The sequence below is a fragment of the Streptomyces sp. NPDC059166 genome (assembly GCF_042755185.1).
Lineage (GTDB): Bacteria > Actinomycetota > Actinomycetes > Streptomycetales > Streptomycetaceae > Streptomyces.
The window spans coordinates 1-55,074 of sequence record NZ_JBHZCI010000031.1 but is presented as its reverse complement, the minus strand read 5'-3'; the positions used below and the strand labels follow the sequence as shown (position 1 = coordinate 55,074).

Genomic DNA, 55,074 nt, shown 5'->3' with positions numbered 1-55,074 from the left:
GATCAGGCCGATGGCGAGACCGATGGCGACGGCGATCAGCGAGGTGATCATGAACCACAGCAGGGTGCGGGTCGCCAGCCTGGCGGCGTTGTTCACCTTGCGCAGGTTGGTGATCGACACCATGATCGCGAAGAAGACGAGGGGTGCGACGGCCAGCTTCAGCAGCTGGACGAAGATGTGGCCGACCTTGTCGAGCGTGGTGTAGAGCCACTCGACGTCGTAGCTGCGGGTGATCCACCCGAGCAGGACACCGAGGACCAGGCCGGCGGCTATCTGGGCCCAGAACGGGACGCTGGGCAGACGGAAACCGGAACCGGACGGCTTACCGCCGGTCTCGGTCTCTGCGGGGGACGCGGAATTCGCGGACACGGACACACTCCAGAGGGGACGCACCGGGACGTACGAGGACGGACGTGCGGATGCGCGGTCTGACATGGGGACGGGGGTGCGGCGCCCGCGCCGGGGGCGGCGCCGCTGCATGATGCCGGTTCAGACGTTGCGGCAACAGACCGCGGACATACAGCGGCAGAGGTCGACGTGCAGGCGCACCACGAGCGGAACGCCCGGGGCAGTGTGGGTGCGCAGAGCTGTCGTCATGACAGATACGTTAACACTGCAACTTTGAGAACCTCAAAGGTCCGCTTCTTGATCGTTTTTGACCGGGTGGCGTGTCAGCCGCCCCCGGACACGCCGAAGCCCCGGCAGGGGAGCGGCTGCTCCGGTGCCGGGGCTTCGTAAATACGGGGTGCGGGTGGTCGTCCGGTGTGAGGAACCTTACGCGGCGCCTACCGCGCGACGCTGTCCTCGCGGGCGCGGTCCGCCTCGAGCCTGGCCTTGGTGCGGTCGACCTTCGAGACGATCTGCTCGGACATCTCGTCGCGCTGCTTGCGCAGCAGGACGAAGCTGAGGGGCGCGGAGAGCACGAGGCCGAGCAGCAGGACCCAGACGAAGTTGGAGCCGCCGACGCCGGAGGGGAGTACGCCGAAGTGAACCGCCACACCGGCCACGAAGAAGCAGCCGACGAAAATCAGCACGCGCATGGCGGTGTACCGGATCGTTGCGCTCGGCTTGGCAGCGGACACGGCTTGCCTTCTCTCTACGTCCGACGTTCCCGCGTTCGGGCGGTCTGTCTCCCGCTCGACTCGGTCTGACTCTGCCCGACCAGTGAAGCATGCCCCGAATTCGATCAGTTCGCAGGGTTGCCCCGGCGCCCTCCGGGCCACCGTGCCGGGCGGGCTCCCGGAGGGCTACCGGAAGAGCGGGAGCAGCATGAGGATGTCGTCGCGGTAGTCGTCCTCCGCGACCCTGATGGCGTCCGGGATCCGGCCGACCTCCTTGTATCCGCACGAGGCGTAGAAGCGGTCGGCCCCGGTGCCTCCGCGGCAGGTGAGGCGGATGGCCTCGATCCCCTCGAGGCCCTGGGCGGCGTCGGCGGCCGCCGCCATCAGGTCGCGGCCGAAGCCCTTGCCCTGGTGGCGCGGATGGACCATCACCGTGTAGACGCCGATCCAGTGCCGCATGAGCCGGTGGGTGTTGTGGGTGAGGAAGGCGGTGGCGGCGACCGCCCCCTCCTCGTCCCGGCCGACGACGAGGTGGGTACGGCCCTCCACCATGCCCGTGAGGTGCTTGAGCAGCTCGGGCCTGACGTCGCCCCCGGTCACGGGCGGTACGAACCCGACGGCGCCGCCGGCGTTGACGACGTCCACCCAGAGGGCGGTGATGCCGTCGCGCAGCTCACGGTCGAACGCGGGATCCACCTGAAACGTAAGTGCCATATACACAGATTAGCCATTACGCGGATCCGCCCTCAACTCGCGTCCACCCCATGGGAAAGCCCCGGTCGCAGGACCGGGGCTTTCCCATGGACTCGCGGGCCGGGCGGCCGGAGCGCGCCCGTCGCGGACGTCCTCAGACGCGCATCGGCTGCGGGGTCTCGCGCCGTCCGGCGTCCGGGCCGGGGTACTCGCGCAGGATCTCGTAGCGGGTGTTGCGCTCCACGGGGCGGAAGCCGGCGTCCCGGATGAGGTCGAGCAGGTCCTCGCGGCCCAGCTTGTTCGGGGTGCCGTAGTCGTCCGCGTCATGGGTGATCTTGTACTCGACGACCGAGCCGTCCATGTCGTCCGCGCCGTGCTGGAGGGCCAGCTGGGCGGTCTGCACACCGTGCATCACCCAGAACACCTTGACGTGCGGGACGTTGTCGAAGAGCAGCCGGGACACGGCGAAGGTCTTCAGCGCCTCGGCGCCGGTCGCCATCGACGTCCGCGCCTGGAGGGTGTTGCGGACCTTGCCGTCCTTCATGTCCACGAAGTCGTGCTGGTAGCGCAGCGGGATGAAGACCTGGAAGCCGCCGGTCTCGTCCTGCATCTCGCGCAGCCGCAGCACGTGGTCGACGCGGTGACGGGGCTCCTCGATGTGCCCGTACAGCATCGTCGCCGGGGTCTTGAGACCCTTCTCGTGCGCGAGGCGGTGGATGCGCGACCAGTCCTCCCAGTGGGTGTTGTGGTCGACGATGTGCTGGCGGACCTCCCAGTCGAAGATCTCCGCGCCGCCGCCGGTCAGCGACTCCAGACCGGCCTCGATCAGCTCGTCGAGGATCTCGGAGGCCGACAGCCCGGAGATCGTCTCGAAGTGGTGGATCTCCGTCGCCGTGAACGCCTTGAGCGCCACCTCGGGCAGCGCCTCCTTGAGGGCGCTGAGGGAGCGCGGGTAGTACCGCCACGGGAGGGTGGGGTGCAGCCCGTTGACGATGTGCAGCTCGGTGAGGTTCTCGCCCTGCATCGCCTTCGCGAGGCGGACGGCCTCCTCGATGCGCATCGTGTACGCGTCCTTCTCGCCGGGCTTGCGCTGGAACGAGCAGTACGCGCAGGAGGCGGTGCACACGTTGGTCATGTTGAGGTGGCGGTTGACGTTGAAGTGGACGACGTCGCCGTTCTTCCTCGTCCGCACCTCGTGGGCCAGCCCGCCGAGCCATGCCAGGTCGTCGGACTCGTAGAGGGCGATCCCGTCCTCGCGGGTCAGCCGCTCGCCGGCCCGGACCTTCTCCTCCAGCTCGCGCTTGAGTCCCGCGTCCACTAGGGCGCCTCCCATGTCTGTACGTAATGGATCCAGGCCACGGTACTCCCCCGCCGGTCAGGCGGGGGCACCCCCACCACCGGTGCGGGTCAGTGCTCCTCGGGGAGCTCGCCGACCCGGTTCTCCCACTTGGTGGAGAGGACGACCGTCGTGCGGGTCCGCGAGACGCCCTTGGTGCCGCTGAGCCTGCGGATGGTCTTCTCCAGCCCGTCCACGTCGCCGACCCGCACCTTGAGCATGTACGAGTCGTCACCGGCGATGAACCAGCAGTCCTCGATCTCGGCGAGGTCCTTCAGCCGGTGCGCGACGTCCTGGTGGTCGGCGGCGTCGGAGAGGGAGATGCCGATCAGCGCCGTCACGCCGAGCCCCAGGGACGCGGAGTCGACGGTCGCGCGGTAGCCCGTGATGACACCGGCGGTTTCCAGCCGGTTGATGCGGTCGGTGACGCTGGGCCCGGAGAGCCCCACGAGCCGCCCCAGCTCCGCGTACGAGGCCCTGCCGTTCTCCCTGAGGGCCTGGATGAGCTGCCTGTCCACCGCGTCCATATGACTGAAACCTTCCATTGTTCAGCAGTACCGCGATCTTACGTGTAGAATTCAAGGTGCAACAGGGTCAATCCCTGCAAATCTTCTCCACTGTCCAAGAAAATCTTTCGAATCTTCAGGAGTGAACGACACCGTGTACTCGATCGAGATGGCCTACGCCCGGATGCGGGAGCTGCAGGACCTGGCCAACCGCTCGCGTGCCCACCAGCCCGCCGCCGCCCTCCGCGTCGACCGCGCCCGCGCCCCGCGCCCGGACCGCAGGAAGCGCTGACGCCACGGGTTCAGCCCCGGGAGCCGCCACCGAGCTCCCCTTCCCACCGGCGGTACAGCCCGTGCGGCACCCCCGCCGCGTCGAGCACCCGCCCCGCGACGAAGTCCACGAGATCCTGGATGTGCGTCGCGCCCGCGTAGAACGCCGGTGAGGCGGGCAGCACCACGGCTCCCGCCTCGTCCAGCGCGACCATCTGCTTCAGCGTCTGACCGCTGAGCGGCGTCTCCCGCACGGCGACGACCAGCTTCCGCCGCTCCTTCAGCGTCACGCTCGCGGCCCGCTGCAGCAGGTCCTTCGAGAGCCCGAGCGCCACCCCGGCCACACACGCCGTCGACGCCGGGACGATCAGCATCCCCTTCGCCGGGTACGACCCCGAGGACGGCCCGGCCGCGAGGTCCCCGGCCGGCCAGTGGCGCACGTCGCCGATGTCGGGACGGAAGGTGTCCGGCTTGCCGTCCGCGCCCCGGGCCAGCCAGCCGCGCAGGTCCTCCTGCCAGTGGGCGTCCCGGAAGGCGATGCCCGTCTCGTCCAGCAGGGTCAGCCGCGAGGCGCGGCTGACCACCAGGTCCACGCTCTCGCCGGCCGCCAGCAGTCCGCGCAGCACGGAGGCCGCGAAGGGGGTGCCCGAAGCGCCCGACACCCCGACGATCCAAGGCCTGCGCTGCTGCTGACTCATCGAAGTACCGGCTGTCACACCGCCGAGCCTATCCGGCACCCGCCTCCAGGAACCGAGCCAGGGGCGTCGCGCGTTACGACGGACGAGGGAACGACCACGGACAGGGGGCGGCCATGACCGGCACACGCACCGGCGCCACCGCGCGGGCCGTCACGGCCGGCGGGGTCATGCTCGCCTGGATCGCCCTGCTCTGGCTGCTCGAAGGCATCGACACGGCGACGGGCAACTCCCTCGACACCCACGGCGTCAGCCCCCGCGACCCGGCCGAGCTGGCCGACATCGTGCCCGCCGCGTTCCTGCACAGCGGCTGGGAGCACGTCGCCTCCAACACCGTCCCGCTGCTGGTCCTCGGCTTCATCGCCGCCCTGGGCGGGATACGCAGGTTCGCCGCCGTGGTGTTCGTGGTGATCGTGGCGTCGGGCCTCGGCGTCTGGCTCACCGCGCCGCCGCACACCGTGACGCTCGGCGCCTCGGGCGTGGTCTTCGGGCTCCTCGGCTATCTGCTGGTGCGCGGTTTCGTGGACCGCCGCCCCTGGGACGTCGTCATAGGCCTGGGCGTCGCCGTGGTCTACGGCTCCCTGCTCTGGGGCGTGCTGCCCACGGATTCCGGCGTCAGCTGGCAGGGGCACCTCTTCGGCCTGGTCGGCGGGGTGGCGGCGGCGTTCCTCCTCCGCCGCCCGCGCGAAAGGCCCTACGTCACGGTGTGAGGCCCCGCACCAGCAGGTCGAGCAGCGCGCACGCGAAGAGCGCGATGCCGATGAAGCCGTTGACGGAGAAGAACGCCCGGTTGAGACGGGACAGGTCGTGCGGGCGCACGACCCGGTGCTCGTACACGAAGGCGGCGGCGACGATCACCATGCCGATCCAGTAGAAGATCTCCGCGTCCGTCGCGAGCCCGAACCACACCAGCAGGCCCGTGGTGACCACGTGGCAGACCCTGGCGCCCCAGAGGGCGGCCGGGATACCGAAGCGCGCCGGGAAGGAGAGCACCCCGTGCGCCCGGTCCGCCCGCACGTCCTGGCAGGCGAAGATCAGGTCGAAGCCGCCGATCCAGATGCCGACGGCCAGCCCCAGGATCACCGCGTCCCACGACCAGCTCCCTGTCACCGCCAGCCAGGCACCGATCGGGCCGATCGCCTGCGCCAGACCGAGGATCGCGTGCGGGAAGTTCGTGAACCGCTTGCCGTACGGATAGACGACCATCGGCACGACGGCGACCGGAGCCAGCATCAGGCAGAGGGGGTTGAGCAGGGCGGCGGCGCCGAGGAAGAAGGCCAGGGCGACGAGCGCCCCGGTCCACGCGGACCGCACCGTGACCGCGCCGGTGACGAGCTCCCGGCCCTCCGTCCTCGGATTGCGGGCGTCGATCTCCCGGTCGATGATCCGGTTCGCCGCCATGGCGAACGTACGCAGCCCGACCATCGCGACGGTCACCAGCAGCAGCGTGCCCCAGTGGATGTTCCCGTCCAGCCGGTACATCGCGGTCAGCGCGGCGATGTAGGCGAAGGGCAGGGCGAACACCGAGTGCTCGATCATCACCAGCCGCAGGAACGCGCGGGGCTTGCTGCGCGGCTGCGGGACAGCCGCGGCCGAGGCCGATGCACTCACAGGCCGTACTCCTTCCACCGGCGGTCGACCTTCGCCGCCGTCTCCGGGTCGGACTCGACCATCTCCGGCCAGCCTCCGTCCCGCGTGTACCCCTCCTCGGGCAGCTTCCGCGTCGCGTCGATGCCCGCCTTCCCGCCCCAGAACTGCTGGTAGGAGGCGTGGTCGAGGTGGTCCACCGGTCCTTCCGTGACCGTGAGGTCGCGGGCGTAGTCGGTGTTGCCGAGCGCCCGCCAGGCGACCTCGTGCAGGTCGTGGACGTCGCAGTCGGAGTCCACGACGACGATCAGCTTGGTCAGCGACATCATGTGCGCTCCCCAGATGGCGCTCATGACCTTCTGGGCGTGCTTGGGGTACTTCTTGTCGATCGAGACGATCGCACAGTTGTGGAAGCCGCCGGCCTCGGGCAGGTGGTAGTCCACGATGTCCGGAACGATGATCTTGAGCAGCGGCAGGAAGAACCGCTCGGTGGCCCTGCCCAGCGGGCCGTCCTCGGTCGGCGGGCGGCCGACCACGATGGACTGCAGCAGCGGGCGCTTCCGCATCGTCACGCAGTCGATCTTCAGCGCGGGGAAGGGCTCCTGCGGGGTGTAGAACCCGGTGTGGTCGCCGAACGGGCCCTCGGGCAGCATCTCCCCGGGCTCCAGCCAGCCCTCGATGACGACCTCGGCCTGGGCGGGGACCTGGAGCGGGACCGTCTTGCAGTCGACCATCTCGATCCGCTTGCCCTGGACGAAGCCGGCGAAGAGGTACTCGTCGATGTCCCCCGGCAGCGGCGCCGTGGAGGCGTAGGTGACGGCGGGCGGAGCGCCGAAGGCAATGGCCACGGGCAGCTTCTCACCGCGCCGGGCGGCCACCTGGTAGTGGTTGCGGCTGTCCTTGTGGATCTGCCAGTGCATGCCGATGGTGCGCTTGTCGTGGCGCTGCAGGCGGTAGAGCCCCAGATTGCGGATGCCCGTCTCCGGGTCCTTGGTGTGGGTGAGGCCCAGGTTGAAGAAGGAGCCGCCGTCCTCGGGCCAGGTGAAGAGCGCGGGCAGCGCGTCCAGGTCGACGTCGTCGCCGGTGAGCACGACCTCCTGGACGGGGGCGCTGTCCGACTTGACCTTCTTCGGCGGCAGGTGCGTCACCGCGCCGAGCTTGCCGAAGGCCTCGCGGATGCCGACGAAACCCTGCGGGAGCTCCGGCTTGAGCAGCCCGCCGATCTTGTCGCTGATCTCCGCGTAGGACTTCAGCCCGAGCGCCTTCAGCAGCCGCCGGTCGGTTCCGTAGACGTTCATGGCCAGGGGCATCGACGACCCCTTGACGTTCTCGAAGAGCAGGGCGGGGCCGCCCGCCTTGTTCACCCGGTCGACGATCTCGCCGACCTCCAGGTACGGGTCGACCTCGGCCTTGATGCGCTTGAGATCGCCCTCGCGCTCCAGAGCCCGGAGCAGGGAGCGAAGATCGTCGTAAGCCATAAGCCCCAGTATCGGCCACCCGCTACCCTGGGCCCGTCACCGGGGGCGGGACCTCGCCTCCCCACATCGCCACGGGGGATCCCACACCATGCTCAGGGCCTTGATCTACCTCCTGCCTCTGGCGTTGACGATCTTCGCGTTCATCGACTGCCTGAACACCCCGGAGGACGAGGCGAGGCATCTCCCGAAGATCGCCTGGGTCTTCATCATCCTGCTCTTCTGGATCGTCGGCCCGATCGTCTGGCTGGCCGCGGGCAAGGTGCGCACTCCGCCGACGGGCGGCCGCACCCCGTCGGAGTGGCACCGGAACCACCGGACCACCTGGACGGCGCCCGACGACAACCCGGAGTTCCTCCAGTCCCTGAAGGACGGGAACAAGAGGGACGAGTCGCTCCTCAAGGACTGGGAGGCGGACCTGCGCCGCCGCGAGGAGGAGCTCAAGCGTCGGGAGAACGGCTCCGGCGCCCCCGAGGACCCGGCGCCGCCGTCCGCGTCCTGAGCCGTCGGCCCCCGGGCCGCGCGGGTCCGGAGGTCACCGGGAGAGCAGTCGCCCCAGCCGGTCGAGCAGGGGCAGCAGCGCCGTGCGCTCGTCGGGGGTGAGCGCTTCCAGCGCGCCGTGGACCACGCGCATCTCTGCGCGGATGCGGTGTGCCAGCTCGGTGCCCTCCTCCGTGCGGGAGGCCACCTTGGAGCGGCGGTCGCCGGGCGCGGGTGTGCGTGTCACGAGACCGCGCACCTCCATGCGGCCGATGAGTCCGGTGGCGTTGGACGCGTCGCACACCAGATGCGTGGCGAGCGCGCTCATGGGCATGGGTTCATTGAGGGCGATCAGCGCCCGGGCCTGAGAGGTGCTGAGGCCATGACGCCCCGCGACGGCGGTGAGGTCGTCGTGGTGGCCGCGTACGACGACGGCGAGGGGCTCCAGGAGTTCGTCCGGAGTAGGGACGGCGCGGGGTGCCGGTTCCTTCGTCATGGTCGGTCATCCTTCGATCGGTAGGCGGTCCGTCAGGCCGGAACGCTGTCCGCCACGCACCCGCAATCGTTTGACATGCTCAACTTTGACCCGTTACATGGAGGGTATTGCTTGAGCATATCAAGCTTCATGTGCCATGTGTCTCGCGTCTCGTAGGGAGCACCCCCCATGCCTTCCGTACTCTTCGTCCTCACCGGTGCCGACCACTGGACCCTCAACGACGGCACGACCCACCCCACCGGCTTCTGGGCCGAAGAACTCGCGGCCCCGCACCGCGTCTTCAGCCAGGCCGGCTTCGACATCACCGTAGCCACCCCGGGCGGGGTCGCACCCACCGTGGACGAGGCCAGCCTCGCCGCCGACGCCAACGGAGGCCAGGAGCAGGCCGACGCCGTGGCGTCCTACCTCGCCTCGATCGACGAGACGCTGAAGATCCCCTCGCGACTCGAGGACACCGTGGCCACCTCGTACGACGTCGTCTTCTACCCGGGAGGCCACGGCCCCATGGAGGACCTGGCCGTCAGCGAGGTGTCCGGCCGGCTCCTCACCTCCGCCCTGGACTCCGGCACCCACGTGGCCGTCCTGTGCCACGCCCCCGCCGCCCTGCTGCCGGCCCGCCGCGAGGACGGCAGCTGGCCCTTCGCCGGCTACCGCATGACCGGCTTCAGCAACGCCGAGGAGACCCAGGCCGGACTGGCGTCGAAGGCGCCCTGGCTGCTGGAGGACCGCCTCGTCGCGCTCGGCGCCGACTACGCGGCCGCCGACCCGTGGGCCGTCCACACCGTGCACGACCGCAACCTGCACACCGGCCAGAACCCCGCCTCGTCCGAGCAGCTGGCCCGCGAGATCGTGGCCGCGCTGTGAGCGCCCCCGGCACGGCGGTGGAGAGCGCGGCCGAGGTCGTCACCCGCCTCCGCACGGCCTTCCGCACCGGCCGCACCAGGGACCTCACCTGGCGCACCGGCCGGCTGACCCGGCTGCGGGCGCTGCTCACCGAGCGGGGCGACGAGCTCGCCGAGGCGCTCCGCGCCGACCTCGGCAAGAGCCGCAAGGAGTCGTACCGGACCGAGATCGACTTCACGGTCCGCGAGATCGACCACACCCTGGAACGCCTCGCCGGCTGGCTGGAGCCCGAACCGGCCCCCGTGCCCGCCGCCCTGGCGGGAGCCACCGCCCACACCGTGCAGGACCCGCTCGGCGTGGTCCTCGTCATCGCGCCGTGGAACTACCCGGTGCAGCTGCTCCTGGCGCCGGTGGCCGGGGCCCTCGCGGCGGGCAACACGGTGGTCGCGAAGCCCAGCGAGCTGGCGCCCGCCACCTCCGCCGCCCTGGCCCGGCTGGTGCCCGAGTACCTCGACGCCGACACCGTGACGGTGGTGGAGGGCGGCGTCCCGGAGACCACCGCGCTGCTCGCCGAGCGCTTCGACCACGTCTTCTACACGGGCAACGGCGCCGTCGGGCGGATCGTCATGGCCGCCGCGGCGAAGCACCTCACCCCGGTGACCCTCGAACTGGGCGGCAAGTCGCCCGTGTTCGTCGACCGCGGCACGGACCTGAAGACGGTGGCCGCCCGGCTCGCCGCCGGCAAGTTCCTCAACGCCGGCCAGACGTGCGTGGCCCCCGACTACGTGCTCACCGACCCGGGGACGGCACCGGCGCTGGCCGACGCGCTCGCCTCGGCGGTCGGGTCCCTCTTCGGCCCGGACCCCGCGACGCACCCCGAGTACGGGCGGATCGTGAACGGGCGTCACTTCGACCGGCTGGTGGCCCTGCTCGGCTCCGGCCGCGCGGTGACCGGCGGTGTCCACGACCGGGCCACGAAGTACATCGCCCCGACCGTGCTGGCCGAGGTGTCGCCGGACTCCCCCGTCATGGGCGAGGAGATCTTCGGCCCCGTCCTGCCGATCCTCACGGTGGACGGGCTCGACGAGGCGATCGCGTTCATCAACGACCGCGACAAGCCGCTGGCCCTGTACGCCTTCACCCAGGACCCCTCGGTACGCGCCCGGCTGCTGGCCGAGACCTCGTCGGGCGGTGTAGGCGTCGGACTGCCACTCGCCCATCTGACCGTCTCCGACCTGCCGTTCGGAGGTGTCGGCGAGAGCGGCATGGGCAACTACCACGGCCGGTACTCCCTGGAGACGTTCAGCCACCGCAAGGCGGTCCTGGACACCCCGCTGGGCTGAGAACCGGGGCACCGTACACGCCACGAGGGCGCGACCGCGCAGAAATGCGGTCGCGCCCTCGTGGCGTCGGGCGTCAGACCCCGGCGTAGGAGTGCTTGCCGGTGACGAAGATGTTGACGCCGTAGTAGTTGAAGAGCCAGCACCCGAACGCGATCAGCGCCAGGTAGGCGGCCTTGCGGCCCTTCCAGCCGGCGGTGGCCCGGGCGTGCAGGTAGCAGGCGTACGCGACCCAGGTGATGAAGGACCAGACCTCCTTGGGGTCCCAGCCCCAGTAGCGGCCCCAGGCGTCGCCCGCCCAGATGGCGCCCGCGATGATCGTGAACGTCCACAGCGGGAAGACGGCCGCGTTGATGCGGTACGAGAAGGTGTCCAGGGTCTTCGCGGCGGGCAGCCGGTCCAGCACCGAGCTCGCGAACTTCCCGGGCGTACCGCCGCCCGCCAGCTTGTTCTCGTAGCTGTCGCGGAAGAGGTAGAGCAGTGTGCCGACGGCTCCGAGGTAGAAGACCGCGCCGCAGATGATGGCGGTGGAGACGTGGATCCACAGCCAGTAGGAGTGCAGGGCCGGGACCAGCTGGTCGCTGTCGGTGTACAGCGTCGTGGTCGCGATGCCGAGGTCCAGCAGGACGGTCGTGACGAGCAGCAGCCCGATCCAGCGGACGTTCTTCCGCAGGGCCAGCAGGATCAGGTACGCGCCTACGGCCACCGTGGAGAAGGTGATCGAGAACTCGTACATGTTGCCCCAGGGGGCCCGCTGCACCGACATGGCCCGTGCGACGACCCCGCCCGCCTGGACGGCGAAGGACACGACGGTCAGGGCGACCGCGATCCGTCCCCAGAGGTCGCCCTTGAAGGTGCCGCCCGCGGCGCCGGGGCCGTCGGGGACGTCCCGCGTACCGGCGGCGGAACGGGTGACGATCGTGGGCCGCTCCAGCACGGCGGTGCTGCCGCCCTTCTGAGCGGCCTGCACCTTCACCGGGGAACCGGCGGACGCCTGACCGGTCAGCGCGGCGGCCGTACGGCCGACCTTGCTGCGGCTGCCGAAGACCCACTCCGCGATGTGCGCGAAGAAGGCCAGGGTGTAGACGGCCATCGACGAATAGATCAGCACATTGCTGGTGTGTGCCAGATTCTCGTTGGTTGCGGCGGCGAGATTCACTTCTCAGCCCCTTCGGCAGGTGCTTCGGCAGGGTGTCCGGGCTCGGTCTCGGGCGCGGGGTCGGGCGAGGGTTCGGTGGCGGTCGGCGTGACGGTGTGGAGCGCGACCGCGAGGTCGGCCAGTTCCTCGGGCAGCTTCGCGGACTCGCTGCGGCCGAGGCCCGCCATCTCCACGACGGTGACACCGTCCGCCCCGCGTACGGCCCGCACCCACATGCGGCGGCGCTGGATGAACAGCGATCCGGCGAGACCGGCGATGGCGGCGATCGCGCCGCCGAGCGCCCAGCCGGCGGCGGGCTGGCGGGAGATCTGGAAGCTCGCCCACTCCTCGACGCTGACGAAGGTGATCGAACCGGCGCCGTCGGGAAGCTTCATGGTCTCGCCCGGGCGCAGCCGCTTCTTCAGCTTGTCGCCGTTGCTGTCCTTGAATTCCTTCATCTTGGACGTGTCGAGCTGGTAGACGTTCTGCGGCAGCCCGGAGTCGACGCCGAGGCTGCCGTGGTAGCCGTTCAGCGCCAGGACCGGGTAGTCGGCCCCGGGGTACTGCGAGAACATCGTGCCCTTGCCGTCACCGGCGAACGTCGGGACGAAGAAGGCCTGGAAGCCCAGCTGCTCCTTCTTCCCGTTCGCGTCCTTGTAGCCGTCCATCACCTTTATCGCGCCGGTCGAGGTGACGTTGTTGTCGATCGGCAGCAGCGGCACCGCGGTCCGGTAGACCTCCTTGCCCCGGCCGTCCTTGACGGAGATGACCGGTGCGTAGCCGTGCGCGTTGAGGTAGACCTTCGTGCCGTCGACGACCAGCGGCTTGTTGACCTCGATGACCTTCTTCTTCGGCGCGCCGTCGGCGCCCTCGGAGTAGGTGACCCGCGCCTCGTAGGTCCTCGGGGTACCGCGCTGAGGTCCGTTGCGCTCGTAGGTGCCCACGAAGTCGTCGAGGTCGAAGCTGAAGGGGGCGAGGTCGTCGTTGTCGAAGAGCGAGCCGGACTTGAAGTCGTCGTACTGGGTGATGGTGTTGGCGAAGCCGTCGCCTTCGACGACGAGCTTGCCGCCCTCGGACTTGAAGAGCTGCCCGCCGGCGAAGGCCACCAGCATGACGATCAGCGCGATGTGGAACAGCAGGTTCCCCGTCTCGCGCAGATAGCCCTTCTCCGCCGCGACGGCGTCGCCGACCGTGTGGGAGCGGAAGCGTCGCTTGCGCAGCAGGGAGAGCGCGGCCTCGCGGACCTCCTCGGGCGCGGCGTCGGTGCGCCAGGTGGTGTAGGCCGGCAGCCGGGTCAGGGTCCTGGGGGCGCCCGGCGGGCGGCCGCGCAGCTGGCCGATGAACTGGCCGGTGCGCGGGACGATGCAGCCGATCAGCGAGACGAACAGCAGGATGTAGATCGCGGAGAACCACACCGAGCTGTAGACGTCGAAGAACTGGAGCTTGTCGTAGAGCGGGGAGACCGTGGTGTGGGCGTCCTTGAAGGTCTGCACCTTCAGTTCGTCCACGCTGTTCTGCGGGATCAGTGAGCCCGGGATGGCCCCCAGCGACAGCAGGAAGAGCAGGATCAGCGCGACCCGCATGGAGGTGAGCTGCCGCCAGAACCAGCGGGCCCAGCCGATGACGCCCATGGCGGGTACGGAGGACGCCGGCTCCTCGCGCGGGGCGGTGGAGAGCTGCTCTCCGGCCTCGCCGAGGTCGCGCTCGTCCGTGGTGTGCGTGTTGCTCATGGACTCAGATCCCTACAGTGAAGCCGTTGGACCAGACCTGCATCTCCTGGATGAGCGCGTCCCACGCACCCGTCAGCAGGAGCAGCCCGGTCACGATCATCATGCCGCCGCCGATCCGCATGACCCATGCGTAGTGGCGCTTGACCCAGCCGAACGCGCCGAGTGCCCGGCGGAAGGCGACCGCCGCCAGGACGAAGGGGACGCCGAGCCCGAGGCAGTACGCCACGGACAGGACGGCACCGCGGCCCGCGGTGGCCTGGTCGAAGGCGAGCGCGTTGACGGAGGCGAGTGTGGGGCCGAGGCACGGTGTCCAGCCGATGCCGAAGAGGGCCCCGAGCAGGGGGGCGCCCGCCAGCCCGGTCACCGGCCGCTTGTGGATACGGAATTCGCGCTGGGTCATCCAGGGCATGAGCCCCATGAAGAAGACCCCCATGAGGATCATCAGCACGCCGAGGACCTTGGAGAGCACGTCGCTGTAGCCCTGGAGCGTCTGGCCGAAGAACCCGAAGAGCGCGCCGCCGGAGACGAACACGACGGTGAAGCCGAGGACGAACAGGGAGGCGCCGGCGACCGTCCTGCTCCGCCGGGCGTCCGCGATGTCGCTGCCGCTGACCCCTGTGACGTAGCTGAGATAGCCGGGCACCAGCGGCAGGACGCACGGGGAGAAGAAGGACACGAGCCCGCCGAGCAGCGCGATCGGCAGCGCCACGAGCAGGGCGCCACTGGTCACGGTGTCGTTGTACCCGGTCGCGGCTAGCTGGAGCACGGGGTCACTTCTCCGCTACCAGCGGGTCGATCATGTCGCGCAGCCGGTCCGCGTCGAGCGCCGCGAGGGAACGCGCCGCGAGCTTGCCGTTCCGGTCTATGACCACGGTCGACGGGATGGCCTGCGGGTTCAGGGTGCCCTTCGGGAAGCGGAGGAGCAGCTTGCCGGTCGGGTCGTAGAGGCTCGGGTAGGTGACCCCGAAGTCCTCCTCGAAGTTGATGGCGAGGGTCCTCTGGGTGTCGCGGGTGTTCACCCCGACGAACTGGACCCCTTCACCCTTCGTCTCCTGCGCGACCTTCTCGAAGTGCTTGGCCTCGGCCCGGCAGGGGCCGCACCACGATCCCCAGAAGTTGAGGACGACGACCTTGCCCTTGAAGTCGGACACGTCGAGCTTCTCGCCGTGCAGGGTCGTCCCGTCCAGCTTCGGCGCGTCCGCGCGGTCGTTCTTGGCGACGGTGGAGACCCCGCCGCTGCCGGTCACGAAGTTCGTGTTGCCGCCGCCGCCCGCCTTGGGGCCCTCTCCGCTGCACGCGGACAGGGTCAGCGCGCCGGCCGCCACTGCGGCGGCCAGCAGGGCGAAGCGGCGTCGGGGTGCGCGGCCATAGCTCATGTGAAAAGTTTCGCATGGCAGTTCAGGGGATCTTGCCCACCCCCCTCGGTGCCCGTAAAGCCCCTTGTCAGGTCTGTTTAAAGAAGGCGTTCCAGCCGCCCTCGGGGGACTGGCCGACCTGGAGCGTACGCAGCTTCGCGAGCACCGCCGGATCCTGTGCGTCGAGCCAGTCGACGAACTGCCGGAATGAGACGAGGCGCACATCCGGCTTGCCCGCGATGTGTTTGATCACATCCTCCACGGCGTCCATGTAGATGCCGCCGTTCCACTCCTCGAAGTGGTTTCCGACGTAGAAGGGCGCCCGGTTCGTCTCGTAGGCGCGGTCGAATCCCGCGATGTACGCCTGGGTGGCCTGGGTGCGCCATCCCGGATAGCGCGACGGCATCCCGTTGGTCGAATTCTTCGACTGGTTGGCGAGGATGTTGTAGTCCATGGAGAGGACTTCGAAGGAGTGGCCGGGGAAGGGAATTCCCTGAAGCGGAAGATCCCATACGCCTTGGCGCTTCTCCGGCCACATCTGGCTGCCACCGGGCGAACTCGCGTCGTAGCGCCAGCCCAGCTGTTTCGCGGTCGGCAGCAGGTTGTCCTGTCCGAGAAGGCAGGGTGTACGGCCTCCGACCAGTTCCTTCCGGTAGTCGAAGGGCAGCGGCTCGACGTCCTCCCACCCGCTGTTGGTCCGCCATTCGGTGACGAACGAGACGGCCTGGTCGATCTCGCTCCGCCATTGCTCCGGCGTCCAGTTGCCCACCGATCCGGAACCGCCGCAGAAGTGCCCGTTGAAATGGGTCCCGATCTCGTGCCCGTCCAGCCACGCCTGGCGCACGTACTTCAGCGTCTGCTTGACGTGGTCGTCGTTGAGGTAGCCGATGTCCGAGGCGCCGCGCGGGTTGTTGGGCGGGCGGTAGAGCGACTTCTTCGCCTCGGGCAGCACGTAGAGCCCGGAGAGGAAGAAGGTCATCCCCGCGTCGTGCTCCTCGGCGAGTTCGAGAAAGCGCGGGAAGAGTCCGTTGCCGACCTCTCCCGCACCGTCCCAGGAAAAGATCACGAACTGCGGCGGGGTCTGGCCGGGCTCCAGCGGGACCGGCGCCGCCGGCTGGTTGGGCTGCTTTCCCGTGTCGGCCGTGGAACCGTCACCGATCAGCCTGACCTGATTCTTCGGGGTGTCCCCGCCATTCCCGTGGGGCCCTTTGGCTCCGGGAGATCCCTTCGGCGGAGCCGGCCTCCCGCTCTCCGAAGAACTGAGAGAGCCGCAGCCGGACATCGACAGTGCGGCTGCGGCTCCCAGTCCTGCCCCGAGCAGGCCCCTACGGTTGATTTCACGCATGGCGTCCCCATCTGCGGTCGTATTACCTCATTGCCATACAAACTGGTGATGGCTTAGATGAGGAATCCAACACGGGGGTTCCACCGATAATCATAAAAATGATTACGTGAACAGACCCTTACATTTGCTGCACATGGCCTACAGGGCGGCGGGGTGCGCCCGGATCACACGCGGGAGCTGCTAGGGGCGTGTCCCGCGTGTGATCCGGGCGCCGCGGGACGGCCTTTCAGGCGCCGAAGGCCTTGGACTTCCCCTTGACCGGCTTCGCCCCCGCGAGCAGGTGCGCCGGAACGAGGTCCCTGGCCGGCTCGGTGTACCCGACGGAGACGATCTCGTCCCCCTGGTACGTGAACGTCGTCAGCGAGGCCAGGGTGCACTGCCGCTTGCGCGGGTCGTGCCACAGCCGTCGCCGCTCCACGAAGCTCCGCACGATCCAGATCGGCAACTGGTGGCTGACGCACACCGCCTCGTGCCCTCGGGCGGCGTCACGCGCCGCGTCCAGGGCACCCATCATCCGTACGACCTGCTCGACGTACGGCTCCCCCCAGGACGGCTTGAAGGGGTTGGTGAGGTGCTTCCAGTTCTCCGGCTTGCGCAGCGCCCCGTCACCGACGCCGAAGGTCTTGCCCTCGAAGACGTTGGCGGCCTCGATGAGACGTCCGTCGGTCGCCAGCTCCAGGCCGTGCGACGCGGCGATGGGGGTGGCCGTCTCCTGGGCACGCTCGAGCGGGGAGGCCACGACATGCGTGATGTCGCGCTTCTCCAGGTGCTCGGCGACCCGGTCGGCCATCCGGCGGCCGAGGTCGGACAGGCTGTAGCCGGCCCGGCGCCCGTAGAGCACACCCTCCGGGTTGTGCACCTCACCGTGGCGCATCAGGTGGACGACGGTGATGTCCTTGCTGCTGGACTCGCTCATGCGGTGGCCTCCGATGCGGCGCGGGCGGCGGCGGGCAGCGCGGCGGCGACCCGCTCCAGCGCCCGCGCGTCGTGGGCGGTGGAGACGAACCAGGACTCGAAGGCGGACGGGGGCAGATACACGCCCTGCTCCAGCATCGAGTGGAAGAACGCGGTGAAGCGGAACGCCTCCTGCTTCTTCGCCCCCTCGTAGTCTCGGACGGGCTCGTCGGTGAAGAAGACGGAGAACATGTTGCTCGCCGCCGACACCGTGTGCGCGACGCCCTCCTTGGTGAAGGCCTCGCCGACCAGGGCGCGCAGCTCCGCGGAGACCGCGTCGACCTTCGCGTACGCCGCGTCGTCCAGCAGCCGCAGCTGGGCGAGGCCCGCGGCGGTGGCCACCGGGTTCCCGGACAGGGTGCCCGCCTGGTAGACGGGGCCGGCGGGTGCCAGGTGCGCCATCACGTCGGCGCGGCCGCCGAACGCCGCGGCGGGGAAACCGCCGCCCATGACCTTGCCGAAGGTCATCAGGTCGGGACGCACTCCGTCGATGCCGTACCAGCCGGCCTTCGACGTGCGGAAGCCCGTCATCACCTCGTCGGAGATGTACAGCGCGCCGTTGGCCGCGCAGATCTCCTTGAGCCCGGCGTTGAAGCCGTCGAGCGGCGGCACCACGCCCATGTTGCCCGGGGAGGCCTCCGTGATCACACAGGCGATCTCCCCCGGCTGCGCGGCGAACGCGGCGCGTACGGCGTCCAGGTCGTTGTACGGAAGCACGATCGTGTCGCCCGCCTGCGCCCCCGTCACGCCGGGCGTGTCGGGCAGACCGAAGGTGGCGACCCCGGAACCGGCCGCGGCCAGCAGGGCGTCGACGTGCCCGTGGTAGCAGCCGGCGAACTTCACGACCTTGGCGCGCCCGGTGAAACCGCGGGCGAGCCGGATCGCGGACATGGTCGCCTCGGTGCCGGACGACACCAGGCGGACCTGCTCGACGGGATCGATCCGGGCGACGATCTCCTCGGCGAGCGCCACCTCGCCCTCACCCGGCGTACCGAAGGAGGTACCGCGGGCCACGGCGTCCTGGACGGCGGCGGTGACCTCGGGGTGCGAATGGCCGAGGATCATCGGCCCCCACGAACACACGAGGTCGACGTACTCACGGCCGTCGGCGTCGGTGAGGTACGGACCCGTACCGGACACCATGAACCGGGGCGTACCGCCCACGGCACGGAACGCACGCACGGGAGAGTTCACGCCACCGGGTGTCACGAGGGACGCCCGGTCGAAAAGCGTCTGCGAAACTGGGGCTTCGTATGGATACGCCACTTTGGTCCTGATCTGCGATTCGAGGTTCGGGGGGCCTGACCGGCGATTCCGGCCACCGGTGAGCAGGGAGCGCGCTCTCCCCGTATGAGGCTCGTACAACGAAAGGGCGTCAGTCTCCTCGCGTCTGCGAAACTGGGGCGTCATAGGGAAAGCTCACCCATGCCATGGTGTCAGAGGCGTCGACGGTCTTGCGGACAGGTGTTTCACCGCGCGCCCGTGGGGGAGGTCACTGACGATGATCGGGTTGCGCGGCGGGGCTGTGTCTCCTAAGAAGTAGTCGGGTGGATGAGATATGCATCGCGGTGGCGGAGTGGGCGAAGGGACCGACGACCTGGGGCCCGAGCCTGCCCGGCGAGGGCGGCACCGGCGCGAGGCCGAGCGCGTACGGGACGCGTCGACGGCCGGCGTCGAGGATTCCGGGAGCAGGAGCAGTGGAAGGGTGGGGGTGACCTACAAGTACTTCGGTGCGCCCGACGGGGCCACCGCCGCGCGTGTGCCCATCTCCATGCGCCCCGAGGAACTGGGCGGCGACGAGCTGGGCATGGGCGGCATGTTCAGCAAGATCAAGCCGGAGACGGTGGCCGCCATGGTCCTCACCGGCATACAGGGCATACCCCTGCACAAGGTGCCCCCGCTCGAACTCGTCGTGCTCCACCCCGACTACGCGGTGGTCAAGCTGCCGATGACGGTCGTGGACCCCCTGCGCGACGTCGGCGAGGAGTCGGTCGGCGCCGCGGCCTTCATCTGGTCCACGGTTCCCGACCGGGGCGGCCCGCGCGACGCCTTCAACGTCTACCAACTGCTGCACGAGTGGCAGGACTTCTCCCACCGGCTGCACGACGCGGGCCATCAGGCGTACTGCCTGGTGTGGCCCTGAGCACCACCCGGGCTCCCGGAGGGCGCGGAATCGGGGAGCACCTGTTCGCCCCCGCGCACCGGTGTAGGAAAATACGGCCATGACGGCGGATGAACTGCGTGTGGTCGTGGAGACCGCGGACGACGGTGTCGTCCTGATCCGTGTCCGGGGCAGCCTGGACGGGTGGTCGGGCCACTCCGAACTGGTCGAGGCGCTCGACGGCGCCGCCGGGCGCGGCGGACGGCTGACCGTGGCCGACCTGTCCCGGCTGGAGTTCGCCGACTCGACCGGACTGCACGTCCTGCTGAACGCCCAGCGCCGGCACACCGCGACCGGGGTCCGGCTGGTTCTGGCCGGGCCTCTCGACACCGGGCTGCGCAGGCTCTTCGAGGTCTCGGGCACACTCGGTGCCTTCACGTTCGCCGACACGGTGGACGCGGCGCTCTCATGCTGACCTCCCGCGCCCCGCGCCGGCCGTCCATGGAGCGCCGGAGTGTGAGCGGGCGCTGTCAGGGCAGGCGCAAAAGGTAATGAACGGGGAGCGAGAAGTGCTGCGGGACGGTACGACTCCGGTCCATGGGACGGAGGAGGCCGCGGCCCCGGCTGCCCCGGCGGAGGCCGGAGGCACGGGCCACGGTTCCACCGTGCCGCTGAACGCGGCCGCCGCGCGTGACGTGGTCACCCGGCTCCTGGAGGAGGAGTTCTGCGGGCTGGGCGGAGAGGGCCCTGCCGATGTGGTGGTCGCCGACGCCCTGCTGGTCACCTCCGAGCTCGTGACCAACGCCGTCAGGCACGGCGGAGGTCTCACCGGCTTCACGGCGCGTATCACCGACGACGGCCTGCTCCTCACGGTCGCCGACGCCAGTACGGAGACTCCCGTCACGGCGGAACGCGATCCCGGAACCACCCCCATCGGCGGCTACGGATGGCTGCTGGTGCGCCGGCTCACCAAGCACGTGGCCATCAGGCATCTCCCCGGTGGCAAGCACATCGTCGCCCTGGTCGCGCTCACCTGAAGGACCTCCGGCGAGCCGTGTCCCCCGTCCTCACCCGGAGCACGGGCAGGGCGCCGGCCCGCTGAGGCGGTTGGCATAATTCCCGCATGGTCCGCGAGCCCATCGACAACTCCGTACCCGCCGGTCGGCCCGTGGTGGCGGCCGAGTGCGAGATCAACGGCCACTGGGTCGTACGCGCCCAGGGCGACATCGACTGCGACACGGTCGACCCGCTCTTCATCTCCCTGTGGCAGGCCGTGGGAGGGCACCGGGTCGTCGTGCTCGACACGTCGGCGGTGACCTTCGCGGACTCCTCGTTCCTGGGACTGCTCATCGACGTGCACCAGCGGACGGAACTGCGCGTCGTCGCGCCGGGCGCGGCGGTGACACGGCTCCTGCGCACCGCGGGCGTCGACCAGGTGCTGCACACCTTCCCCACTCTCGACGCGGCGCTCGGCGCCCCGCCGGGGGCCGCCTGACATCGGGCGCCCCGTCCGGCCCTGAGGGCGTTCCCCCCGGTCTGCGGGGGTGCCCGTCAGCCGGAGGGTGCCGACGGCGGGAAGGACCGGTACGGCTCGCCTGCCGGCCGCGGGCCCTCCTCGGCGCGGCCGGCCTGGCCGCGCGCCCCGTCGGCCGCGACACCGAAGAGGTGCCCGGTCCCGGTGACGTAGAGGATCCGGCTGAGGAAGGCCGGGGGGTTCTCCAGGCTCAGCCTGATCCCCCGGGCGGAGGTGCCGCGGTGGACCAGCAGGAGGCTGGAGACGCCCATGGAGTCGCACACCCGCAGCCCGGCGCACTCCAGGGCCAGTTCACGCAGCGTGGGATCGGCCTCCAGGCACTCCTGGAAGCGCTCCACGAACTGGTCACTGGTGTCGTAGTCCAACTCACCGGCGACACGCAGGCGTACGGCGCCGGGCGAGGCTTCGACGTCGAGGGTGAGGGATGGACGGGGGCGTTCGGTCATCCTGTGCTCCGGTGTCGCTGCCCGCCGGCCTCGAGGACGGCTCGCGCCCCGGCCAGCATTCTGGTGGTGCGGGGGAAGTCCTTGAGCTCCGTCCCCAGCACGTCGAGCACCGGCAGCAGGGAGGCGGCCGGGACCCTGCGGGCCTCGAGAATGGCAGCCGTCCAGCTCATGAAGCCGGTGAAGAGATCGTCGTCGTCGACGTAGAGGGCCGCACCCAGGTACTCGACGATGTGGGCGACGTCCTGCGCGGTGTGCTCACGTTGCTGTTCGGTGTAGGACGCCGCCGCGGGGAAGCGATCCTCCAGCTGCGCCATCACCTCGCGCACGAGTTGGGGTCTGCCACGGACGACGAGTGTGTACTCCTGGTCGCCGAGGTGGGGCAGGTCGTCGATCTGCTGCCGGCCCGCCGCCGGGACCGGCACCGGGAGGCCGTCCGCCAGCCGGACCGCCGCCGACCGTGCGTCGGGGGCCCAGGCGTCCGCCCCCAGCAGACGGGCGAACCGGCCGTCCTGGCCGAAAGCCGCCCCGCCCACCAGGACGGGCACCCCGACGGCCTGGCAGGCGGTGATCGCCGCGTGCGCGGTCGGCAGCCGGGTGGGGATCGACGAGGACAGCGCGACGGCGTCGGCACCGAAGCTGTGCAGGTGCCCGATGAGGTGCGGCGTCGGCACCTGCGCCCCGAGGAAGTCGACCCGCCATCCGCGCAGGGTGAGCACCTCGGCCAGCAGACGCGCCGGCAGGGCGTGCCACTCCTGGTCCACGCAGGCCACGGTGACCCGGCCCGCACAGGGCTCGGCACGCACCCGTGGGTGGTGGGCGAGTGCTGCGATGACCCGTTCGGCGATGGCGCTGGCCGCGTGCTCCTGAGCCACGGAGAGCCGGTTGGCCGCCCACTCGGTGCCCACGCGTGCCTGTACGGGCGCTATGACGTCGAGCAGGACCGCCTCCGGGTCGGTCCCCTCGTCCACGGCGGAGAGGACCAGCCGGGCGGCGGTGTGTTCGTCGCGACCGGTCACCGCGTCCCACAGCCGGTCCTGGAGTCCTTGCGTCCCGGGTACGGCGAGAGTGTCTGTGCTCATGCGGTGTACCTGCCCCGGGTGTGGCCGTCCACCGCACTCAGATGGGTGGTCTGCGGAGCGGTGATGGCGACGAGCGCCATGTCGTCGTGACGTCCGTCGTGGAGCCACTCGGACGCGAGCATCTGCACCCGCTCGACGACCGCGGCTCCGGGCATCCCGACGCACTCCGCCATGGCGCGCATCAGCCGCTCCTCGCCGAAGAGCTCGTCGCCGAGCGGACCTCCACGGGCCTCGGTGACCCCGTCCGTGTAGAGCAGGCACGTCTCGCCCGGCATGAGGTCCGTCTCCACCGTGTGGGCCTCGACGTGGGGCAGCGCCCCGACCAGCGTCCCGCGGGTCTCGATCTCCTCGACCCGGCCGTCGTTGCGGATCACCAGCGGGGCGGGGTGCCCGGCGGAGGTGAGGCTCAGGCGCACCCGGTGCTCCTCGCGCCGGACCGAGGCCAGCACGAGGGTCGCGAACCGCGTGTGGTGGGAGTTGAGGAGCGCCCCGTTGAGGAGCCGCAGCATGCGGGCGTGGTCGTCGGCCATCGGGGTCAGCGCCTGGAGGGTGTTGCGGATCTTCCCGGTGAGGACCGCGGCGTCCAGGCCCTTCCCGCACACGTCCCCGAGGACCGCCAGGGACACGTCGTCGGGCGCGCTGCCCGGGTGCACGTCGTAGAAGTCACCGCCGACGCGCTCCCGTGCGGCGGCGGGCTGGTAGCCACCGGCGAACTCGACCCCGTTGACACGCTCCAGCCGGGGCGGCAGCAGATCCCGCATCAGGGTCCGGGTTATGTCGCTCTGCTCGGCGTAGAGGCGCGCGGCGGACAGGGCCGCGCCGGCCCGGGCGGCGAAGAGCCGGGCGAAGACCTCCTCGCTCTCGTTGAACCCGGCGGAACCGGTGCCGCGCAGCAGGACGAGGACGCCTGCCGGGACCCCGTGCCCCGGCAGGGGGGTGATGGCGGCCGACCCGACCGGGCCGGCGAAGTCGTCGGGCAGCAGCCAGCCCGGCAGCGCGGCGGGGTCGATCCACCGCGACGGTACGGGCGGGAAACCCTGCAGTGCCTCGCTGAGACCGGGTACGAGCGCGGGGTCCTCCGTCACCGTGCGCCGGAACGCGGCCCCGCCGTCGACGGCGTACGCCAGGGGCAGCTTCCGTCCCGAGGCGGGGAGGATCACGACCGCCGCGTCCGCGAGGTGCCGGGACGCCAGCTGGGCGGTGACACGCATGCAGCGGTCGGTGTTCAGCGAGGCGAGCAGGACGTTCGACGCCTCGGCCAGGAAGGTGGTGCGTTCCCGCTCCCTGGTCAGCTCCTCCTCGACGAGACGGCGCGGGGAGTCGTCGAACAGCCACCACGCCACGTCCCCTTCGACGTTCACGACAGGACGCGCCTCGAAGGCCGAGCCACCGATCTCGCCCCGGTACGCCGGGCGGTCCACCGCCGCGAGAGGGCCGGGCCGGTGCCCGGTCTCCGCACGGGCGGAGCCGGCAGGCGCGAAGTCCTCGTGCGCGGCTCCCTCGCGGGGTGCGAAGTCCTGTTGGGGTGCGAAGTCCTGGTGGGGCTCGAAGTCCTCGTGGGCCTGTGTCAGCCAGGCCGGGGCCACGTCACCCAGCGGGAGTCCGTGCGCGGCTTCGGGCAGGAGTGACGCCGCGGCCGGGTTGCGGCCCACGACCGCACCGGCCGGGTCGACGACGATCACGGGGTACGGGGCCTGTCCCCACAGGTCGTACGCGGGACGTTGCTGAGTCTTCGTGGCGATCTGTTCCTTCTGAGGAGCCATGAGGGGGGGCCCGCGTGATGCGAGCCGCACCACCTTCCAACTGGACGAAAATTGCTTTCCCTTCGGCAACCATTGCCCAGCCGGGGAGCGTCTGGCAAGCCACCCTCCCCTTACGGCCATGGGCGCGGAGCCCGCCGGAAAGGCCCTCACCGGCGCTTTCGCGCCTCGGAGGACGGGCTCGGACGCGTGTCAACCTCCTGTGGCGAGGCGCCCGCTGAGGGTGCTGTGGAGGTCGGCGCTGGGCTCGTCGAGACCCACGATCTCCACACGCTTGCCGCGCTGTTCGTACTTCGTCGTGACGGCGTCCAGGGTCGCCACCGACGAGGCGTCCCAGATGTGCGCGGCAGTGAGGTCGATCACCACCTCCTCCGGATCGCCGGCGTAGTCGAACCGGCCGACCAGGTCGTTGGACGAGGCGAAGAAGAGTTCGCCGAAGACGGAGTAGACGACCCTGCCACCGTCCGGATCGGTGACGGACGTCACGTCCGCGAGGCGCGCGACCCTCCTGGCGAAGATCACCATGGCGGTCACCGAGCCGACGACGACACCGATGGCGAGGTTCGAGGTGGCGACGACGCAGATCACCGTGATCACCATCACGGCGGTCTCGCCCGCCGGCAGCCGCTTCAGCGTCCCGGGAGCGATGGAGTGCCAGTCGAAGGTGGCGAAGCACACCATCACCATGACCGCGACGAGCGCCGCCATCGGGATGTGCGAGACGAGCGGCCCGAACACGATGCACAGGACCATGAGGAAGACACCCGCGAGGAACGTGGACAAGCGGGTGCGCGCCCCCGACACCTTCACGTTGATCATGGTCTGGCCGATCATGGCGCAGCCGCCCATCCCGCCGAAGAAGCCGGTCACGATGTTGGCGACGCCCTGGCCGATCGACTCACGCGTCTTGCTGGAGTGGGTGTCCGTGATCTCGTCGACCAGTTTGGCCGTCATCAGCGACTCCATGAGGCCGACCAGGGCCATGGCGAGCGCGTACGGGGCGACGGTGGTCAGGGTGTCCAGGGTGAAGGGCACGTCGGGCAGGCCGGGCGTCGGGAGCGAGGAGGGCAGTGCGCCCTTGTCCCCGACGGTCGGCACCGCGATGCCCGCCGAGACGGTGATCGCGGTGAGGATGACGATCGAGACCAGCGGCGCGGGGATCACCTTGGTGATCCTCGGGAACAGCACCATCAGGACCAGGCCGCCCGCGACCAGCGGGTAGACCGGCCAGGGGACGTCACTCAGCTCGGGGACCTGACCCATGAAGATCAGGATCGCCAGGGCGTTGACGAAGCCGACCATCACGCTGCGGGGCACGAACCTCATCAGCTTGGCCACCCCGAGCGCCCCCAGGACGATCTGGAAGACACCGCCCAGGATGACGCCCGCGACCAGGTAGCCCAGTCCGTGCTCCCGGTTGAGGGGGGCGATGACCAGGGCGACCGCACCGGTCGCGGCGGAGATCATCGCCGGCCTGCCGCCGACCACGGAGATGACGACGGCCATCGTGAAGGCGGAGAAGAGGCCGACCGCCGGGTCCACCCCGGCGATGACGGAGAAGGAGATCGCCTCGGGGATCAGCGCCAGCCCCACGACGAGACCGGCCAGGACCTCGGTCCGGAAGACCTTCGGGGAGAGCCAGGCGGGCCGGAACCCGGCCGGCCGGCGGTCCGGCGACAGTACGGATGAGGACAAGGGGCGTGACCTGTCGTGCTCGGGCACACCCGGCGTACCGGGACGTGCGGGGGGACGCGGGGGCCGGGGTGGCGTCCCGCGGATCGTCCGCGCGGGACGCGGACGGAAGCGTGGGGGCGGGCAGCGGCGGGGCGGCCTTCCGCGGTACCGCGGGCGGCGACCGGCGGGTCTTCCGCCGCACCGCCGGCAGCGGTGGGGTTGCGGACGGCCGTCGCGCCCGCGCGAGGACGGCGCGGACCGTGCACCGGCGGCGGTGCCCGGAGTGCGCCGGGACCGGGAGGTCCCGCGGGTATCGGGCACCCGGCCTCGACCGGTGCCGCGACCTGGAAGGTGCCTGCCGGGCGGGGCGCGTCGGGGCGTCGTCGACCCGGGGCAACCGACCTTCGTCGACTCTACCCTAACGTTAGGGTAGAGATGGTTCGTCGTACCGTGTGGTCACGGTGGTCACGACGGCCGTCGGGGGACACGGGACACCGTGCACGGATCACCGTGCACACCGAGACAGTGAGCGGGACACGGTGAGCGGCGAGCACATGCAGATCGGCGAGGTGGCGGCACGCACCGAGCTTTCACTGCGCACGATCCGGCACTACGAGGAGACCGGGCTCGTGTCGCCCTCCGCCCGTTCGAGGGGCGGTTTCCGTCTCTACACGGAGGCGGACGTGGCACGGCTGATGGTCATCCGCCGGATGAAGCCACTGGGCTTCACCCTGGACGAGATGCGGGACCTCCTGGAGGTGACCGACCGCCTCGACAACGGGACCGCGCTGGCACCGGACGAGCGCGACGCCCTCCTGGCGCGGATCCGCGCGTACGAGCGTGCCGCCTCCGAACAGGTCGAGAAGGTACGCGTGCAGCTGGCCCGGGCCGAGGAGTTCGCGCTGACCCTGCGTACCCGCCTCGACCGCGACGCCTCCGCCCCCACCACGGGGACAGCCTGAGACGGGGCGGCCCCGGGCGGGGGCCGGTTCGCGCAGTGGTCGTGCGCCGGTAGCGCGGGACACCGGGCTCGGGATGCGCGCCGGGTGTGGGATCCGCACCCCGGTGGTGCGCCGGGGGCGCGCAGTGTCCTTCCTGCCCCCGGTCACCGCAGCGGAAGCGGCCCGGCCCCCGGACAGGCCATGGGCAGGTCACCGATGAGCCATTCATTGGCCGAAGAACGATCTCCAGCCGCTCCCGGTGCTGCCGATGCAAGGAGCACCAGTCGCTCCCGAGGAGGCCCCCGGCATGCACGACCTGCTGCTGACCCTGTCCGTTCCGGCCGTGGTCGCCGCGAGCGGTGTGTACACCGTCTGCGCCTGCCGGCAGGACGCCCCGCCGTCTCCGTACACACGGCGGGCGGCCCGGCTCGCCTCGCGCGACGCGGTGATCGCGGCCGAGGCGGTCGTCGACAGGGCGTACACGACGCTCGGATGGCTCTATCCGGCTCCGCACGCCGTTCCGTGCACAGGAGGCTGCCGGACCGCGACGGTCAGGGGCGAGGGGCACGCCAGCCTGGGTCGCGTCCCGTCTCCGCCAGCACCTGCTCGAAGGCCGTAGCCCCCGGCGGCAGGGGGAAAGCAGGTCCGTACACCTTGGCCTCACGGGCCTGCGGAGCCATCGCGGCGACCTCCGGCAGGAGCTCGGCGACCACCGCGGGGGCCACCTCGTAGTCCTGTCCTGTCGCCCTGGCCAGGTCCCACGCATGCACCACCAGATCCCCCAGCACCATGAAACCGACCGTCCTGGCGGGCAGCTTCATGCCACCGCTCACCCCTTCCTCCGCCCCGGGCTCGGCCCAGGCCTTCACGAGCAGCGTGGTCGCCTCGTCGAAACGGTCACGCCAGTCACCGGTGACGGCGTCCTCCGTACGGCTGAAGTCAGGCTCGCCCTTCGCGGCGAGGATCCTGAAGTTGTCGACCACCATGGAGAGATGGTTGACCAGGGCCCGGACGTCGTAGTCCCCGCACGGCGTGGGGGCGGCGAGCTGTGTGTCGTCGATGCCCCGCACCACGGGTACCGCGTGTGCGGCGGTTTCCTCGAGCAGTTCACTGATCGTCTTCATGGGTCCGACGATGCCTCAGGGGCGGGTCGGACGTCTTGAAGAAACGCGACACGCCCCGGCTCCCGCAGGCCCCGTGTCCGTAGGATCCCCGCCATGACCGGAGCGGGAGTGGGAGCCGGCTCAGCCGCGGAGGCGGACGGCGACGGCGGCCCGGCAGGCGGTGGCGGCGAGGCACGGGGCGGAGACGGCGCCGGGCGGCGCGGTGACAGCGAGACGCGAGGTGACGGCGCCAGGGCGCGGGGCGACGCCGTCGCGGCGCCCGCTCGTGGGACCCGGGGCATCATCGGTGCGTCCGACCTCTTCGACCACGTCGACTTCCGGCTCCGTGAGCCCGCTCCCGCCCTTCGGCCGTACCTGGAGCAGTACTGGCTGATCGACTGGGACCTCTCCGAGCCGTACACCTCCCAGGTGGTGCCGCACCCGAACGTCCATCTCGTCCTGGAGCGCCCGGGGACGGGGGACGATCCGGAGCCCGCCGGATCCGCCGAGGTCCACGGCATCGTGCGAGGCGTCTTCACCCGTCGGCTGGAAGGGCGGGGACGGGTCTGCGGTGTCAAGTTCCGCGCCGGGGCGTTCCGGCCCTTCGCGCCGCACCATCCCGTGTCCCGGTGGACCGGACTGCACGTCCCCGCGGACGAGGTGCTGTCCGTTCCGCCGGACTCTCCAGCGGTCTCCTCGGTGGCACGGACCGTCCTCGACGAGGCCGACGAGGACGCACGGGTCGCGGCTCTGGACGCGTACCTCCTCCGGGTGCTCCCACCGCCGGATCCCCAGGCGGTGCTGGCGACGGAACTCGCCGAACTCGCCCGCACGGACCGCTCACTGCTCCGGGCGGACGCTCTTGCCCGCGCCGGAGGCATGTCCGTGCGGTCGCTGCAGCGGCTGTTCTCCGCCTACGTGGGAGTCGGGCCGAAGTGGGTCATCCTCCGGCATCGCATCCATGAGGCACTCCGGCACGCGGACGCGGACCAGGAGACCGACTGGGCCACGCTGGCGGCGGACCTCGGCTACAGCGACCAGGCGCATCTGGTCAGGGACTTCACCACCACGGTCGGCGCCCCGCCGACGGCGTTCGCCCAGAGGCGCTGACGACTCCCCCGGGTACGTCCACGACCGGCGCGCCGGTGACCGGCGGTACCGGAGCCGGCCGCCGCCACCCGCCCGGCGGCCGGCGGCGCCCAGCAGCACCCGGAAAACGGTCGCCCGGCCGCCCGGCGCGATGGCATCCTGGCCAGGTGAACGGACCCGAGATCACCTTCGAAGTAGCCCCGGAGCTGCGGCTTTTCGTCACCCACGGGCGCCGCCAGGGCCGCACGAAGGTGATCACGGACGGCTCATCGACCCTCGGGCACCTCGTGGAGTCGCTCGGCGTTCCCCTCACCGAGGCCGGGCACCTACTGGTCGACGGGCTCGCCGTGCCCGCGTCCCACGTCCCCGGGGCGGGAGAGCACGTCGAGGTGTGCGCCGTGCGTCGGCCGCAGCGGGTGCCGGGCGCACCCCTGCGCTTTCTCCTCGACGTGCATCTGGGCACGCTCGCACGGCGGTTGCGGCTCCTCGGCGTGGACGCCGCGTACGAGAGCGAGGACATCGGCGACCCGGCGCTGGCCGCGCTCTCCGCCCGGCAGAAGCGTGTGCTGCTCTCCCGCGACCGGGGACTGCTCAGGCGCAGGGAGATCTGGGCCGGGGCGTACGTCTACAGCGACCAGCCCGACGAGCAGCTCCGGGACACCCTCGGCCGCTTCGCGCCCGCCCTCGCGCCGTGGACCCGCTGCACCGCCTGCAACGGCGCACTCGCCGAGGCCGACAAGGAGTCGGTGAGCGGGCGGCTGGAGCAGGGCACCCAGGCCGGCTACGACGTCTTCGCGCAGTGCGCCGACTGCGGCCGGGTGTACTGGCGGGGCGCACACCACGCCCGCCTCGAAGCCATCGTGGCGGAGGCCCTGCGGGAGTTCGGCGGGGGCGGAGGCCGGGCGCCGGCCACCTGACCGCGGGCTCCCGGGCCGGACACCCGCACGCGGCCTCGGGGGCGGGCGTCCGTCGAGCACGGCGACCCCGAAGGGCTCCGGCGCGCCCTGAGCCTCTGACCGCTCCGTACGCTGTGCCCCATGCTCGTCGCCCGCTCAGCCGCCCTCTTCGCCGTCGCCGCCCTCTTCGAGATCGGAGGCGCCTGGCTGGTGTGGCAGGGCGTCCGCGAGCATCGCGGATGGATCTGGATCGGGGCGGGTGTCATCGCTCTCGGCGCGTACGGGTTCGTCGCCACTCTCCAGCCGGACGGCGAATTCGGCCGGATCCTCGCGGCGTACGGCGGGGTCTTCGTCGCCGGGTCGATCGCCTGGGGCATGGTTGCCGACGGCTACCGTCCGGACCGGTGGGACGTGGCCGGAGCCCTGGTCTGCCTCGCGGGCATGGCGCTGATCATGTACGGCCCGCGCAACCACTGATCGACCGGCGGGGCGGCCCGCCTATCCTGGCCCCGTACCGATCAGCTGTCCGAGGAGTTCGCATGGCCGCCACCCCCATCGCCGTCATCACCGGCGCGAGCAGCGGCATCGGTGCCGCGACCGCCAGGCAGCTGGCCGCCGCCGGGTACCGCGTGGTCCTCACCGCGCGCCGCAAGGACCGCATCGAGGCACTCGCCGCGGAGATCACCGAAGCGGGCCACCAGGCGACCGCCTACGCACTGGACGTCACCGACCGGGCCGCGGTCGACGAGTTCGCGACCGCGTTCCGCTCCCTGGCCGTCCTGGTGAACAACGCGGGCGGCGCACTGGGCGCCGATCCGGTGGCCACCGGCGACCCCGCCGACTGGCGCCAGATGTACGAGACCAACGTCATCGGCACACTCAACATCACCCAGGCCCTGCTGCCGGCCCTCACCGCGAGCGGCGACGGCACGGTCGTGATCCTCTCCTCGACGGCCGGGCACTCCACGTACGAGGGCGGGGGAGGCTACGTGGCCGCGAAGCACGGCGAGCACGTCCTGGCCGAGACCCTGCGCCTGGAGATCGTCGGCACCCCGGTCCGCGTGATCGAGGTCGCCCCCGGCATGGTCAAGACCGAGGAGTTCGCCACCACCCGTTTCCGCGGTGACACCGAGAAGGCCGCCAAGGTCTACGCCGGCGTGGACGCCCCGCTCACCGCCGACGACGTCGCCGACACCATCACCTGGGCCGTCACCCGCCCCAGCCACGTCAACATCGACCTCCTGGTCGTCCGCCCCCGCGCCCAGGCGTCCAACTCCAAGGTGCACCGCACCGGCTGACCCGCACGATCGGCCCTCCCCGACGGCAGCCGGCGGCCGGCCCGCCGTGGGCTGCTGGACGGCGGCACGCGAGCGGGCCCGGACACGTTCGTCCGGGCCCGTCGTCGCAACGGAGGATGCCGGTGGTCAGCCCTTCACGCAGACGATCTGCTTGATCTTGGCGACGACCTCCACGAGGTCCCGCTGCTGGTCGATGACCTGCTCGATCGGCTTGTACGCGGCCGGGATCTCGTCCACCACTCCGGAGTCCTTACGGCATTCGACGCCACGCGTCTGGTCCTCCAGATCCCGTGTCGAGAACGTCCGCTTGGCCGCGTTCCGGCTCATCCGCCGGCCCGCACCGTGCGAGGCGGAGTTGAAGGACGCCGCGTTCCCCAGGCCCTTCACGATGTACGAGCCGGTCCCCATCGACCCGGGAATGATCCCGAACTCTCCGGAGCCCGCCCGGATCGCGCCCTTCCGGGTCACCAGCAGGTCCATGCCGTCGTACCGCTCCTCCGCCACGTAGTTGTGGTGGCAGGAGATCACCGGATCGAACGTGACCTTCGCCTTCTTGAACTCCTTGCGGACCACGTCCTGAAAGAGGCCCATCATGATCGACCGGTTGTACTTGGCGTACTCCTGCGCCCAGAAGAGGTCGTTCCGGTAAGCCGCCATCTGCGGGGTGTCAGCGATGAACACCGCCAGGTCACGGTCGACGAGGCCCTGGTTGTGCGGCAGCTTCTGAGCCTGCCCGATGTGGAAGTCCGCGAGCTCCTTGCCGATGTTGCGGGATCCGGAGTGCAGCATCAGCCACACGCTTCCCGCCTCGTCGAGACAGAACTCGATGAAGTGGTTGCCCGAGCCGAGCGTTCCCATCTGCTTCGTGGCGCGCTCCTGACGGAATTTGACCGCTTCGGCGACCCCGTCGAAACGCGACCAGAAGTCGTCCCAGCCCTGGGCCGGGAAGCCGTGGAGCCTCCCCGGATCGACGATCTCGTCGTGCATCCCCCGGCCCACCGGGATCGCCTGCTCGATCTTCGACCGGAGCCGCGACAGGTCACCCGGCAGGTCGTTGGCCGTGAGCGAGGTCTTGACCGCCGACATCCCGCAGCCGATGTCCACACCCACCGCGGCCGGACATACCGCCCCGTGCATCGCGATCACCGAGCCGACCGTCGCACCCTTGCCGTAGTGGACGTCCGGCATGACGGCGAGGCCCTTGATCCAGGGCAGCGTGGAGACGTTGCGCAGCTGCTGCATCGCCCCGTCCTCGACCGACGCCGGGTCCGCCCACATACGGATGGGAACCTTCGCACCCGGTACCTCTACATACGACATAACTCCTCGATTCCCCCGAAAAAGACTGAAAGCGCAAAACCGGCGCCAAGGTCGGCAAACAGGTCGGCCGACCGGCAGTCACGGCGGCGCGTGCGATACACATTGTGTCCATCGGCCGCCATCGGGCGGCAACCCGTTTTCGTACCGAAGGGAGCCTGGGAACCGTGCGACACATGGCGTACGTACCCGGCGTAGCGCTTCTCGTGGCGCTCGTCGCCGGCTGCAGCGCCGGCTCCGGCGCCGAAGATCCCGCCGCCGACAGCAAGCCCGGCAGCCCGGCGGTCACGACCGCGCCTCCCGGGAAGTACCGGACGCTGCCCGAATCCTGCCGTGCCGTCCCCCGCTCCATGCTCAAGGACCTGCTGCCGGGCACCGCCGAGCTTCCCGAGGAGCAGCGGGAGAGGGTGTACGAGGGCACGGCGTCCGTCACCTACGACACCGACCGCAAGGTCGGCTGCCGCTGGTCGTCGGACACCCCGGACGCGTCGTGGAACCTGTCGATCGACCTGGAGCGTGTCGTCTCCTACGAACCCTCGGTGAGCGACGACGACCGGGCCAGGGAGGTGTACGCCCAGAAGCAGGAGGACGCCGGGCTCCCCGCGCCCGGTGGCGTCACCCCGAGCGAGACACCGGACGGTTCCGCCTCCGCCTCTCCCGGCAGCACCCCTTCGGGCACCCCGTCCGGCACCCCGGACGGCACCACTTCCGCGTCCTCCGCCTCCCCGTCGTCAGGTTCCGTCAGCTCCGGCCCGGACACCCCCGGTGAGGACCTCCGGCCCCGGCTGCTCGACGGACTCGGGGACGCCGCGTTCCTGGACGATGTGCTCACCCCGGCCGGTTCCACCTCGCAGCACCGCACCGTGAGCGTGGTATTCCGCACATCGAACGTGATCGTGACCGTCCACTACGGCGAGCAGCCCGGCCGCCCCTCCGAGGTCCCCGACAGCAAGGAACTGCAGGAGAAGACGCAGGCCCTGGCCCGAAATCTGAACGAGACACTCAGCGACTGACCCGCGCCGCCGGGCCTCGGCGCGGGGCCCGGCCGGGCGGCCGGCACCTGCCGGGCGCCGATGCCGGAGGCGGCATCCGCTCGCGGTCCGTCGTACCGTGGCCCCGGTCGACGTACCCGGCGGTGTTGCGCCACGAGGTACGCGGCCCGGCATCCAGCCGGCCGCCGGACCACGTGCCCCCGGGTCGCGTGACCGCAGTACGAAACCGACAGACCGCACGACCGCCCGTACCCGGCACGTCCGAGCGTGAACCGCCCGGACGACCGGCACACCGTCCGACCGGCACACCGCCCGCCCGCACGCGACCGACTCCGCCGTGCCGTCCGAGTGAAGGAACCATGCACCGATCAGCTCCGCGACTGTCCCGCATACTCGCCTGCGCCGCCGTACCGGTGATGCTCGTCGTCGCCGGCTGCTCGTCGGACTCCGGCGACTCCAAGGACACGGCGTCCTCGACCTCGCCGAGTGCGAAGAAGAGCGAGCCCACCGTCGAGCCCGCGAAGTACTCCGCGCTGCCCGACGCCTGCGACTCGCTCTCGGCGAAGACGATCGAGGACCTCGTCCCGAAGGCCAAGACCAAGGGCGGCACCCCGGGCAAGTCCAGCGACACGGCGACCCGTGGCGGCTGCTCGTGGAACGGCCTGGACGACAACGGCGTCAAGGGCTCGCAGTACCGCTGGCTCGACGTCGGCTTCACCCGTTTCGACTCCGACCAGTCGCTGGGCAGCGGGGCCAAGCGTGCAACGGACGAGTACACGAAGCAGGTCGCCAAGGAGCAGGCGACCGAGGGGGCCGAGAAGCCCGCGTCCAAGCCCGCCGCCGGTCTCGGCGAGCAGGCCACGGCCATCACCTACGGCCTCACGAAGTCCGGCGACGACTTCGCCTACGCGACGGTCCTCGCCCGCACCGGCAACGTCGTCGTCAGCGTCACGTACAACGGGGCCGGCCTGGCGGGGGCCAAGACGCCTTCGTCCGCCGACATCCTGGAAGGCGCCCAGAAGGCGGCCAAGGAGGCCGTCGCGGCGGTCGGTTCGGACGACGGCGGGGAGGCGAGCTCGTCCCCGTCCGCCAAGCCCTCGGCCACGACGTCCTCCAAGGCTTCGTCCAAGTCGTCGTCCAAGTCGTCGTCCAAGGCGTCCCCGAAGACGTCGGCGAAGGCCACCAAGGCCTCGTAGGACCCCTAGGGCGGCCCGGGGGCACGTGGGCCGAACACCCGGACACCCGGACACGTGGGCCCGGACACCCGAAAGCCGGGACGCCCGAAGTCCCGGACGCCCGACTCCCGACGGCCCGTAGGCAATTCGTGACCGGAGTCGCACCCGGGCGCCAACTCCCCTGCGCAGAGGCACCTTGAGGCGGCCCGGCACTCCCCCGAGTGCCGGGCCGCGGCCCATCCCCGCGCAACGCGCCCGGCCGGCATGTGCCAGGCTGTGCCCGCGCCGGATGCCGAAGTGGAGCCGGTTCTTCAAGTTCGGGAGGGGATCGCGGGTGGCCGCAATGCAGCTGACACGCGCACACCGCGTGCTCATCGGAATCGTCGTCGCCGGCGCCGTACTCATCGCAGCGATCGGCTTCGCGGGCTCGTACGCCGCCGTGCGCGAGCTGGCGGAGGAGAAGGGCTTCGGGCAGTTCTCGCTGGTCTTCCCGATCGGCATCGACGCGGGCATCTGCGTCCTGCTCGCGCTGGACCTGCTGCTGACCTGGATGCGCATACCCTTCCCGCTGCTGCGGCAGACCGCCTGGCTGCTGACGGCCGCGACGATCGCGTTCAACGGCGCCGCCGCCTGGCCGGACCCGCTGGGCACCGGGATGCACGCCGTGATCCCGGTCCTGTTCGTCGTCGCCGTCGAGGCCGCGCGGCACGCGGTCGGCCGGATCGCCGACATCACGGCGGACAAGCACATGGAGGGTGTCCGCCTCACCCGCTGGCTGCTCTCCCCCGTGCCCACCTTCAAGCTGTGGCGCCGCATGAAGCTGTGGGAGCTGCGCAGCTACGAGCAGGTCATCAAGCTCGAACAGGACCGGCTGATCTACCAGGCCCGCCTCCAGGCCCGGTTCGGCCGCAACTGGCGCCGCAAGGCTCCCATCGAGTCGCTGATGCCGCTCCGTCTGGCCAAGTACGGTGTGGCACTCGCCGAGACCGCACCCGCGGGGCTCGCCGCCGCGGGCATCGAGCCCGCACTGCTGCCCCCGTCCCCGGCGGTCCTGGAGACCGAGCAGCACCCCGAACTCCCCTACGTACCGCAGGACCGGACGCCGGGTCAGCGGATCCGGCCCGAGCAGGCGCCCGAGCGGGAGCAGGGTGCGCGGGACGCGGACCGCCACCCGGACTCGCCGCCCTGGCACGACGAGGAGCGGTTCGTCCCGCAGGACGAGTACGAGCACGACCCCCGGGACGAGTACCCGCCGGACGGCCCCGACGGCTACGGCAGGCAGCACCCCGGGCAACAGCAGGACGTCCAGGAACACCCCGGCTCGCACGACAGTCCGTGGTTCGCGGCCCCCAAGGTGCCGGACGAGGCGTACGCGGGCGCTTACGACCCCGACTACGACGAGGGCCCGGAGTCCAGTCCGGTCATGATCCCGTCGGGCCCCGGGCGCACCCGCCCGCTCGGCAACGTGGGCACGATCGGCGCCTTCCCTCACCCGCGCGCCGCGGAGCCCGGCCCGGGGCCGCAGACGCAGATGCCCGTACAGCAGCCCGTACGCCTCGACGTCGAGGAACTCCATGCCGACCGGCAGGAGACCGAGCCGGCCGACCCCGCCGAATCGGCCGAGGCGGAGATCGAGTTCGGCGAGATCGCCTACCAGGTGTTCGCCGCCTACACCCAGCAGCACCAGGACTACCCGAGCGTCGAGGTCCTCGACATCCACCTCTCGGACGGGCACAACGTCCGCCACCCACGCAGCACCGCACTGCTGCGCAAGCTGCTGCCCGGCTTCAAGCAGCGCTTCAACGTGGACGAGGCGGCCGACCACATCGCCTGACGCCCGGGAGCGGGCACATGTGAACGGGCGGTCCGCTGAGCGGACCGCCCGTTCACATGTCCAGGAGTGCTACGCGCCCAGCAGCGTCCGCACCCGGTCGGCACCGACCGCGAGGAGCAGCGTGGGCAGGCGCGGACCGGTGTCCCGGCCGACGAGCAGCCGGTACAGCAGCGCGAAGAAGGAGCGCTGGGCCACCTTGAGCTCCGGCGTCGGCTTAGCGTCGGGCTCCAGGCCCTCCAGGACCTTCGGCACCCCGTAGACCAGCGTGGTCAGGCCGTCCAGCGACCAGTGCGAGTCGAGCCCTTCCAGGAGCAGCCTGAGCGACTCACGGCCCTGTTCGTCGAGGGAGCCGAGCAGTTCCTTGTCCGGCTCGCTCCGGACGACGGTGCGTGCCTCGGCCGGGACCTGGGTGGTGATCCAGTTCTCGGCCCGGTCGAGGCGCGGCCGGGCCTCGTCGAGGGAGGTCAGCGGGTTCTCGGGGTCGAGCTCGCTGAGGATGCGCAGCGTCTGGTCCTCGGCGCCGGCGGTGATGTCGGCGACCGAGGCGAGGGTGCGGTACGGCAGCGGGCGCGGGGTGCTGGGCAGCGTGCCCGCGGCGGTGCCGACGGCCCGTGCGTAGGACGCGGCGTCGGCCGGCAGGACCGTGCCGTCCGCGACCTTGCGGGCCAGCGAGTCCCACTCGTCGTAGAGCCGCTGGATCTCCTGGTCGAAGGCGATCTTGAAGGACTGGTTCGGCTTGCGGCGGGCGTAGAGCCAGCGCAGCAGCGGCGCCTCCATGATCTTCAGCGCGTCGGCCGGGGTCGGCACGCCGCCCTTGCTGGAGGACATCTTCGCCATGCCGGAGATGCCGACGAACGCGTACATCGGGCCGATCGGCTGGACACCGCCGAAGACCTCGCGCACGATCTGGCCGCCGACGACGAAGGAGGAGCCCGGCGAGGAGTGGTCCACGCCGCTGGGCTCGAAGATCACGCCCTCGTAGGCCCAGCGCATGGGCCAGTCGACCTTCCAGACCAGCTTGCCGCGGTTGAACTCGTTGAGGCGGACCGTCTCGGCGAAGCCGCAGGCCGAGCAGGTGTAGTTCAGCTCGGTCGTGTCGTCGTCGTAGGAGGTGACGACGGTGAGGTCCTTCTCGCAGTTGCCGCAGTAGGGCTTGTACGGGAAGTAGCCCGCCGAGCCGGAGCCGCCGTCGTCCTCGCTCGCCGCGCCGGAGCCCTCCGCGGCCTCCAGCTCGGCCTCGTCGACCTTCTTCTGCTGCGGCTTCTTCCCTCCCGCGGCGGGGTCCTTCTTGGTGCGGTAGCGGTCCAGGACCGCGTCGATGTCGGCGCGGTGCCGCATGGCGTGCAGGATCTGCTCGCGGTACGTGCCCGCGAGGTACTGCTCGGTCTGGCTGATCGGGTCGTACTCGACGCCGAGCTCCTCCAGCGCCGCGGTCATGGCGGCCTTGAAGTGCTCCGCCCAGTTCGGGTACGCCGAGCCGGCCGGGGCCGGGACCGAGGTCAGCGGCTTGCCGATGTGGGCCTGCCAGGAGTCGTCGACGCCCTCGACGCCGTTCGGCACCTTGCGGTAGCGGTCGTAGTCGTCCCACGAGATCAGGTGACGCACGGTGTACCCGCGGCGACGGATCTCGTCGGCGACCAGGTGCGGGGTCATGACCTCGCGGAGGTTGCCCAGGTGGATCGGGCCCGACGGGGAGAGGCCGGAGGCGACGACGACCGGTTTGCCAGGCGCACGTCGCTCCGATTCGGCGATGACATCGTCCGCGAAGCGGGAGACCCAGTCGGTCTCGGTGCTGCTCTGACTCGAAGCCACGGTCGGCACGTCCTTCTCTCGTGTTAGGACTCGTAGGGGACGCCCACGGAGGGCACCCCCATTCTCCCAGGTACCACCCGCAGCGCGAAAACGGCTTTACGCCCCGTGGGATACTGGGGTGATCCCTTGTCCTCTACCGAAACGGCAGCCGGCTCATGGCTTCGGTCCCTTCCCTCGCTTCCACGCTCCAGCAGCAGCTGGCGGACGCCCTGACGGCAGCTCTGCCGGAGGCCGGCACCGCGGACCCGCTGCTGCGCCGAAGCGACCGGGCCGACTTCCAGGCCAACGGCATCCTCGCGCTCGCCAAGAAGCTCAAGGGCAACCCTCGCGAGCTGGCCGCCCAGGTCACCGCGGCCCTCCCGGCCGGTGAGCTGATCAAGGACATCGAGGTGTCCGGCCCCGGCTTCCTGAACGTCACCCTCACCGACCGGGCGATCACCGAGACGCTCGCCGCGCGGGCCGCCGACGGCGACCGGCTCGGCGTGCCGGTGAAGCCCGGCGCGGGCACGACCGTCATCGACTACGCCCAGCCGAACGTCGCCAAGGAGATGCACGTCGGCCACCTGCGGTCGGCGGTCATCGGCGACGCGATGGTCCAGATCCTGGAGTTCACCGGCGAGAACGTCGTCCGGCGCCATCACATCGGCGACTGGGGCACCCAGTTCGGCATGCTCATCCAGTACCTCTTCGAGCACCCGGGCGAGCTGAAGCACGAAGGTCACGAGGGCGGGGAGACGGACGGCGAGGCCGCCATGTCCTCGCTGAACCGCGTCTACAAGGCGTCCCGGGCCCTGTTCGACTCGGACGAGGAGTTCAAGGCCCGCGCCCGCGACCGGGTGGTGGCCCTCCAGGCCGGCGACCCGGAGACGCTGGCGACCTGGCAGCGCTTCGTCGACGAGTCGAAGATCTACTTCTACTCCGTCTTCAACAAGCTCGACATGGAGATCCGCGACCCCGACATCGTCGGCGAGTCCGGGTACAACGACATGCTCGAGGAGACCTGCCGGATCCTGGAGGAGACGGGCGTCGCCGTCCGCTCCGAGGGCGCCCTGTGCGTGTTCTTCGACGATGTGAAGGGCCCGGACGGCAACCCGGTTCCGCTGATCGTCAAGAAGACCAACGGCGGCTACGGCTACGCGGCGACCGACCTCTCCGCGATCCGCGACCGGGTGCGGAACCTCGAGGCCGACAGCCTGCTCTACGTGGTGGACGCCCGGCAGTCCCTGCACTTCAAGATGGTCTTCGAGACGGCCCGCCGCGCCGGCTGGCTGAACGACGACGTCAAGGCGCACCAGCTGGCCTTCGGCACCGTCCTGGGCAAGGACGGCAAGCCGTTCAAGACCCGTGAGGGCACCACCGTCCGGCTGGAGGACCTGCTGGACGAGGCCGTCGAGCGGGCCACCGCGGTCGTCCGGGAGAAGGCCGAGAAGGTGGGCCTGTCCGAGGAGGAGATCGTCGAGAACGGCCGGTACGTCGGTGTCGGTGCGGTCAAGTACGCCGACCTTTCGACGTCCGCCGTGCGCGACTACAAGTTCGACCTGGACCAGATGGTCTCGCTGAACGGCGACACCTCGGTGTACCTCCAGTACGCCTACGCCCGGATCCGCTCCATCCTGCGCAAGGCCGGCGACGCGAAGCCCGCCGCCCACGCCGAGCTGGAGCTCGCTCCGGCCGAGCGGGCGCTGGGTCTGCACCTGGACCAGTTCGGCGCGGTCCTGGAGGAGGTCGCCGAGGGGTACGAGCCGCACAAGCTGGCCGCGTACCTCTACCAGCTGGCGTCCCACCTCACCACCTTCTACGACCAGTGCCAGGTGCTGAGCGACGAGAACGCGCCGGAGGTCGTCGAGAACCGTCTCTTCCTCGTCGAGCTCACCGCCCGCACCCTGCACCAGGGCATGAAGCTGCTCGGCATCCGGACGCCCGAGCGCCTCTGAGCACCCACCCCGGCACACACGGCGACGGCCCCGCATCCCTGGGCGGGTTCTAGCGATCCCCGCAACACCTGGTTGTCGGCTCCCCTTCGGTGGTCGGATTCGCACTCAGCTTCGGCTGCGGGCCTGTACCGGCCCTGTGCTGAACACATCCGTGCGCCCACCGCCCGTGACGCAGCACGCGGCCCGGTCCCGACGGGGGTGGCGGGACCGGACCGCGTGGGTCTCGGGGTGGTGCGGGGTGGTGACGCCGTGCGTGCGCGGCTACTCGCGCGAGCCGGCGAACTGGGCGGCCCGGGCCCGAAGGGCCGTACCGACCGGCACCACGGTGCCGATCACGGCCAGCAGGGTGGACAGGACGGCCACTCCGATGACGACGGCGTACGGCACCACGATCGGCGTCGCTCCGAACAGCTGGAGCAGCGCTCCCCACAGGCCGGCCAGGTTGACCGCCGTGGCCGCGAGCGCCAGTACCACCCCGAGCGCGGACACGAGCAGCGACTCCGCGACGAAGAAGCGGAGGACCTGCCACGGGGTCGCTCCGGTCATCCGCAGCACCGCGAGGTCACGGCGCCGGTCGGCGGTCGCCATGAGGAGTGTGTTGAGGATGGCGATGAAGCAGAAGATCATGATGATGACCGCCGTCGAACGCTGCCGTACCTCCGTGAGGTGACGTGCGTACGCGCTCTCCGACGCGACGAGCTGGTCCCTGGTCATGAAGGCCGCCCCGCTGCCCGCCACCGCCTCGCGGATCTCGGCGGTCACCTCGGCGCGGTCGGTGCCGGGGGCCAGTGAGATGTACGCGCGCCGGGCGAGACCGTCCCTGGCGTAGGCGGCGGTCGGCGCGAACCGCTCGGGCAGATAGGCGACGTCCTCGCCGCGCAGCGCCTTGTAGGTGGCCGCCACCCGGAGTTCGACGTTCCGGCCGTCGGCCATCCGCACGTCGAGCTTCGAGCCGACGTCCATGCCCCACAGATCGGCCACGGCGGTGCTGTTGTCGTCGAGGTCGTCCAGGGAACCTTCGAGGATGTCCAGGTCCATGGTCTTCTTCAGCGCCTCGGGGTCGACCACGAGGCCGTCGTTCTCGTCGTAGCGGTCCTCGTCCTTGGTGTAGATCGTCGTGAGGACCGGGGCCGCCACGTACACGCCGTCGATGGCCGCGACCCGCTCGATCACCTGCGGGCTGATGCCCGGAGTTCCGTCGGGAGCCAGCGCGTACTGCGAACTGACCTTGTTCTGGAGCCCGTTGTCCCGCGCCGCACCCAGCGAGTCGGTCGCGGCGAGCAGCGAGAACGCGAGCCCGACGGTGAGCAGGACGGGCGCCGCTGTCGCCGCGGTGCGCCGGCGCGAGGTCAGCGCACTCTCCCGTACGAGCATCGCGGTGGGGCCGGAAGCCCCCCGGAAGGGCAGCATCAGCAGTCTGACGAGCGGCCCGACGACCAGCGGCGAGAGCACGGCCGCGGCCAGTACCGGCACCATCAGAGACACCACGTAGACCGTGGGTGAGAGCACGCTGGTCGGCGACCCCACCGCGATCCAGCCGGTCCACCCCACACCACCGGCCAACGCGGCCACGCCCAGCAGCGCACGCCCGCGCGTGACACCGGTGTCGTCGACCGAGGCCTCGCGCAGCGCCTCGATGGGCCTGATGCCGCCGGCCCTCCGGGCGGCGGCGGCCGCACCGCCGACCGCCACCAGAAGCCCGACCAGGAAGGCGGCGGCGAGCGGCGCCAGGACGGTCCAGTGCAGCGAGGGCTCCACCGTGAACCACTCGGGCGAGATGTCCATGGCGATCAGCATGTCTGCGAGCAGTTGCGCGCCGAAGAGCCCCAGGGCCGTGCCGAGCGCGGAGGCGACGACGCCGACGAGCAGCGCCTCGTTGCGCACCATCTTGCGCACCTGCTTCGGTGTGGCGCCGACGGCACGGAGCAGGGCGACCTCACGGCGGCGCTGGATGACGGCGAAGGCGAACGTGGAGGCCACCACGAAGATCGCGGTCGTCCCCGCCACGCTGGCCATCACCGGCACCAGCGTGATCGTGTTGTCGAGCGTCTCGCGGTCCTGGGCCTCGCTGGCGTCCGCCTTGTGCCGGTCCTGGCCGGTGAGCACCGCGGCGTCGTCGCCGACGGCGGCCCGTACCTCCGCCAGGGGCCCGAGGGCCACCAGGGACTCGATGCGCGGGGACAGCCGGGCGGCCTCCGCGTCGGAGAAGAAGACCGCGTCCTCCCACTCCACCGGGGAGAAGGTGCCGCTCACGGTGTAGCGGGCGACGCCGGAGGCGGTCAGGACGGTGACCTCGTCGCCGGTCCTGGCCTGGTCCGAGGGGACCGCGACCTCCTTGTCGCCGGCCGGCTCCTTGCCGTCGGTGAGCCGGTAGCCACCGAACCTGGCCACCGGCCAGGGGTGGCCGACCTGGTCCTCGGGCCCGTCCAGGAGCTGCGCGTAGAACGCGCGGTCGACGACGGTCCCACCGGTCGCGGCGACCTTCTGCCGAAGGCCGTCGGAGATGCCCTGGGCCGCCTCGGGGGACCTGATGCCCAGGTCGTGGTGGGCGGGGTCCCAGTCCGGGTCGGATGCCTGCACCACCGCCGGAGCCTGCGCGAAGCGCTCCACCGGCCGGTCCGGCAGGTCCAGCATCGTCATGAGGAGTACGCCCATGGCCGCGACCTGTGCGACCCCGAGCACCAGCGCCACGACGGTGCCGAGGAACGACACCCATCGCGCGCGCAGGGTCTGGAAGGCAACCCTGATCACCGTGCCACCGCCAGGGCCGTCATCCGGGCCGCGACCGCCTCGGCCGTGGGCGAGAGGAGCTCGCCCACGAGACTGCCGTCCGCGAGGAACAGCACCCGGTCCGCGTACGCGGCCACGTTCGGGTCGTGCGTGACCATCACGATCGTCGTGGTCACCCGGCCCTCGTGGCCCGGCGCACCGCCCTGCGCCGGCACGGGAGCGCCTGCCAGTCGCCGTAAGGTGTCCAGCAGTTCGCGGCCCGTGGTCAGGTCGAGCGCACCGGTGGGCTCATCGGCGAAGAGCACGGCCGGGCGCGCCACCAGCGCACGGGCGATCGCCACACGCTGCTGCTGGCCTCCGGAGAGCTGGCTGGGACGGCTGCCCGCCTTCGCCTCCAGGCCCACCTGTGCGAGTGCCTGCCGTACGGCCCCGCGCTTCGGCTTGCGGCCGGCCAGCCGCATCGGCAGCGCGACGTTCTGCTCGGCGGTGAGCGACGGCAGCAGGTTGAACGCCTGGAAGATGAACCCCGTCCTGTCGCGCCGGAGTTCGGTGAGCCGGGTCTCGTTCAGCCCGACGATATCCTTGCCGTCGATGAACACCCGGCCCGACGTGGGCCGGTCGAGTCCGGCCGCGCACTGGAGAAGCGTCGACTTGCCGGAACCCGACGGCCCCATGATGGCGGTGAAGCTGCCTCTGGGGAAGGACAGGCCGATCTCGCGCAGCGCCGTCACCGCGCTGTCGCCGGAGCAGTACGTCTTGGTCAGCGACTCGAGCCGCACTGCGTCATCCATCGATTCTCCGCAATTCCAGGGTGGTGAGGGGATCAGCCGTCGACCCGTCCGCGGCCGCCGCCGGTTCGGGCCGTGCGGGCGGCTCGCTGTCCTGCCGGTCCTCGAGCGCCGCGCCCTTTCTGGTGAAGACCACGGCCGCCACCAGTGCGAGCACCGCCATCACGCCCGACACGACCACCAGCGTGTGCCGGGAGCCGACCGCCTCCAGGAGGTACCCGGTGCCGAGCGCGCCGAGCGAACTCGCGCCGGACACAAGGAGCATGACGACACTGCCGACCCGCCCCTACATGTTGTTCGGCGTGATTCGCACCTGATACGACATGCCGGAGACGGTAACAGCGGCCCCTATATGCGACGTTATGACGAAGAGAACACCAAGTATCACTGGTTGTCTGAAAGTACAGCTGTGGGCATGACCAGCGCCCACGGCGTATGCGCCATGCTCATGATCTGGCGCATGGCCCAGCGCTTGATCAGCCACCCCCTGACCAGCGCACCGACAGCCCGCCCATGCCGCCGCACGCCATGATCAGCCCGATCGTCCCCGCCGCGCCCCCGCCCTCCCGGATGACGACGGCCACGGTGAGGATGAGCCCCTGCAAGACCGGGTTGCTCCCGGCGATGATCAGGAGGGCCGTACGGAAATTGGCTCGATCCCATACCCGGCGCAGCCCCACGGCGATGTCCGCGTGCATCCTGCGGCTCTTGCCGGCGGTTCCTTCTCCCCTCGCAGCCGCACGAGTGGGTTCAGGGACAGCAGGGGCAGCCCGACACTCGACATGAACGGCATCCACGCCGAGAGGCCGAACATGGCCCCGCTCACCGGATGACCGATGAAGTTGACGTCCCGGAGCGTGCCTCGTTCGCCGCCATCGCCGGTTCGTGCGTGCGTTCCCCGGCCATATCCGGCTTGTACGGCTTCCAGCGCCGCCGCCGAAGCGGTGGAGCCGCCCGGTACCGTGACCGCCCATGACCCTGCTTCCGACCGACGGCCCGGCTGTCGCGGGTGTGCTGGCACCGCTGCTGCCCCCGCCGGTCATCGCCTTCGACACCTTCGGCGACTGTGCGGACCCCTCCCCCTTTCCCGAGGAGGCGGCCCTGGTGGCCCCGGCCGTGCCGGCACGGAGGCGCGAGTTCGCCACCGTCCGCCGGTGCGCCCGCGCCGCCCTGGCCGGTTTCGGCTTCCCGCCCCTGCCGATCCTCAAGGGCCCTCGCGGAGCACCCCTGTGGCCCGAGGGCGTGGTCGGCAGCCTGGCCCACTGCACCGGCTACCGGGCCGCGGCGGTGGCCCGGACCACCACGGCGGCCTCCCTGGGCATCGACGCGGAACCTGCCGTGCCGCTTCCGGGACGCGTGCTGAGGAAGGTGACGCTGCCCGCCGAACGGGACGCTCTGGGGGAACTCGCCGCCCACCACCCCGGCATCCCCTGGGACACCCTGCTGTTCAGCGCCAAGGAGGCCGTCTACAAGGCGTGGTCCCCGCTCACCGGCCGCGGCCTGGGTTTCCTCGACGCCCATGTCACCCTGCGCCCGGACGGCACCTTCGGTGCCGCCCTGCTCGTCCCGGGCACCACCACGGCCGGCCCGCCCCTCACCGGCTTCGACGGCCGCTGGCGCGTGAGCGACGGCCTCGCCCTGACAGCCGTCACCGTGCCCCCGTACGGCGGGACCACTCCGCCACCGTGAGCCCCCGCGACGGGACGACCGCCCTCACCGTGCCCGTGCCCGTGCCCGTGCTCGACGGGAACACCCGTCAGTGCTCCTCCGGCACCCACTGGGAGATGTCCCAGCGGTACTGGTAGCTCGGCCGGGCCTTGAGACCGCTCGTACGGAAGGGGACGCCCCGGTCGTCGATGCGCAGGGTCCCGCTCCTTCCGCCGCTGGTCCACTCCAGCTCCAGGTACCAGGTCACGTCGTGCCCCTCCACGTGCGCGTCGAGGCTGAACACCTCGACGTCGGTGGAACTCACCCGGTACGGGAAGTCCTTCGCGGGCACGACCTTGCCGGCGTCCTCCCCGGCGACCGGCTTCGCGCGGGGCCTGCTGTCGTCCAGGTCGATGTCGAAGGTCCGCGGCGTGATCCCTCCCCCGCAGCCGCTGCCCATCGAGAACGCCGACCGGGCGAGCGCCGCGTCGCGCCCCATCACCCGCACGTGCAGCCCGTTCAGCACGACCGCCTCACCGGACTTCCCCTGAAGGGTGAGTTCGAGCTTCATGTCACCGCCGTCCACACCGTCGAGGGCCTTGGCCCAGCTGCGGGTGTCCTGGGAGGGGGGAGGCGGCGGAACGTCGTCGGGGTCGTCGTCGAGCAGGTAGTACTGCCCGCAGGGTTCCTCCCAGTTGTACGAGCTGATGGAGGCGGACACGGGGACGCCCGCTTCGTGCTGCCCGCCCGCCGACGGCGACGGGCCGTCGCCGCTCCCACCCTGCGTCGGAGAGGCCGGGTGGCTCGGGGCCGCGGACGCGCTCTCGCTCCCACCGGGGTGCACGCGGGTGCTCGCCCGGCCGGTCGGTACGACCGGTGACCGCGTGACCGCCCGCTCCGCCCGCCCGTCCTCGGCGGCGGGCCCGCCGTCCCCGTCACCGCGGAAGGCGAGGGCCACGGGCACGGTGAGGGCGACCACCGCCACCGCCGTCAGCAGGACGCGCAGCCTCCTCGTACCGCGGCGGGAACCGGGACCTGCACCGGGGCGCGCCCCCTCGGGCGTCACGTCCTCGGGGGCGGCGGCCTGAGGCGCCGCGGGCCCGGAGACGGGCGGCCCCGAGACGTCGCCCTCCGGAGCGGCGGCCTCCGGCTCCGGCGCAACCGGAGCGGCAGCCGGTTCGGCCACCGGCTCCGGCGCAACCGGAGCGGCGGCGGGCTCGGCCACCGGCGCCCCCGGGACGGGGGACCCACCGCCGGTCCCGCCCGCCTCCGGCTTCCGCACACCCCTCCGCTTCGCCTCGTCGGCCAGGATCCACTTGCGGTGCAGCGCCATCAGCTCGTCGGCGGAGGCACGGCACACCCGGGCGAAGCGTTCGACCGGCGCGTAGTCGTGCGGGACGGCGTCCCCGTTGCAGTAGCGGTGGATGGTCGAGGTGCTCATGTGCAGTCTCTGCGCGAGCGCCCCGTAGCTGAGCCCCGACCGCTCCTTGAGCTCCCTGAGCAGCGCGGCGAATTCCTGGATCTCTGTGCCCACCCCGACCGTTCCCCTTCTGTTCCTTCCCGGGACGGCGTCCCAGGGAAGTGGTGTCCGCGCAGGTCACAGGGGGTGCGAACGTTCCAGCGTCCCGTACGCCCCGGCAGCCGTTGCGAGCGGGATCCGGCGCTGGAAAGGATGTGGACACACCGCGGCGTCCCCGCGATCCGTACGTCCCACCCTCACCCCCGCACCGGGAGCCGCCGTGCGTACCCGACCTGGCGTCACTCTGACCGACACCGTCGCCACCGGAGTCCTGATCGCCTGCATCGCGATCGTCCTCTCACTCCTGTGACGCCTCCGACCATGCGTCACCACCCAGTACACCCGCCCGCACCACACCGCGCCAACCCGGCGCCCCGGGCGTTCACCACCTGAAACGGGGAGATCCACTCATGCGCAACCTTCGATTCCGCCACGCCGCCCACACCTCCGCCCTGGGGGCCGCCGCCCTGCTCACCGCCCTGTCCCTGACCGCCTGTCAGGGCGGCGGACAGGAGGCGGCGGACAGCGCCGGCGAGACCGCTGCCGCCACCGGAACCTCCGCAGCCCCGGCGGCGGCCTCGAACGGCAAGGCGGAGGACGGTGCGAGCACCCGGCCGGGCACCGACGATTCCGCTTCCGGCCCGTCGAAGGGTTCCGGTTCGGCGCGGAAGCCGGCCGCCGAACCGGCGTCACAGCAAGGGGGCGACAGCGGCGACGACGCGGCGCCGGCGGACGACCGGTCCGTCACCCGCCCGTGCGACGGCTCCAACTCCCAGGTGAAGCTCACGAACGCGCCCCGGCCCGTCAACCACATGCTGCTCACCGTGACCAACACGGGTTCGGAGGCATGCGACGCCTACCACTACCCGTTCGTGCGGTTCGGCGAGGCGCAGTCGACCCCGCCGGTGTTCGAGCAGAGCAAGCCGCAGGCCGTGGTCACCCTGCTCCCGGGTGAGTCCGCGTACGCCGGCGTGCTGACGTCCTCGGCCGACGGCAGCGGCACGGGCGGCTATTCGACGAAGAAGGCGACCGTGCACTTCCAGGGCCGGGAGGGGGCCGGATCCACCGGCCCGTCCGCGGACGCCTCGCTGCGCAAGGCGGTCTACGTCGACAGCACGCTGAGGGTGACGTACTGGCAGACGGACATCGAGACGGCCCTCATGTACTGACCCCGGCCGGCGGTCCATCGCGACCGCCCACGGCTCCCCCGACGGGCGTGACACCGCACCAAGGTGTCACGCCCGTCCGCCGTCCACGGGCGGGAAATAGCGTTCACCTTCAAACCATTGCAACGGTCGATAACGTCCCGTTGCATTAACCTTCCATCTCGTTGCAACAAAAAGCCCCCAACTACCTGCTATTACGCAAGTTTGACGCACCAACATAGTTGCCGCCCCCTCGAACGCAACGTAGCGTTTGCGATGTCAGAAACATCAAGCGCAGCGACACGAGGAGCGAACGATGCAGCAGTTCGAAACCCCCACCGCCGTACAGGCCGTCCTCGACATCCCCGCCGGCCGCATCCGGTTCATCGCGGCCGACCGCGCCGACACCACCGTCGAGGTCCGGCCCGCCGACCCCTCCCGCAGCAGCGACATCAAGGCTGCCGAGCAGACGGAGGTCGCCTGCTCCGGCGGCATCCTGAACATCAAGGCGCCCGGAGCCGGGAACCGGATCCTCGGCAACTCCGGTTCCGTGGAGGTCACCGTGCAGCTGCCGGCCGGCTCCGGCGTCGAGGCGAGGTCCGCCGCCGCCGAGTTCCGTGGCGTCGGACGGCTCGGCGACGTCACCGTCGACGGCGGCCACGGCTCCGTCAAGCTCGACGAGGCCACCAGCGTGCACCTCACCGGATCCGACGCCCGCGTCACGGTCGGCCGCCTGCACGGTCCGGGCGAGATCAGCACCATGAGCGGCGACGTGACGGTCACCGAGGCCTCGCAGGGGCAGCTCACGCTGAGCACCCAGCAGGGCGACATCACCGTCGGCGTCACGAGCGGCGTCTCCGCCTCCCTGGACGCCGGCACCGGCTACGGCCGGATCGACAACGCGCTCATGAACCAGGGCGGCACCCCGGCGCTCAGCATCAAGGCGACCACCCAGCAGGGCGACATCACCGCGCGCACCCTCTGAAGCGCACCCGACACGCGATCGACACCCGGACCACGAAGGAGCACGGCATGACGAACCCCGCCATCGCGGCGAGCGGTCTGCACAAGTCCTACGGGGACAAGACCGTCCTGGACGGAATCGACCTGACGGTCCCGCAGGGCACGGTCTTCGCCCTGCTGGGCCCCAACGGCGCGGGCAAGACCACCGCGGTCAAGATCCTCTCCACCCTCATCCAGCCCGGCCCCGGATCCGGCGCGATCCGGATCGGCGGCCACGACCTCGCCACCGACCCCCAGTCGGTACGCGCCTCGATCGGCGTCACCGGCCAGTTCTCCGCCGTGGACGGCCTGATCACCGGCGAGGAGAACATGCTCCTCATGGCCGACCTGCACCGCCTCCCCAAGGACGAGGGCAGACGGGTCACCGCCGAGCTGCTCGAACGCTTCGACCTCACCGACGCCGCGAAGAAGCCGGCGTCCACCTACTCCGGCGGCATGAAACGCCGCCTCGACATCGCCATGACCCTGGTCGGCGCCCCGCGGATCATCTTCCTCGACGAACCCACCACCGGCCTCGACCCACGCAGCCGCCACAACATGTGGACCGCCATCCGCGAACTCGTCGCAGGCGGCGTCACCGTCTTCCTCACCACCCAGTACCTGGAAGAGGCCGACGAACTCGCCGACCGTATCGCCGTCCTCCACGACGGCAGGATCGCCGCGGAAGGCACCGCCGACGAACTCAAGCGGCTCGTACCCGGCGGCCACGTCCGGCTCCGCTTCACCGACCCGGACGCCTACCGCTCAGCAGCCGCGGCCCTGCCCGACGCCACCGCCGACGCCGAGGCGCTGTCCCTGCAGATCCCGAGCGACGGCACCCAGCGCGACCTCCGCACCGTCCTCGACCGCCTGGACGGCGCCGGCGTCGAGGCGGACGAACTGACCGTGCACACCCCCGACCTCGACGACGTCTTCTTCGCCCTCACCGCAGCCACCGTCCCCACCCAGACCAAGCCCGGGACGCAGTCCCAGGACCGGAACCAGGAGACCGCACGATGAGCAACCTCTCCCTCGCCGTACGCGACTCGTCGACCATGCTGCGCCGCAACCTGCTGCACGCCCGGCGCTACCCGTCCCTCACCCTGAACCTGCTGCTCACCCCGGTCATGCTCCTGCTGCTCTTCGTCTACATCTTCGGCGAGACGATGAGCGGCGGGGCCGGACGCTCCGAGTACATCGCCTACATCGTCCCGGGCATCCTGCTGATGACCATCGGCTCCACCACGATCGGTACCGCCGTCTCGGTCTCCACCGACATGAACGAAGGCATCATCGCCCGCTTCCGCACCATGGCGATCCACCGGGGTTCCATCCTGTTCGGGCATGTCGTCGGCAGTGTGCTGCAGACGATCATCAGCGTGGTGCTCGTCGGCGCGATCGGCGTCGCGATCGGGTTCAGATCCGTCGACGCCACCGCCCTGGAGTGGCTGGCCGCCTTCGGACTGCTCGCCTTCTTCGCCCTGGCCTTCACCTGGATCGCGGTCGGCATGGGCCTCGGCAGCCCCAACGCGGAAGCCGCCAGCAACAACGCCATGCCGCTGATCCTCCTCCCGCTCATCTCCAGCGCCTTCGTCCCGCTCGACACCATGCCGGGCTGGTTCCAGCCGATCGCCGAGTACCAGCCCTTCACCCCCGCCATCGAGACCCTCCGCGGACTGCTCCTCGGTTCGGAGATCGGCAACAACGGGTGGATCGCACTCGCCTGGTGCCTCGGCCTCACCGTCCTCGGCTACCGCTGGTCCAAGGCCCAGTTCGACAACGACGCGAGGTAACCGGCGTGAATGCGCGGCCCACCCGCGCAGCCCACCCGGCCCGTCCCACCAGGGGGCGGCGCACTCCCCCACCACACGGGAGTACGCCGCCCCCTGCCGCTATGGCATTGATCACAGGGAAATCGCGCACAGGGAAGGCAACTGCCCCCTTTCGCCCCATCAATCCACCCCCGCGATGTGATAAGGCCGTGACCGGTGAAGAAAGTGTGTAGTCCAGCCACCGTCCCGGTCATACGATCGCCTCAAGTCGCATCCGCGTGAGTCATTTCCGCTGCGACCCTTCATTCTTTTCTTCCGTACCTCGAAGGGCCCTTGTGAAGATTCGCCGCACCCTTTCCGCAGCAGTCGCAGCCGCAGTCACCACGCCTGTGCTCCTGCTGGCGGTCACCCCCGCGTTCGCCGCCGACAAGCCGGCCGCGCAGACCCAGAACAAGCCGTCGATCGCGGAGCTGGAGAAGGCCGCCGAGGCCGCTCAGGCCGCGTACGACGACGCGGTGGCCGCGGTTGACGCCGCCAAGGCGGCGCTCAGGGCGTACGACCTGGACACCAACCCCCTGAATATGGCGGCCGCGGCCGCCAAGACGGCGGCCACCGAGGCGGCCGCCGCGAAGGTGACCGCCGACCAGGCGGTCACCGACGCGCAGGCCGAGGTCGACCGCCTTGCCGCGGACGAGTCGGCCACCGAGGATCAGAAGACCGCTGCGGCGGCAAAGCTCACCGAGGCGAAGACCGCCGCCGCGACCGCCGGCGAGGCCGAGAAGAACGCCGAGGACGAGGCCGCGGCAGCCCAGGAAACCCTGGACGACGCACGTGTCGAGGCCGCCCGGAAGATCGGACAGGCGCAGGACGCCGCAAAGCAGGCCCTCGCCGACAAGACCGCCGCCGACAAGGCCCTCGCCGACGCGAAGGCGGAGGAGGCCGAAGGCGGCGAGGACGGTGACGACGACGGAGACGACGGAGAGTCCTGCGTCCCCGAGCCGAAGCTCACCACCGTCGTGAAGGGCCTGCCCTCCACCGTCGTCGCCGGCACGACGACCAACTTCACGCTCCGGGTGACCAACGGCACCAAGAAGACGCTGGACGAGGTCTACCCGTTCGCGTACGTCCACGCCACGGACAAGAGCGGCATGAAGGACATCGACGACCTGGTGCACCTGCAGTGGTCCTCGTCCTCCTCCAAGTGGCAGAACGTCGACAACGAGCACTACATGGACGCCATCAGCCCCATGAAGGCCGGTGCCAAGGCCGACATCAAGATGCGCCTCAAGATCGACGCCAAGGCCCCCGCGGGCAACGGCGTCACCTTCGTCGCCGGTGACTACTGGAACGACAACGGTGACTGCGGCGGCACCCCGGACCTCGAGGGCTACGAGTTCCTGATCGCCGCCGCCGGCACTAAGACCGGCAACGTCCCGGACGCCAAGCCCGGCACGAGCAAGAAGAACGACTCGGACCTCACCCCGCTGAGCGGCGGTTCCGCGACCCCGGCGGGCGGCACCCTCGCCTCCACCGGTTCGTCCTCGGCCACCTCGCAGCTCGCCCTCGCGAGCGGCGCGGCCCTCGCCATCGGCGCCGGCGCGGTGTTCGTCGTCCGCCGTCGCAAGGCGGGCTCGCACGCCTGATCCGTGAGGCGCGGTGCCCGCCAGGCACCGCGCACCGCGAGCTGAGCAGTTCCGAGGGACCCGGCACCGGACAAGGTGCCGGGTCCCTCGGCATGAGGCCTCCCGCACCGTCGGGTCAGGGGCCGGTGACCCCGTCCACACGCTCCCGCAGCAGGTCCGCGTGCCCGTTGTGCCGGGCGTACTCCTCGATCATGTGCACCAGGATCCAGCGCAGCGACAGACCGCGGTCCCCGAGATACGCCGCCTCCGCGTCCGGCAACGCACCGGCATCGTCGAGCGCCGCATCGCTGATCAGCTCACGGCCCCGTGCGATCTCCGCCCGCCGGACGGCCAGCGCCTCTTCGAGCCCACATCGGTCCGGATCAGGGCATCAGGGCGCGGAGAACGCGCACCACACGACCTTCCCGGGGTCCCGCTCCCCGACACCCCACCGGTCGGCAAGAGCCTCCACCAGCAGCAGCCCCCGCCCCGACTCGCCGCAGGGCTCCCGGACCACCGGCTGTCCGCCACCGCTGTCGTGCACCTCCACGACCAGCTCCCGGCAATCCAGCGTGAGCCGTACGAGATATCCCCGCCCCGGCGGAACCCCGTGCAGCAAGGCGTTGGTGGCCAGTTCGCTCACGCAGAGCAGCAGGTCGTCCACCCGCGCCCCGAAACCCCACTCCTCCGCGGCGGCCCTCACGAACTCCCGCACGACGGCCACGGACCTGCGCTCACGCCGGCAGAACCGCTCGCGCAGCAGGGAGGGTTGCATCGTCTCGTTCATGGGACGAGAGTCACCCTGTGTGCATACCCTCATGCAGTAGGTGAGCCCGTACAGATCTCTTGTACGGGCCGCGCATGCATGACGTACGTACGAGAACGGGGAGTTCCGACCGTATGCGCCCCACGAAACGCCGAAGCCGGAACGCCTCGGCCATGAAGCTGATCGGCAAACTCGTCGGCCTCTTCCGCGTCACGGCGGACCTCACCCAGGCCCAACTGGCCCACCGAGCAGCCGTGCAACTCGAAACGATCGCCTCCATCGAACAGGGCCGCCGCGCGCTGCTCCCCGACCTCGCCCACCGCCTGGACCAACTCCTCGACACGAAGGGGGCACTGGGGACGGCCGTGGACAACATGCCGGAGGTGGACCTGATCCCGGCGTGGGCGGAGACGTTCATCGATCTGGAGCGGGAGGCGTCCACCCTGTCCTTCTACGAGAACCAGGTGCTTCCGGGCCTCCTCCAGACGGAGAGCTACGCCCGCGCCGTGTTCAGCAGCCGTGTCCCGGCCTTCTCCGAGGAGGAGATCGAGGCCCAGACCACCACACGGCTCGATCGCCAGGGGATCCTGCACACTGATGTCCCGCCGTGCATCAGTTTCATCGTCGCCGAAGCCGTGCTCCTCGACAGGCTCGGCGGTGACGCCGTGTACAAGGAGGCTCTGGAACACCTCCGCACGTGCTCGGCCCTTCCAGGCGTCACCATCCAGGTGATGCCGGTCGGCCGGCACTCCCATGCCGCCCTGGACGGGCCGTTCGTGCTGCTGGAGACGGCGGATCACCAGCATCTCGGGTACACGGAGACCCAGCGTGGCAGCCAGCTCATCGCCGACCCCGACGAGGTCAGCATCCTCTCTCAGAAATATGCGATGCTGCGGACACAAGCCCTGAACACGGAGGACACCAGGGCCTTGCTGGACCGGCTGCTAGGAGAGCAATGAGCACCGCACACGAGTGGTTCAAGTCGAGCTACAGCGGCAGCGAAGGCGGCAACTGCCTCGAAGTCGCCTACGCCCGCCCCGAGTCCGCCGCCCATTCCACCACCGTCCACCTCCGCGACTCCAAGAACCCGGACGGCCCCACCTTCACCGTCACCCCGGCCGCCTGGGCGTCCTTCACCGCGTACGCGGCCGGGAGCTGACCGCCGGGGACATGACGGCAGAGCCGGGCACGGTCGAGCTGACCGCACAGGACCTCCGCGCGGTGACGGCATTCGCCGCGGCCCGCGCGGAGCCGGTACTCGGCCTCTTCGAGGCCGGTCGGCCCGACGACTCACGCCCCCGCGAGGCGATCGAAGCGGCCTGGGCGTTCACCAGGGGCGGCGAGCGCGGACACAGGCTGGAGTGCGCCCGTCCCGCTCCCGCGCAGCGCCGCCGACGTCACGGCCGCCCTGCCGGACGTTCCGATGATCGTGGTGACCGCGCGGGGCCATGACGACACCCAGTCCCACCTGTGGCAGGACGACGTGCTCCGGCAGATCGGCACCCTCAAGGCGGGGCTGCACGCCCGTCTGGCCTCGTCGGTCCCGCGCGGCGAGCACCGCACACTGCACGACGCTGGCCACGCCTGGCTGCGCGAGGAGCGCCAGGACGCGGTACTGCGCGCGATCCATGACCTGCTCGGCATGGTCCGACGTGACCATGCGGAGCCTCTTGCCCCGTCACACCCGGCGACGCACTGATTGACATCCTCGCCGCCCTGAAGGACGGCGATTCCCGCCTACCGTGCCGTTGAGGGCTGCGGTGTCGGGTGGGTTCCTGCTTCGCTGCGCGGTGC

Annotated in this window: 57 protein-coding genes and 1 pseudogene (1 of these 58 only partly in view); 28 read left to right on the top strand and 30 right to left on the bottom strand. The window is 70.7% G+C overall.

The genetic code is table 11. The annotated features are described in order from the left end of the window. From ACFXOA_RS22840 to ACFXOA_RS22820, 5 genes are all read right to left on the bottom strand, one after another. Positions 1-369 carry the start of a dicarboxylate/amino acid:cation symporter gene (locus ACFXOA_RS22840; RefSeq protein WP_385031508.1) on the bottom strand. The gene continues 1,017 nt to the left of window position 1, outside the view, so only the first 369 of its 1,386 coding nucleotides appear in the window; it begins with the start codon at positions 367-369; the stop codon falls past the left edge of the window. A gap of 416 nt (positions 370-785) precedes the next feature. After that, positions 786-1,082 (bottom strand): DUF4229 domain-containing protein, encoded by a 297-nt coding sequence (locus tag ACFXOA_RS22835; RefSeq protein WP_385031505.1) that lies wholly within the window; start codon positions 1,080-1,082, stop codon positions 786-788. 165 nt (positions 1,083-1,247) lie between these two features. Further along, positions 1,248-1,775 carry a GNAT family N-acetyltransferase gene (locus ACFXOA_RS22830; RefSeq protein ID WP_385031502.1) on the bottom strand — a complete coding sequence of 176 codons (528 nt, stop codon included), beginning with the start codon at positions 1,773-1,775 and terminating at the stop codon, positions 1,248-1,250. 133 nt (positions 1,776-1,908) lie between these two features. Beyond that, complete coding sequence (gene mqnE / locus ACFXOA_RS22825; protein ID WP_031098411.1) at positions 1,909-3,072, bottom strand: aminofutalosine synthase MqnE; 1,164 nt, start codon at positions 3,070-3,072, stop codon at positions 1,909-1,911. Positions 3,073-3,161: 89 nt separating this feature from the next. Further along, complete coding sequence (locus ACFXOA_RS22820; protein ID WP_385031499.1) at positions 3,162-3,617, bottom strand: Lrp/AsnC family transcriptional regulator; 456 nt, start codon at positions 3,615-3,617, stop codon at positions 3,162-3,164. A gap of 121 nt (positions 3,618-3,738) precedes the next feature. Between ACFXOA_RS22820 and ACFXOA_RS22815 the strand changes: the two genes are divergently transcribed. After that, positions 3,739-3,888: a hypothetical protein gene (locus ACFXOA_RS22815; RefSeq protein ID WP_385031592.1), complete on the top strand. Its 150-nt coding sequence runs from the start codon at positions 3,739-3,741 to the stop codon at positions 3,886-3,888. 10 nt (positions 3,889-3,898) lie between these two features. On the opposite strand, the gene ACFXOA_RS22810 is transcribed toward ACFXOA_RS22815, so the two are convergent. Then, entirely contained in the window at positions 3,899-4,564 is a 666-nt protein-coding gene (locus ACFXOA_RS22810) for a UbiX family flavin prenyltransferase (RefSeq protein WP_385031580.1), read from the bottom strand. A gap of 113 nt (positions 4,565-4,677) precedes the next feature. Between ACFXOA_RS22810 and ACFXOA_RS22805 the strand changes: the two genes are divergently transcribed. Continuing rightward, positions 4,678-5,271, top strand: coding sequence for a rhomboid family intramembrane serine protease (locus tag ACFXOA_RS22805; RefSeq protein WP_385031496.1), 594 nt, complete (start codon positions 4,678-4,680; stop codon positions 5,269-5,271). Here the strand turns inward: ACFXOA_RS22805 and mqnP are convergent. Beyond that, positions 5,261-6,172 carry a menaquinone biosynthesis prenyltransferase MqnP gene (gene mqnP / locus ACFXOA_RS22800; RefSeq protein WP_385031493.1) on the bottom strand — a complete coding sequence of 304 codons (912 nt, stop codon included), beginning with the start codon at positions 6,170-6,172 and terminating at the stop codon, positions 5,261-5,263. The genes ACFXOA_RS22805 and mqnP overlap by 11 nt on opposite strands. Beyond that, entirely contained in the window at positions 6,169-7,626 is a 1,458-nt protein-coding gene (locus ACFXOA_RS22795) for a menaquinone biosynthesis decarboxylase (RefSeq protein WP_385031490.1), read from the bottom strand. Before ACFXOA_RS22795 ends, mqnP begins: the two co-directional genes overlap by 4 nt. An 88-nt stretch (positions 7,627-7,714) precedes the next feature. On the opposite strand from ACFXOA_RS22795, the gene ACFXOA_RS22790 reads away from it, so the two are divergent. Further along, a complete protein-coding gene (locus tag ACFXOA_RS22790; protein WP_385031488.1) occupies positions 7,715-8,125 on the top strand; it encodes a PLD nuclease N-terminal domain-containing protein in 411 nt (136 codons plus the stop codon). Positions 8,126-8,158: 33 nt separating this feature from the next. Here ACFXOA_RS22790 and ACFXOA_RS22785 read toward each other — a convergent pair whose 3' ends face one another. Further along, positions 8,159-8,599, bottom strand: a complete 441-nt coding sequence (locus ACFXOA_RS22785; protein WP_385031485.1) for a MarR family winged helix-turn-helix transcriptional regulator — start codon at positions 8,597-8,599, stop codon at positions 8,159-8,161. A 168-nt stretch (positions 8,600-8,767) separates the two neighbouring features. Between ACFXOA_RS22785 and ACFXOA_RS22780 the strand changes: the two genes are divergently transcribed. Both ACFXOA_RS22780 and ACFXOA_RS22775 read left to right on the top strand, forming a co-directional pair. Beyond that, positions 8,768-9,463, top strand: coding sequence for a type 1 glutamine amidotransferase domain-containing protein (locus ACFXOA_RS22780; RefSeq protein WP_385031482.1), 696 nt, complete (start codon positions 8,768-8,770; stop codon positions 9,461-9,463). After that, positions 9,460-10,785, top strand: a complete 1,326-nt coding sequence (locus ACFXOA_RS22775; protein WP_385031479.1) for an aldehyde dehydrogenase family protein — start codon at positions 9,460-9,462, stop codon at positions 10,783-10,785. Before ACFXOA_RS22780 ends, ACFXOA_RS22775 begins: the two co-directional genes overlap by 4 nt. Before the next feature lie 73 nt (positions 10,786-10,858). Here ACFXOA_RS22775 and ccsB read toward each other — a convergent pair whose 3' ends face one another. The 7 genes from ccsB to hemL form a co-directional block, all read right to left on the bottom strand. Next, a complete protein-coding gene (ccsB, locus tag ACFXOA_RS22770; RefSeq protein WP_385031476.1) occupies positions 10,859-11,941 on the bottom strand; it encodes a c-type cytochrome biogenesis protein CcsB in 1,083 nt (360 codons plus the stop codon). Further along, positions 11,938-13,650, bottom strand: coding sequence for a cytochrome c biogenesis protein ResB (locus ACFXOA_RS22765; protein ID WP_385031469.1), 1,713 nt, complete (start codon positions 13,648-13,650; stop codon positions 11,938-11,940). Before ACFXOA_RS22765 ends, ccsB begins: the two co-directional genes overlap by 4 nt. 4 nt (positions 13,651-13,654) lie before the next feature. After that, a complete protein-coding gene (locus ACFXOA_RS22760; RefSeq protein WP_385031466.1) occupies positions 13,655-14,416 on the bottom strand; it encodes a cytochrome c biogenesis CcdA family protein in 762 nt (253 codons plus the stop codon). Between the two features lie 4 nt (positions 14,417-14,420). After that, complete coding sequence (locus tag ACFXOA_RS22755; protein ID WP_385031463.1) at positions 14,421-15,026, bottom strand: TlpA family protein disulfide reductase; 606 nt, start codon at positions 15,024-15,026, stop codon at positions 14,421-14,423. A gap of 67 nt (positions 15,027-15,093) precedes the next feature. Next, on the bottom strand, positions 15,094-16,350 hold the full coding sequence (locus ACFXOA_RS22750; protein ID WP_385031460.1) for a hypothetical protein: 1,257 nt from the start codon (positions 16,348-16,350) through the stop codon (positions 15,094-15,096). A gap of 226 nt (positions 16,351-16,576) precedes the next feature. Then, positions 16,577-17,266: a histidine phosphatase family protein gene (locus tag ACFXOA_RS22745; protein WP_385031457.1), complete on the bottom strand. Its 690-nt coding sequence runs from the start codon at positions 17,264-17,266 to the stop codon at positions 16,577-16,579. Beyond that, positions 17,263-18,570 (bottom strand): glutamate-1-semialdehyde 2,1-aminomutase, encoded by a 1,308-nt coding sequence (gene hemL / locus ACFXOA_RS22740; protein ID WP_385031454.1) that lies wholly within the window; start codon positions 18,568-18,570, stop codon positions 17,263-17,265. The genes ACFXOA_RS22745 and hemL overlap by 4 nt, the downstream gene beginning before the upstream one ends. A 292-nt stretch (positions 18,571-18,862) precedes the next feature. Here hemL and ACFXOA_RS22735 point away from each other — a divergent pair, with 292 nt between their 5' ends. The 4 genes from ACFXOA_RS22735 to ACFXOA_RS22720 all read left to right on the top strand — a co-directional run bounded on the left by ACFXOA_RS22735 (position 18,863) and on the right by ACFXOA_RS22720 (position 20,900). After that, complete coding sequence (locus tag ACFXOA_RS22735) at positions 18,863-19,447, top strand: hypothetical protein (protein ID WP_385031451.1); 585 nt, start codon at positions 18,863-18,865, stop codon at positions 19,445-19,447. 79 nt (positions 19,448-19,526) lie between these two features. Then, complete coding sequence (locus ACFXOA_RS22730) at positions 19,527-19,880, top strand: STAS domain-containing protein (RefSeq protein WP_385031448.1); 354 nt, start codon at positions 19,527-19,529, stop codon at positions 19,878-19,880. Between the two features lie 76 nt (positions 19,881-19,956). After that, complete coding sequence (locus ACFXOA_RS22725) at positions 19,957-20,442, top strand: ATP-binding protein (protein WP_385031445.1); 486 nt, start codon at positions 19,957-19,959, stop codon at positions 20,440-20,442. An 86-nt stretch (positions 20,443-20,528) separates the two neighbouring features. After that, positions 20,529-20,900, top strand: a complete 372-nt coding sequence (locus ACFXOA_RS22720; RefSeq protein ID WP_385031442.1) for an STAS domain-containing protein — start codon at positions 20,529-20,531, stop codon at positions 20,898-20,900. 56 nt (positions 20,901-20,956) lie between these two features. Here the strand turns inward: ACFXOA_RS22720 and ACFXOA_RS22715 are convergent, their stop codons facing one another. The 4 genes from ACFXOA_RS22715 to ACFXOA_RS22700 all read right to left on the bottom strand — a co-directional run bounded on the left by ACFXOA_RS22715 (position 20,957) and on the right by ACFXOA_RS22700 (position 25,919). Next, positions 20,957-21,385, bottom strand: coding sequence for an STAS domain-containing protein (locus tag ACFXOA_RS22715; RefSeq protein ID WP_385031439.1), 429 nt, complete (start codon positions 21,383-21,385; stop codon positions 20,957-20,959). Further along, on the bottom strand, positions 21,382-22,464 hold the full coding sequence (locus ACFXOA_RS22710; RefSeq protein WP_385031436.1) for a B12-binding domain-containing protein: 1,083 nt from the start codon (positions 22,462-22,464) through the stop codon (positions 21,382-21,384). The genes ACFXOA_RS22715 and ACFXOA_RS22710 overlap by 4 nt, the downstream gene beginning before the upstream one ends. Then, positions 22,461-24,227 (bottom strand): PP2C family protein-serine/threonine phosphatase, encoded by a 1,767-nt coding sequence (locus ACFXOA_RS22705; RefSeq protein ID WP_385031433.1) that lies wholly within the window; start codon positions 24,225-24,227, stop codon positions 22,461-22,463. The genes ACFXOA_RS22710 and ACFXOA_RS22705 overlap by 4 nt, the downstream gene beginning before the upstream one ends. Positions 24,228-24,416: 189 nt before the next feature. Further along, positions 24,417-25,919 (bottom strand): SulP family inorganic anion transporter, encoded by a 1,503-nt coding sequence (locus ACFXOA_RS22700; protein ID WP_385031430.1) that lies wholly within the window; start codon positions 25,917-25,919, stop codon positions 24,417-24,419. 518 nt (positions 25,920-26,437) lie between these two features. On the opposite strand from ACFXOA_RS22700, the gene ACFXOA_RS22695 reads away from it, so the two are divergent. Next, positions 26,438-26,860, top strand: a complete 423-nt coding sequence (locus tag ACFXOA_RS22695) for a MerR family transcriptional regulator (protein ID WP_385031427.1) — start codon at positions 26,438-26,440, stop codon at positions 26,858-26,860. Between the two features lie 530 nt (positions 26,861-27,390). Here ACFXOA_RS22695 and ACFXOA_RS22690 read toward each other — a convergent pair. Then, positions 27,391-27,963 (bottom strand): TIGR03086 family metal-binding protein, encoded by a 573-nt coding sequence (locus tag ACFXOA_RS22690; RefSeq protein WP_385031425.1) that lies wholly within the window; start codon positions 27,961-27,963, stop codon positions 27,391-27,393. Positions 27,964-28,056: 93 nt separating this feature from the next. On the opposite strand from ACFXOA_RS22690, the gene ACFXOA_RS22685 reads away from it, so the two are divergent. From ACFXOA_RS22685 to ACFXOA_RS22670, 4 genes are all read left to right on the top strand, one after another. Then, on the top strand, positions 28,057-29,052 hold the full coding sequence (locus ACFXOA_RS22685) for a DUF6597 domain-containing transcriptional factor (protein ID WP_385031422.1): 996 nt from the start codon (positions 28,057-28,059) through the stop codon (positions 29,050-29,052). A gap of 146 nt (positions 29,053-29,198) precedes the next feature. Beyond that, positions 29,199-29,948 carry a Mut7-C RNAse domain-containing protein gene (locus ACFXOA_RS22680; protein WP_385031419.1) on the top strand — a complete coding sequence of 250 codons (750 nt, stop codon included), beginning with the start codon at positions 29,199-29,201 and terminating at the stop codon, positions 29,946-29,948. A 120-nt stretch (positions 29,949-30,068) separates the two neighbouring features. Further along, on the top strand, positions 30,069-30,404 hold the full coding sequence (locus ACFXOA_RS22675; RefSeq protein WP_385031417.1) for a YnfA family protein: 336 nt from the start codon (positions 30,069-30,071) through the stop codon (positions 30,402-30,404). Positions 30,405-30,466: 62 nt separating this feature from the next. Next, complete coding sequence (locus ACFXOA_RS22670; protein ID WP_385031414.1) at positions 30,467-31,225, top strand: SDR family NAD(P)-dependent oxidoreductase; 759 nt, start codon at positions 30,467-30,469, stop codon at positions 31,223-31,225. Positions 31,226-31,351: 126 nt separating this feature from the next. On the opposite strand, the gene ACFXOA_RS22665 is transcribed toward ACFXOA_RS22670, so the two are convergent. Then, positions 31,352-32,545 carry an RtcB family protein gene (locus tag ACFXOA_RS22665; protein WP_385031411.1) on the bottom strand — a complete coding sequence of 398 codons (1,194 nt, stop codon included), beginning with the start codon at positions 32,543-32,545 and terminating at the stop codon, positions 31,352-31,354. A gap of 173 nt (positions 32,546-32,718) precedes the next feature. Between ACFXOA_RS22665 and ACFXOA_RS22660 the strand changes: the two genes are divergently transcribed. The 3 genes from ACFXOA_RS22660 (at position 32,719) to ACFXOA_RS22650 (ending at position 36,543) form a co-directional block, all read left to right on the top strand. Then, positions 32,719-33,555 carry a DUF3558 domain-containing protein gene (locus tag ACFXOA_RS22660; protein WP_385031408.1) on the top strand — a complete coding sequence of 279 codons (837 nt, stop codon included), beginning with the start codon at positions 32,719-32,721 and terminating at the stop codon, positions 33,553-33,555. Positions 33,556-33,893: 338 nt separating this feature from the next. Continuing rightward, complete coding sequence (locus ACFXOA_RS22655; RefSeq protein WP_385031405.1) at positions 33,894-34,730, top strand: DUF3558 domain-containing protein; 837 nt, start codon at positions 33,894-33,896, stop codon at positions 34,728-34,730. Between the two features lie 313 nt (positions 34,731-35,043). Further along, positions 35,044-36,543: a DUF2637 domain-containing protein gene (locus tag ACFXOA_RS22650; RefSeq protein WP_385031402.1), complete on the top strand. Its 1,500-nt coding sequence runs from the start codon at positions 35,044-35,046 to the stop codon at positions 36,541-36,543. A gap of 69 nt (positions 36,544-36,612) precedes the next feature. Here the strand turns inward: ACFXOA_RS22650 and lysS are convergent, their stop codons facing one another. Next, positions 36,613-38,364: a lysine--tRNA ligase gene (lysS, locus tag ACFXOA_RS22645; protein ID WP_385031399.1), complete on the bottom strand. Its 1,752-nt coding sequence runs from the start codon at positions 38,362-38,364 to the stop codon at positions 36,613-36,615. Between the two features lie 146 nt (positions 38,365-38,510). Here lysS and argS point away from each other — a divergent pair, with 146 nt between their 5' ends. Then, positions 38,511-40,289, top strand: coding sequence for an arginine--tRNA ligase (argS, locus tag ACFXOA_RS22640; protein ID WP_385031396.1), 1,779 nt, complete (start codon positions 38,511-38,513; stop codon positions 40,287-40,289). A gap of 261 nt (positions 40,290-40,550) precedes the next feature. Here argS and ACFXOA_RS22635 read toward each other — a convergent pair whose 3' ends face one another. The 4 genes from ACFXOA_RS22635 to ACFXOA_RS22620 form a co-directional block, all read right to left on the bottom strand. Beyond that, entirely contained in the window at positions 40,551-43,040 is a 2,490-nt protein-coding gene (locus ACFXOA_RS22635; RefSeq protein ID WP_385031393.1) for an FtsX-like permease family protein, read from the bottom strand. Next, entirely contained in the window at positions 43,037-43,810 is a 774-nt protein-coding gene (locus ACFXOA_RS22630) for an ABC transporter ATP-binding protein (RefSeq protein WP_385031390.1), read from the bottom strand. The genes ACFXOA_RS22635 and ACFXOA_RS22630 overlap by 4 nt, the downstream gene beginning before the upstream one ends. After that, positions 43,803-44,072 carry a hypothetical protein gene (locus tag ACFXOA_RS22625; RefSeq protein WP_385031387.1) on the bottom strand — a complete coding sequence of 90 codons (270 nt, stop codon included), beginning with the start codon at positions 44,070-44,072 and terminating at the stop codon, positions 43,803-43,805. The genes ACFXOA_RS22630 and ACFXOA_RS22625 overlap by 8 nt, the downstream gene beginning before the upstream one ends. Before the next feature lie 211 nt (positions 44,073-44,283). Beyond that, positions 44,284-44,505 (bottom strand): hypothetical protein, encoded by a 222-nt coding sequence (locus ACFXOA_RS22620; protein WP_385031384.1) that lies wholly within the window; start codon positions 44,503-44,505, stop codon positions 44,284-44,286. 313 nt (positions 44,506-44,818) lie between these two features. Between ACFXOA_RS22620 and ACFXOA_RS22615 the strand changes: the two genes are divergently transcribed. Next, positions 44,819-45,496 (top strand): 4'-phosphopantetheinyl transferase, encoded by a 678-nt coding sequence (locus tag ACFXOA_RS22615; RefSeq protein WP_385031578.1) that lies wholly within the window; start codon positions 44,819-44,821, stop codon positions 45,494-45,496. 67 nt (positions 45,497-45,563) lie between these two features. On the opposite strand, the gene ACFXOA_RS22610 is transcribed toward ACFXOA_RS22615, so the two are convergent. Beyond that, positions 45,564-46,988, bottom strand: coding sequence for a helix-turn-helix domain-containing protein (locus ACFXOA_RS22610; protein WP_385031382.1), 1,425 nt, complete (start codon positions 46,986-46,988; stop codon positions 45,564-45,566). Between the two features lie 395 nt (positions 46,989-47,383). Here ACFXOA_RS22610 and ACFXOA_RS22605 point away from each other — a divergent pair, with 395 nt between their 5' ends. The 5 genes from ACFXOA_RS22605 (at position 47,384) to ACFXOA_RS22585 (ending at position 52,535) form a co-directional block, all read left to right on the top strand. Then, positions 47,384-48,142, top strand: coding sequence for a DUF4232 domain-containing protein (locus tag ACFXOA_RS22605; protein ID WP_385031379.1), 759 nt, complete (start codon positions 47,384-47,386; stop codon positions 48,140-48,142). 292 nt (positions 48,143-48,434) lie between these two features. Next, positions 48,435-49,103: a DUF4097 family beta strand repeat-containing protein gene (locus tag ACFXOA_RS22600; protein ID WP_385031376.1), complete on the top strand. Its 669-nt coding sequence runs from the start codon at positions 48,435-48,437 to the stop codon at positions 49,101-49,103. Positions 49,104-49,150: 47 nt separating this feature from the next. Next, on the top strand, positions 49,151-50,140 hold the full coding sequence (locus ACFXOA_RS22595; protein WP_385031373.1) for an ABC transporter ATP-binding protein: 990 nt from the start codon (positions 49,151-49,153) through the stop codon (positions 50,138-50,140). Further along, on the top strand, positions 50,137-50,913 hold the full coding sequence (locus ACFXOA_RS22590; RefSeq protein ID WP_385031369.1) for an ABC transporter permease: 777 nt from the start codon (positions 50,137-50,139) through the stop codon (positions 50,911-50,913). The genes ACFXOA_RS22595 and ACFXOA_RS22590 overlap by 4 nt, the downstream gene beginning before the upstream one ends. A gap of 314 nt (positions 50,914-51,227) precedes the next feature. Next, entirely contained in the window at positions 51,228-52,535 is a 1,308-nt protein-coding gene (locus ACFXOA_RS22585) for an LAETG motif-containing sortase-dependent surface protein (protein ID WP_385031366.1), read from the top strand. A 115-nt stretch (positions 52,536-52,650) separates the two neighbouring features. Here the strand turns inward: ACFXOA_RS22585 and ACFXOA_RS22580 are convergent. Then, a pseudogene (locus ACFXOA_RS22580) lies at positions 52,651-52,884 on the bottom strand (DUF664 domain-containing protein); the annotation flags it as partial. A 21-nt stretch (positions 52,885-52,905) separates the two neighbouring features. After that, positions 52,906-53,301 (bottom strand): ATP-binding protein, encoded by a 396-nt coding sequence (locus ACFXOA_RS22575; RefSeq protein WP_385031363.1) that lies wholly within the window; start codon positions 53,299-53,301, stop codon positions 52,906-52,908. A 113-nt stretch (positions 53,302-53,414) separates the two neighbouring features. On the opposite strand from ACFXOA_RS22575, the gene ACFXOA_RS22570 reads away from it, so the two are divergent. From ACFXOA_RS22570 to ACFXOA_RS22555, 4 genes are read left to right on the top strand one after another with little or no spacing between them, the layout of a single operon-like run. Continuing rightward, complete coding sequence (locus ACFXOA_RS22570; RefSeq protein WP_385031360.1) at positions 53,415-54,239, top strand: Scr1 family TA system antitoxin-like transcriptional regulator; 825 nt, start codon at positions 53,415-53,417, stop codon at positions 54,237-54,239. Next, positions 54,236-54,439 (top strand): DUF397 domain-containing protein, encoded by a 204-nt coding sequence (locus tag ACFXOA_RS22565; RefSeq protein ID WP_385031357.1) that lies wholly within the window; start codon positions 54,236-54,238, stop codon positions 54,437-54,439. Before ACFXOA_RS22570 ends, ACFXOA_RS22565 begins: the two co-directional genes overlap by 4 nt. 11 nt (positions 54,440-54,450) lie before the next feature. Continuing rightward, positions 54,451-54,732, top strand: a complete 282-nt coding sequence (locus ACFXOA_RS22560) for a putative immunity protein (protein WP_385031354.1) — start codon at positions 54,451-54,453, stop codon at positions 54,730-54,732. Then, a complete protein-coding gene (locus ACFXOA_RS22555) occupies positions 54,704-54,979 on the top strand; it encodes a hypothetical protein (protein ID WP_385031351.1) in 276 nt (91 codons plus the stop codon). The genes ACFXOA_RS22560 and ACFXOA_RS22555 overlap by 29 nt, the downstream gene beginning before the upstream one ends. Positions 54,980-55,074: the final 95 nt, after the last annotated feature.

Bases quoted from the DNA above. Each gene is read 5' to 3' on its own strand.
- ACFXOA_RS22830 (WP_385031502.1), bottom strand. From the start codon at position 1,775: ATGGCACTTACGTTTCAGGTGGATCCCGCGTTCGACCGTGAGCTGCGC.
- ACFXOA_RS22805 (WP_385031496.1), top strand. From the start codon at position 4,678: ATGACCGGCACACGCACCGGCGCCACCGCGCGGGCCGTCACGGCCGGC.
- ACFXOA_RS22685 (WP_385031422.1), top strand. From the start codon at position 28,057: ATGACCGGAGCGGGAGTGGGAGCCGGCTCAGCCGCGGAGGCGGACGGC.
- ACFXOA_RS22670 (WP_385031414.1), top strand. From the start codon at position 30,467: ATGGCCGCCACCCCCATCGCCGTCATCACCGGCGCGAGCAGCGGCATC.
- ACFXOA_RS22745 (WP_385031457.1), bottom strand. From the start codon at position 17,266: ATGAGCGAGTCCAGCAGCAAGGACATCACCGTCGTCCACCTGATGCGC.
- ACFXOA_RS22735 (WP_385031451.1), top strand. From the start codon at position 18,863: ATGCATCGCGGTGGCGGAGTGGGCGAAGGGACCGACGACCTGGGGCCC.
- ACFXOA_RS22780 (WP_385031482.1), top strand. From the start codon at position 8,768: ATGCCTTCCGTACTCTTCGTCCTCACCGGTGCCGACCACTGGACCCTC.
- ACFXOA_RS22810 (WP_385031580.1), bottom strand. From the start codon at position 4,564: ATGAGTCAGCAGCAGCGCAGGCCTTGGATCGTCGGGGTGTCGGGCGCT.
- ACFXOA_RS22795 (WP_385031490.1), bottom strand. From the start codon at position 7,626: ATGGCTTACGACGATCTTCGCTCCCTGCTCCGGGCTCTGGAGCGCGAG.
- ACFXOA_RS22590 (WP_385031369.1), top strand. From the start codon at position 50,137: ATGAGCAACCTCTCCCTCGCCGTACGCGACTCGTCGACCATGCTGCGC.
- ACFXOA_RS22575 (WP_385031363.1), bottom strand. From the start codon at position 53,301: ATGAACGAGACGATGCAACCCTCCCTGCTGCGCGAGCGGTTCTGCCGG.
- ACFXOA_RS22665 (WP_385031411.1), bottom strand. From the start codon at position 32,545: ATGTCGTATGTAGAGGTACCGGGTGCGAAGGTTCCCATCCGTATGTGG.
- ACFXOA_RS22660 (WP_385031408.1), top strand. From the start codon at position 32,719: ATGGCGTACGTACCCGGCGTAGCGCTTCTCGTGGCGCTCGTCGCCGGC.
- ACFXOA_RS22600 (WP_385031376.1), top strand. From the start codon at position 48,435: ATGCAGCAGTTCGAAACCCCCACCGCCGTACAGGCCGTCCTCGACATC.
- ACFXOA_RS22750 (WP_385031460.1), bottom strand. From the start codon at position 16,350: ATGCGTGAAATCAACCGTAGGGGCCTGCTCGGGGCAGGACTGGGAGCC.
- ACFXOA_RS22655 (WP_385031405.1), top strand. From the start codon at position 33,894: ATGCACCGATCAGCTCCGCGACTGTCCCGCATACTCGCCTGCGCCGCC.
- ACFXOA_RS22560 (WP_385031354.1), top strand. From the start codon at position 54,451: ATGACGGCAGAGCCGGGCACGGTCGAGCTGACCGCACAGGACCTCCGC.
- ACFXOA_RS22690 (WP_385031425.1), bottom strand. From the start codon at position 27,963: ATGAAGACGATCAGTGAACTGCTCGAGGAAACCGCCGCACACGCGGTA.
- ACFXOA_RS22790 (WP_385031488.1), top strand. From the start codon at position 7,715: ATGCTCAGGGCCTTGATCTACCTCCTGCCTCTGGCGTTGACGATCTTC.
- ACFXOA_RS22625 (WP_385031387.1), bottom strand. From the start codon at position 44,072: ATGCTCCTTGTGTCCGGCGCGAGTTCGCTCGGCGCGCTCGGCACCGGG.
- ACFXOA_RS22555 (WP_385031351.1), top strand. From the start codon at position 54,704: ATGATCGTGGTGACCGCGCGGGGCCATGACGACACCCAGTCCCACCTG.
- ACFXOA_RS22620 (WP_385031384.1), bottom strand. From the start codon at position 44,505: ATGCACGCGGACATCGCCGTGGGGCTGCGCCGGGTATGGGATCGAGCC.
- ACFXOA_RS22565 (WP_385031357.1), top strand. From the start codon at position 54,236: ATGAGCACCGCACACGAGTGGTTCAAGTCGAGCTACAGCGGCAGCGAA.
- argS (WP_385031396.1), top strand. From the start codon at position 38,511: ATGGCTTCGGTCCCTTCCCTCGCTTCCACGCTCCAGCAGCAGCTGGCG.
- ACFXOA_RS22705 (WP_385031433.1), bottom strand. From the start codon at position 24,227: ATGGCTCCTCAGAAGGAACAGATCGCCACGAAGACTCAGCAACGTCCC.
- ACFXOA_RS22605 (WP_385031379.1), top strand. From the start codon at position 47,384: ATGCGCAACCTTCGATTCCGCCACGCCGCCCACACCTCCGCCCTGGGG.
- ACFXOA_RS22725 (WP_385031445.1), top strand. From the start codon at position 19,957: ATGAACGGGGAGCGAGAAGTGCTGCGGGACGGTACGACTCCGGTCCAT.
- ACFXOA_RS22570 (WP_385031360.1), top strand. From the start codon at position 53,415: ATGCGCCCCACGAAACGCCGAAGCCGGAACGCCTCGGCCATGAAGCTG.
- ACFXOA_RS22720 (WP_385031442.1), top strand. From the start codon at position 20,529: ATGGTCCGCGAGCCCATCGACAACTCCGTACCCGCCGGTCGGCCCGTG.
- ACFXOA_RS22630 (WP_385031390.1), bottom strand. From the start codon at position 43,810: ATGGATGACGCAGTGCGGCTCGAGTCGCTGACCAAGACGTACTGCTCC.
- ACFXOA_RS22595 (WP_385031373.1), top strand. From the start codon at position 49,151: ATGACGAACCCCGCCATCGCGGCGAGCGGTCTGCACAAGTCCTACGGG.
- ACFXOA_RS22755 (WP_385031463.1), bottom strand. From the start codon at position 15,026: ATGAGCTATGGCCGCGCACCCCGACGCCGCTTCGCCCTGCTGGCCGCC.
- ACFXOA_RS22765 (WP_385031469.1), bottom strand. From the start codon at position 13,650: ATGAGCAACACGCACACCACGGACGAGCGCGACCTCGGCGAGGCCGGA.
- ACFXOA_RS22715 (WP_385031439.1), bottom strand. From the start codon at position 21,385: ATGACCGAACGCCCCCGTCCATCCCTCACCCTCGACGTCGAAGCCTCG.
- ACFXOA_RS22710 (WP_385031436.1), bottom strand. From the start codon at position 22,464: ATGAGCACAGACACTCTCGCCGTACCCGGGACGCAAGGACTCCAGGAC.
- ACFXOA_RS22730 (WP_385031448.1), top strand. From the start codon at position 19,527: ATGACGGCGGATGAACTGCGTGTGGTCGTGGAGACCGCGGACGACGGT.
- ACFXOA_RS22675 (WP_385031417.1), top strand. From the start codon at position 30,069: ATGCTCGTCGCCCGCTCAGCCGCCCTCTTCGCCGTCGCCGCCCTCTTC.
- ACFXOA_RS22820 (WP_385031499.1), bottom strand. From the start codon at position 3,617: ATGGACGCGGTGGACAGGCAGCTCATCCAGGCCCTCAGGGAGAACGGC.
- ACFXOA_RS22785 (WP_385031485.1), bottom strand. From the start codon at position 8,599: ATGACGAAGGAACCGGCACCCCGCGCCGTCCCTACTCCGGACGAACTC.